At 63.9% G+C, this 57671-nt stretch carries 53 protein-coding genes and 2 pseudogenes (2 of these 55 running past the window's edge); 42 read left to right on the top strand and 13 right to left on the bottom strand.

Features of this window, described 5'->3' with window-relative positions:
- The 7 genes from hutH to hutG form a co-directional block, all read left to right on the top strand.
- Positions 1–10, top strand: partial view of a histidine ammonia-lyase gene (gene hutH / locus OKW35_RS41130; RefSeq protein ID WP_429406672.1) — the 3' end only. 1511 nt of this gene lie to the left of the window's left edge; only the last 10 of its 1521 coding nucleotides appear in the window; its start codon lies beyond the left edge, outside the window; the stop codon is at positions 8–10.
- Between the two features lie 25 nt (positions 11–35).
- Complete coding sequence (hutC, locus tag OKW35_RS41125; protein WP_090803957.1) at positions 36–731, top strand: histidine utilization repressor; 696 nt, start codon at positions 36–38, stop codon at positions 729–731.
- A 61-nt stretch (positions 732–792) separates the two neighbouring features.
- Entirely contained in the window at positions 793–2481 is a 1689-nt protein-coding gene (hutU, locus tag OKW35_RS41120) for a urocanate hydratase (protein ID WP_429555035.1), read from the top strand.
- Between the two features lie 8 nt (positions 2482–2489).
- Positions 2490–3140: a HutD/Ves family protein gene (locus tag OKW35_RS41115; protein WP_429555034.1), complete on the top strand. Its 651-nt coding sequence runs from the start codon at positions 2490–2492 to the stop codon at positions 3138–3140.
- An 84-nt stretch (positions 3141–3224) separates the two neighbouring features.
- Positions 3225–4454, top strand: a complete 1230-nt coding sequence (gene hutI / locus OKW35_RS41110) for an imidazolonepropionase (protein ID WP_429555033.1) — start codon at positions 3225–3227, stop codon at positions 4452–4454.
- 15 nt (positions 4455–4469) lie between these two features.
- Positions 4470–5855, top strand: coding sequence for a formimidoylglutamate deiminase (locus OKW35_RS41105; RefSeq protein ID WP_429555032.1), 1386 nt, complete (start codon positions 4470–4472; stop codon positions 5853–5855).
- 51 nt (positions 5856–5906) lie between these two features.
- Positions 5907–6719 (top strand): N-formylglutamate deformylase, encoded by an 813-nt coding sequence (gene hutG / locus OKW35_RS41100; RefSeq protein WP_184062086.1) that lies wholly within the window; start codon positions 5907–5909, stop codon positions 6717–6719.
- A 278-nt stretch (positions 6720–6997) separates the two neighbouring features.
- On the opposite strand, the gene OKW35_RS41095 is transcribed toward hutG, so the two are convergent.
- Positions 6998–7132, bottom strand: coding sequence for a hypothetical protein (locus OKW35_RS41095; protein ID WP_260321281.1), 135 nt, complete (start codon positions 7130–7132; stop codon positions 6998–7000).
- 341 nt (positions 7133–7473) lie between these two features.
- Between OKW35_RS41095 and OKW35_RS41090 the strand changes: the two genes are divergently transcribed.
- Entirely contained in the window at positions 7474–8136 is a 663-nt protein-coding gene (locus tag OKW35_RS41090) for a hypothetical protein (RefSeq protein WP_187612009.1), read from the top strand.
- 187 nt (positions 8137–8323) lie between these two features.
- Positions 8324–10252 (top strand): DUF3857 domain-containing transglutaminase family protein, encoded by a 1929-nt coding sequence (locus OKW35_RS41085; protein ID WP_429555142.1) that lies wholly within the window; start codon positions 8324–8326, stop codon positions 10250–10252.
- Positions 10253–10310: 58 nt separating this feature from the next.
- Here the strand turns inward: OKW35_RS41085 and OKW35_RS41080 are convergent, their stop codons facing one another.
- The 5 genes from OKW35_RS41080 to glgC all read right to left on the bottom strand — a co-directional run bounded on the left by OKW35_RS41080 (position 10311) and on the right by glgC (position 16489).
- Complete coding sequence (locus OKW35_RS41080; RefSeq protein ID WP_090803969.1) at positions 10311–11462, bottom strand: branched-chain amino acid ABC transporter substrate-binding protein; 1152 nt, start codon at positions 11460–11462, stop codon at positions 10311–10313.
- 420 nt (positions 11463–11882) lie between these two features.
- Entirely contained in the window at positions 11883–12344 is a 462-nt protein-coding gene (locus OKW35_RS41075; protein WP_090803970.1) for a hypothetical protein, read from the bottom strand.
- A gap of 145 nt (positions 12345–12489) precedes the next feature.
- Complete coding sequence (gene pdxY, locus OKW35_RS41070; RefSeq protein ID WP_090803972.1) at positions 12490–13356, bottom strand: pyridoxal kinase PdxY; 867 nt, start codon at positions 13354–13356, stop codon at positions 12490–12492.
- Positions 13357–13625: 269 nt separating this feature from the next.
- Positions 13626–15086 (bottom strand): glycogen synthase GlgA, encoded by a 1461-nt coding sequence (gene glgA / locus OKW35_RS41065; RefSeq protein WP_184032883.1) that lies wholly within the window; start codon positions 15084–15086, stop codon positions 13626–13628.
- A gap of 137 nt (positions 15087–15223) precedes the next feature.
- On the bottom strand, positions 15224–16489 hold the full coding sequence (glgC, locus tag OKW35_RS41060; protein WP_184062082.1) for a glucose-1-phosphate adenylyltransferase: 1266 nt from the start codon (positions 16487–16489) through the stop codon (positions 15224–15226).
- Between the two features lie 477 nt (positions 16490–16966).
- On the opposite strand from glgC, the gene OKW35_RS41055 reads away from it, so the two are divergent.
- The 3 genes from OKW35_RS41055 (at position 16967) to OKW35_RS41045 (ending at position 21237) form a co-directional block, all read left to right on the top strand.
- Positions 16967–18070 (top strand): alpha/beta fold hydrolase, encoded by a 1104-nt coding sequence (locus tag OKW35_RS41055; RefSeq protein WP_429555031.1) that lies wholly within the window; start codon positions 16967–16969, stop codon positions 18068–18070.
- Between the two features lie 628 nt (positions 18071–18698).
- The gene (locus OKW35_RS41050; protein WP_429555141.1) at positions 18699–19175 is read left to right on the top strand and encodes a lecithin retinol acyltransferase family protein; all 477 of its coding nucleotides are present in this window, start codon (positions 18699–18701) and stop codon (positions 19173–19175) included.
- Between the two features lie 346 nt (positions 19176–19521).
- Positions 19522–21237: a sigma 54-interacting transcriptional regulator gene (locus OKW35_RS41045; protein ID WP_429555030.1), complete on the top strand. Its 1716-nt coding sequence runs from the start codon at positions 19522–19524 to the stop codon at positions 21235–21237.
- A gap of 84 nt (positions 21238–21321) precedes the next feature.
- Here OKW35_RS41045 and OKW35_RS41040 read toward each other — a convergent pair whose 3' ends face one another.
- A complete protein-coding gene (locus OKW35_RS41040) occupies positions 21322–21534 on the bottom strand; it encodes a hypothetical protein (RefSeq protein ID WP_184062079.1) in 213 nt (70 codons plus the stop codon).
- Between the two features lie 118 nt (positions 21535–21652).
- On the opposite strand from OKW35_RS41040, the gene OKW35_RS41035 reads away from it, so the two are divergent.
- The 17 genes from OKW35_RS41035 to OKW35_RS40955 all read left to right on the top strand — a co-directional run bounded on the left by OKW35_RS41035 (position 21653) and on the right by OKW35_RS40955 (position 38141).
- Positions 21653–21889: a phenol hydroxylase subunit gene (locus tag OKW35_RS41035; protein ID WP_018424328.1), complete on the top strand. Its 237-nt coding sequence runs from the start codon at positions 21653–21655 to the stop codon at positions 21887–21889.
- A 55-nt stretch (positions 21890–21944) separates the two neighbouring features.
- Positions 21945–22958: an aromatic/alkene monooxygenase hydroxylase subunit beta gene (locus tag OKW35_RS41030; protein WP_018424329.1), complete on the top strand. Its 1014-nt coding sequence runs from the start codon at positions 21945–21947 to the stop codon at positions 22956–22958.
- 7 nt (positions 22959–22965) lie between these two features.
- Positions 22966–23235 carry an MmoB/DmpM family protein gene (locus tag OKW35_RS41025; RefSeq protein WP_018424330.1) on the top strand — a complete coding sequence of 90 codons (270 nt, stop codon included), beginning with the start codon at positions 22966–22968 and terminating at the stop codon, positions 23233–23235.
- Positions 23236–23253: 18 nt separating this feature from the next.
- On the top strand, positions 23254–24777 hold the full coding sequence (locus OKW35_RS41020; protein ID WP_429555140.1) for an aromatic/alkene/methane monooxygenase hydroxylase/oxygenase subunit alpha: 1524 nt from the start codon (positions 23254–23256) through the stop codon (positions 24775–24777).
- A 41-nt stretch (positions 24778–24818) separates the two neighbouring features.
- Entirely contained in the window at positions 24819–25178 is a 360-nt protein-coding gene (locus OKW35_RS41015) for a phenol hydroxylase subunit P4 (RefSeq protein ID WP_187637942.1), read from the top strand.
- A 14-nt stretch (positions 25179–25192) separates the two neighbouring features.
- A complete protein-coding gene (locus OKW35_RS41010) occupies positions 25193–26266 on the top strand; it encodes an NADH:ubiquinone reductase (Na(+)-transporting) subunit F (protein ID WP_429555029.1) in 1074 nt (357 codons plus the stop codon).
- Positions 26267–26299: 33 nt separating this feature from the next.
- The gene (locus OKW35_RS41005; protein ID WP_429555028.1) at positions 26300–26671 is read left to right on the top strand and encodes a 2Fe-2S iron-sulfur cluster-binding protein; all 372 of its coding nucleotides are present in this window, start codon (positions 26300–26302) and stop codon (positions 26669–26671) included.
- 25 nt (positions 26672–26696) lie between these two features.
- Positions 26697–27626: a catechol 2,3-dioxygenase gene (locus OKW35_RS41000; RefSeq protein WP_429555027.1), complete on the top strand. Its 930-nt coding sequence runs from the start codon at positions 26697–26699 to the stop codon at positions 27624–27626.
- A gap of 38 nt (positions 27627–27664) precedes the next feature.
- On the top strand, positions 27665–29119 hold the full coding sequence (locus OKW35_RS40995; protein ID WP_429555026.1) for a 2-hydroxymuconic semialdehyde dehydrogenase: 1455 nt from the start codon (positions 27665–27667) through the stop codon (positions 29117–29119).
- Positions 29120–29127: 8 nt separating this feature from the next.
- The gene (gene dmpE / locus OKW35_RS40990; RefSeq protein ID WP_429555025.1) at positions 29128–29952 is read left to right on the top strand and encodes a 2-oxopent-4-enoate hydratase; all 825 of its coding nucleotides are present in this window, start codon (positions 29128–29130) and stop codon (positions 29950–29952) included.
- A complete protein-coding gene (gene dmpH, locus OKW35_RS40985) occupies positions 29949–30737 on the top strand; it encodes a 2-oxo-3-hexenedioate decarboxylase (protein WP_429555024.1) in 789 nt (262 codons plus the stop codon). The genes dmpE and dmpH overlap by 4 nt, the downstream gene beginning before the upstream one ends.
- A gap of 31 nt (positions 30738–30768) precedes the next feature.
- Positions 30769–30960, top strand: coding sequence for a 2-hydroxymuconate tautomerase (locus OKW35_RS40980; RefSeq protein ID WP_018424339.1), 192 nt, complete (start codon positions 30769–30771; stop codon positions 30958–30960).
- 28 nt (positions 30961–30988) lie between these two features.
- Positions 30989–31948 (top strand): acetaldehyde dehydrogenase (acetylating), encoded by a 960-nt coding sequence (locus tag OKW35_RS40975; protein WP_429555023.1) that lies wholly within the window; start codon positions 30989–30991, stop codon positions 31946–31948.
- Between the two features lie 20 nt (positions 31949–31968).
- On the top strand, positions 31969–32976 hold the full coding sequence (gene dmpG / locus OKW35_RS40970) for a 4-hydroxy-2-oxovalerate aldolase (RefSeq protein WP_184062070.1): 1008 nt from the start codon (positions 31969–31971) through the stop codon (positions 32974–32976).
- A 71-nt stretch (positions 32977–33047) separates the two neighbouring features.
- On the top strand, positions 33048–33950 hold the full coding sequence (locus tag OKW35_RS40965; protein WP_184062069.1) for a SphA family protein: 903 nt from the start codon (positions 33048–33050) through the stop codon (positions 33948–33950).
- A 48-nt stretch (positions 33951–33998) separates the two neighbouring features.
- A complete protein-coding gene (locus OKW35_RS40960) occupies positions 33999–34826 on the top strand; it encodes an alpha/beta fold hydrolase (protein WP_429555022.1) in 828 nt (275 codons plus the stop codon).
- 1047 nt (positions 34827–35873) lie between these two features.
- Complete coding sequence (locus tag OKW35_RS40955) at positions 35874–38141, top strand: filamentous hemagglutinin N-terminal domain-containing protein (protein WP_429555021.1); 2268 nt, start codon at positions 35874–35876, stop codon at positions 38139–38141.
- 397 nt (positions 38142–38538) lie between these two features.
- Here the strand turns inward: OKW35_RS40955 and OKW35_RS40950 are convergent.
- Positions 38539–38724 (bottom strand): annotated as a pseudogene (locus OKW35_RS40950) (sigma factor); the annotation flags it as partial.
- Positions 38725–38752: 28 nt separating this feature from the next.
- A complete protein-coding gene (locus OKW35_RS40945) occupies positions 38753–38881 on the bottom strand; it encodes a hypothetical protein (protein ID WP_429555020.1) in 129 nt (42 codons plus the stop codon).
- A gap of 797 nt (positions 38882–39678) precedes the next feature.
- On the opposite strand from OKW35_RS40945, the pseudogene OKW35_RS40940 reads away from it, so the two are divergent.
- Positions 39679–39957 (top strand): annotated as a pseudogene (locus OKW35_RS40940) (alpha/beta fold hydrolase); the annotation flags it as partial.
- A 312-nt stretch (positions 39958–40269) separates the two neighbouring features.
- Here the strand turns inward: OKW35_RS40940 and OKW35_RS40935 are convergent.
- Together OKW35_RS40935 and OKW35_RS40930 are read right to left on the bottom strand one after the other, a co-directional pair.
- On the bottom strand, positions 40270–41472 hold the full coding sequence (locus OKW35_RS40935) for an acyltransferase family protein (protein WP_429555019.1): 1203 nt from the start codon (positions 41470–41472) through the stop codon (positions 40270–40272).
- 501 nt (positions 41473–41973) lie between these two features.
- A complete protein-coding gene (locus OKW35_RS40930) occupies positions 41974–42906 on the bottom strand; it encodes a DMT family transporter (protein WP_429555018.1) in 933 nt (310 codons plus the stop codon).
- 129 nt (positions 42907–43035) lie between these two features.
- Here OKW35_RS40930 and OKW35_RS40925 point away from each other — a divergent pair, with 129 nt between their 5' ends.
- Complete coding sequence (locus tag OKW35_RS40925) at positions 43036–43953, top strand: LysR family transcriptional regulator (protein ID WP_187618859.1); 918 nt, start codon at positions 43036–43038, stop codon at positions 43951–43953.
- Positions 43954–44004: 51 nt separating this feature from the next.
- Here OKW35_RS40925 and OKW35_RS40920 read toward each other — a convergent pair whose 3' ends face one another.
- On the bottom strand, positions 44005–44205 hold the full coding sequence (locus OKW35_RS40920; protein WP_184062060.1) for a hypothetical protein: 201 nt from the start codon (positions 44203–44205) through the stop codon (positions 44005–44007).
- A gap of 552 nt (positions 44206–44757) precedes the next feature.
- Here OKW35_RS40920 and OKW35_RS40915 point away from each other — a divergent pair.
- A complete protein-coding gene (locus OKW35_RS40915) occupies positions 44758–45549 on the top strand; it encodes an SDR family NAD(P)-dependent oxidoreductase (RefSeq protein ID WP_184070003.1) in 792 nt (263 codons plus the stop codon).
- Positions 45550–45675: 126 nt separating this feature from the next.
- On the opposite strand, the gene OKW35_RS40910 is transcribed toward OKW35_RS40915, so the two are convergent.
- A complete protein-coding gene (locus OKW35_RS40910; protein WP_090805675.1) occupies positions 45676–46671 on the bottom strand; it encodes an LLM class flavin-dependent oxidoreductase in 996 nt (331 codons plus the stop codon).
- Between the two features lie 325 nt (positions 46672–46996).
- Here OKW35_RS40910 and OKW35_RS40905 point away from each other — a divergent pair, with 325 nt between their 5' ends.
- From OKW35_RS40905 to astA, 10 genes are all read left to right on the top strand, one after another.
- Positions 46997–48598: a rhodanese-related sulfurtransferase gene (locus tag OKW35_RS40905; protein ID WP_429555017.1), complete on the top strand. Its 1602-nt coding sequence runs from the start codon at positions 46997–46999 to the stop codon at positions 48596–48598.
- Between the two features lie 542 nt (positions 48599–49140).
- Positions 49141–49692 carry an outer membrane protein assembly factor BamE domain-containing protein gene (gene bamE / locus OKW35_RS40900; RefSeq protein ID WP_090803993.1) on the top strand — a complete coding sequence of 184 codons (552 nt, stop codon included), beginning with the start codon at positions 49141–49143 and terminating at the stop codon, positions 49690–49692.
- 59 nt (positions 49693–49751) lie between these two features.
- Complete coding sequence (locus OKW35_RS40895; protein WP_184044233.1) at positions 49752–50705, top strand: patatin-like phospholipase family protein; 954 nt, start codon at positions 49752–49754, stop codon at positions 50703–50705.
- 355 nt (positions 50706–51060) lie between these two features.
- Positions 51061–51750 carry an ABC transporter permease gene (locus OKW35_RS40890; RefSeq protein ID WP_429363729.1) on the top strand — a complete coding sequence of 230 codons (690 nt, stop codon included), beginning with the start codon at positions 51061–51063 and terminating at the stop codon, positions 51748–51750.
- A 5-nt stretch (positions 51751–51755) separates the two neighbouring features.
- Positions 51756–52469, top strand: coding sequence for an ABC transporter permease (locus OKW35_RS40885; protein WP_184062056.1), 714 nt, complete (start codon positions 51756–51758; stop codon positions 52467–52469).
- Positions 52470–52560: 91 nt separating this feature from the next.
- Positions 52561–53352 carry an ABC transporter ATP-binding protein gene (locus OKW35_RS40880; RefSeq protein ID WP_184044229.1) on the top strand — a complete coding sequence of 264 codons (792 nt, stop codon included), beginning with the start codon at positions 52561–52563 and terminating at the stop codon, positions 53350–53352.
- Positions 53353–53380: 28 nt separating this feature from the next.
- Entirely contained in the window at positions 53381–54424 is a 1044-nt protein-coding gene (locus tag OKW35_RS40875; protein WP_429406633.1) for a GlxA family transcriptional regulator, read from the top strand.
- A 157-nt stretch (positions 54425–54581) separates the two neighbouring features.
- Positions 54582–55817, top strand: a complete 1236-nt coding sequence (locus OKW35_RS40870) for an aspartate aminotransferase family protein (protein WP_184062054.1) — start codon at positions 54582–54584, stop codon at positions 55815–55817.
- A 67-nt stretch (positions 55818–55884) separates the two neighbouring features.
- On the top strand, positions 55885–56937 hold the full coding sequence (gene aruF, locus OKW35_RS40865) for an arginine/ornithine succinyltransferase subunit alpha (protein WP_429555139.1): 1053 nt from the start codon (positions 55885–55887) through the stop codon (positions 56935–56937).
- A protein-coding gene (gene astA / locus OKW35_RS40860; protein WP_184008656.1) for an arginine N-succinyltransferase crosses the window boundary here: on the top strand, positions 56934–57671 show its 5' portion. The gene runs 300 nt beyond the window's last position; the window shows 738 of its 1038 coding nt (coding positions 1–738); the start codon lies at positions 56934–56936; the stop codon falls past the right edge of the window. The genes aruF and astA overlap by 4 nt, the downstream gene beginning before the upstream one ends.

Genomic DNA, 57671 nt, shown 5'->3' with positions numbered 1-57671 from the left:
GGAACAATGAGTCGTCGAGAGCGCGGATCACACCCATGAACGCACCCGCTTATCAGGGCATCAAGGACTTCATCCTCGCGCGCATTCATGCGGGCGAGTGGGCCGAAGGCGACCAGGTGCCCTCCGAAAACGAGCTTGCGCGCGAGTTCAGCGTCGCACGCATGACGGTCAACCGCGCGTTGCGCGAGTTGACCTCGGAGCAGGTGCTGACACGTGTACAAGGCTCGGGCACTTTCGTCGCCCGTCCCAAGTACGAGTCGACCCTGGTGGCGATCCGCAGCATCTCCGATGAAATCGTTGCGCGCGGTCATCGCTATCAGGCGAGGGTGCTGAACATCGGCGCCAGCATCGCCGATGCGGCGCTCGCCGAAGAGATGCAGGTGAGCGCGGGCAGCCCCGTGTTTCATTCGCGCCTGCTGCATTTCGAAAACGAGGAGCCGGTGCAGCTCGAAGAACGCTGGGTCAATCCGGCCGTCGCACCCGAATACGCGCTGCAGGACTTCACGAACACCACGCCCAACCAGTACCTCGTGCGCGTCGCGCCGCTGCAGCGCGTCGAGTACCGCATCGAGGCGCTCGCCGCCGACGAGATCACGCGCGAGCTGTTGAACATGAGTGAACGCGAGCCGTGTCTGGTGCTGCACCGGCGCACATGGTCGCAAGGCGAGGTCGCCTCGATCGCGAATCTGTGGCATCCGGGCACCCGTTACCGCTTCACTGGGCATTTCTGAATTCGCTTTTTCGTCTTCGCCGAATCTTTATCGAACCTCTTCACGCATGATTAGGGACACCATGAACAATCCGAAACACACCGATCCGCGTCTCGATCCGACTCGCACGATCCGCGCACCGCGCGGCGCGGAAAAGACCTGCAAGACCTGGATCGCGGAAGCCGCGTACCGGATGATCCAGAATAATCTGGACCCCGAAGTCGCCGAACACCCGCACGCGCTCGTCGTGTACGGCGGCATTGGCCGCGCCGCGCGCAACTGGGATTGCTTCGATCAGATCCTCGCGTCGCTGAAGGACCTGAACGAAGACGAAACGCTGCTGATTCAGTCGGGCAAGCCGGTCGGCGTGTTCCGCACCCATGCGGACGCGCCGCGCGTGCTGCTCGCGAACTCGAACCTCGTGCCGCACTGGGCGACGTGGGAACACTTTCACGAACTCGACCGCAAGGGCCTGATGATGTACGGCCAGATGACCGCGGGCAGCTGGATCTACATCGGCAGCCAGGGCATCGTCCAGGGCACCTACGAGACCTTCTTCGCGGTCGCGAACCAGCACTTCAACGGTGACCCGAAGGGCCGCTGGATTCTGACCGGCGGTCTCGGCGGCATGGGCGGCGCGCAGCCGCTCGCGGCGACGATGGCGGGCTTCTCGATGATCGCGGTCGAATGCGACGAGACGCGCATCGAATTCCGTCTGAAGACGCGCTACGTCGACAAGAAGGCGAAGACGCTCGACGAGGCGCTCGCGATGCTCGACGAAGCGAAGCGCGCCGGCAAGCCGATCTCGGTTGGCCTGCTCGGCAATGCCGCCGACGTGTTCGCCGAGTGCGTCGCGCGCGGCATCACGCCGGACTGCGTGACCGACCAGACGAGCGCGCACGATCCGATTCACGGCTACCTGCCGCAGGGCTGGACGGTCGGAGACTGGCGCGAGCGCATGAAGACCGCGCCGGAAAGCATCGTCACGCCGGCCAAGCAGTCGATGGCCAGCCAGGTGCAGGCGATGCTGACGCTGCAGGAACGCGGCGCGGCAACGCTCGACTATGGCAACAACATTCGCCAGATGGCGCTCGAAATGGGCGTGGAAAACGCGTTCGATTTCCCTGGCTTCGTGCCGGCGTATATCCGGCCGCTGTTCTGCGAAGGCAAGGGCCCGTTCCGCTGGGTCGCGCTGTCGGGCGATCCCGAGGACATCTACAAGACCGATGCGAAGGTGAAGGAACTGATCCCCGACGATCCGCATCTGCACAACTGGCTCGACATGGCGCGCGAACGCATCGCGTTCCAGGGTCTGCCGGCGCGGATCTGCTGGGTCGGCGTGAAGGATCGCTATCGTCTCGGCCAGGCGTTCAACGAAATGGTCAGGAACGGCGAGCTGAAGGCGCCGATCGTGATCGGCCGCGATCACCTCGATACCGGTTCGGTCGCGAGCCCGAACCGCGAAACCGAATCGATGAAGGACGGCTCGGACGCGGTCAGCGACTGGCCGTTGCTGAACGCGCTGCTGAACACGGCGGGCGGTGCGTCGTGGGTGTCGTTGCATCACGGCGGCGGCGTCGGCATGGGCTTCTCGCAGCATGCGGGCGTCGTGATCGTCGCGGACGGCACGCAAGCCGCGCACCAGCGCCTCGGCCGCGTGCTGTTGAACGATCCGGCCACCGGCGTGATGCGTCACGCGGATGCGGGCTACGAACTCGCGCAGCAGACGGCGCGCGAGGCCGGTCTCAATCTGCCGATGCTGGGCCGCTGATCGTGACCATGGCCAACCACGCGGGCGGCATGGCAGGCGTCACGCTGATTCGCGGCGCCGACCTCGTGGCGACGCCGTGGAAAAACGGCGGCGGGCTCACGCGTGAGGTCGCGGCATTTCCGTCGCCAGGCTGCGGCCAGGGCGCGGCGAGCGCCGACTTCGTGTGGCGCGTGAGCGTCGCCGACGTTGCGCAGGCGGGACCGTTCTCGCGCTTCGACGGCGTCGACCGGACGCTGGTGTTGCTGGCTGGCGCGGGCATGCTGCTCGATGAGCTGGGCGACGCGGGCGTCGCCTCGACGCATGTGTTGCGGCAGCCGCTCGACATCGCGCGCTTCGATGGCGCGACGCGCATCGACGCGCGGCTCGTCGACGGCGCGACGCGCGACTTCAACCTGATGGTGCGGCGCGACGTGGCGCAGGGCGAGTTGGACGTGTGGCGCACTGGCACGCGGCAGGATGCGCCGCGCGTGCTCGACGGCGACGTGGCGCTGCTGTTTTCCGCGGGCGGCGCGGTCACGGTCGGACTGGCGGCGGACCACGCGCAAGCCGTGCGGCTCGACACCGGCGACACGCTGCGCGTCGACGGGCCGAACGCGCTCACTTGCGCGCTGACGGGCGACGGCGCGGTGCTCGCGATCACGATCCGCTACACGCGATGACGAATCAACCGTGATAGGGCCTCACATGCGCTCCATCGCGGACAACCCATCCACAGACACGCAACGAGCGGCAAAGAGCACGCGATGAAGCAAACCGTCTGGCATCACCTGAATTTGTGCCCGCAGGGCGATCCTCGCCACACGCTCGCCGATGCCGCGCTTGCGGTCGACGGCGGCCGTATCGCGTGGCTCGGCGCTTTCGCCGATTTACCCACGCCCTATGCCGCATGGCCGCGCGAAGATCTGCGCGGCGCATGGGTGACGCCGGGCCTGATCGATTGCCATACGCACCTCGTGTACGGCGGCCAGCGCGCCGACGAATTCGCGCAGCGGCTCGCGGGCGTCAGCTACGAAGCAATCGCTCGACAGGGCGGCGGCATCGTGTCGACGGTGCGCGCGACGCGCGCCGCGGACGAAGCGTCGCTGTTCACGCAAGCGGCCGCGCGGCTCGAACCGCTGCTCGCCGAAGGCGTGACGGCGATCGAAATCAAATCGGGCTACGGTCTCGATCTCGCGAGCGAGCGCAAGATGCTGCGCGTCGCGCGGCAACTCGGCGAGCGCTATCCGGTCACCGTCTACACGACGTTTCTCGGCGCGCACGCGCTGCCGCCCGAATTCGCGGGCCGTGCGGACGCGTATATCGACGAAGTCTGCAACACGATGCTGCCCGCGCTCGTGGACGAAGGCCTCGTCGATGCGGTCGACGTGTTCTGCGAGCGCATCGGTTTTTCGCTGGAACAGAGCGAGCGCGTGTTCAACGCGGCCGCGCGCTACGAGCTGCCGGTCAAGATGCACGCCGAGCAGTTGTCGAACGGCGGCGGCACCGCGCTCGCGGCACGGCATCGCGCGCTATCGGCGGATCACCTGGAGTTTCTCGACGAAGCCGGCGTCGCCGCGATGAAGGAAGCGGGCACCGTCGCGGTGCTGCTGCCGGGCGCGTACTACTTCATCCGCGAGACCCAGTTGCCGCCGCTCGAACTGCTGCGGCGCTACGAGGTGCCGATCGCGATCTCGACCGACAGCAACCCGGGCACCTCACCGGCGACTTCGTTACTGCTGATGATGAACATGGCGAGCACGCTGTTTCGCATGACCGTGCCCGAGGTGCTGCAAGGCGTCACCACGCACGCTGCGCGCGCGCTCGGCAAGAGCGATCGGCACGGTGCGCTGCAGGTCGGTCGCGCGGCCGACTTCGCGGTGTGGTCGGTCGATTCGCTGGCGGAGCTCGCTTACTGGATTGGCCGGCCGCTCTGCGCGCGCGTCGTGCGCGCGGGCGAAACCGTCTATACGCGGCGCGAGTCGCGTGCGACCTGAACTAGAACCTGAGAGATGACGCAATCCAATCAATCGCTGTTCGCCGCTGACGCGTATCTGCCTGAGGGCTGGCGCCGCAACGTGCTGCTCGAATGGGACGCTCACGGCACGCTGAGCGCGGTCACGACGGATCAACCCGAGGCGCCGGCGGGTGTGCCGAAGGCGGCGGGCCCGCTGATGCCAGGCATGCCGAATCTTCACTCGCACGCGTTTCAGCGCGCGATGGCGGGGCTCACCGAATTTCGCGCCAATGCGACGGATAACTTCTGGTCGTGGCGCGACCTGATGTATCGCTTTGCCGCGCGCATCACGCCGGAAGGCCTCGCGAGCGTCGCGCAGTGGCTCTACATCGAGATGCTGAAGGCGGGCTATACGTCGGTGTGCGAGTTCCACTACGTGCACCACGCGCAGGACGGCCAGCGCTACGCGAATCAGGCCGAGCTTGCGCAACGCGTGGTGGACGCGGCATCGGCGAGCGGTATCGGCATCACGATGCTGCCGGTGCTGTATCAGTACAGCGGCTTCGGCGCGCGCGCGCCGCGCGACGATCAGCGGCGCTTCATCAATACGCCTGAGAGCCTGCTCGATCTGCTCGGCACGCTACGCGCCGTGCGCCCCGAACATGCGGCGCTGCGTTACGGCGTGGCGCCGCATTCGCTGCGCGCGGTATCGGAGGCGTCGCTGCGCACGTTGCTCGGCGGCATCGACGCAAGCGTGCCTGTCCACATCCATATCGCCGAACAGACCGCCGAGGTCGACGCGTGCCTCGAAACCGAAGGCACGCGGCCGGTGCAATGGCTGCTCGATCGTTTCGATGTGGACAGCCGCTGGTGTCTCGTGCACGCGACCCACGTCGACGCGAACGAAACGCTCGCGCTCGCGAAGAGCGGCGCGGTCGCGGGTTTGTGTCTGACCACCGAGGCCAATCTCGGCGACGGCATTTTTCCCGCGCAAGACTATCTCGACGCGCACGGCCGCATCGGCGTCGGCTCGGATAGCCATGTCGGCGTCGATTGGCGCGCCGAGTTGCGTCTGCTCGAATACGGCCAGCGTCTGACGCGCCGGCAGCGCAACGTGCTGGCGTCGGCGCAAGCTCCGCATGTCGCGGATCGTCTGTACGCGGCCGCGCTCGACGGCGGCGCGCGTGCGACCGGCCGCGCGGTCGGCGCGTTGCAGCCGGGCCATCGCGCGGACTGGCTCGTGCTCGACGCCGACCATACGAGCATCGCCGGGCATCAGCGCGAGGCGTGGCTGTCAGGCGTCGTATTCTGCGAGCACGGCGACACGCCGATCCGCGACGTCTACGCGGGCGGCGTCAAGGTCGTCGACGATCGCCGGCATCGCGACGAAGAGGGCGCCTATGCGCGCTATCGCGCGGCGCTCGCGGAACTGCTCAAATAACGGCCATGACCCGCCGAACTGATTCTCCGATCCCACCGATTCCGGACTGACATGACTGCTTCGAACCTCACGCCGGTTTTCTCGCTGCATCAGGGAAGCCTGCCGCTGCTGATCTCGATCCCGCATCTGGGCACGCAAATCCCCGCCGACATCGCCGTGACGATGACACCGGTCGCGCAACGCACCGACGATTGCGACTGGCATCTCGATCGCCTGTACGCATTCGCGAAGCGCCTCGGCGCGTCGATCCTGACGCCGACCTACGCGCGCTACGTGGTCGACCTGAATCGTCCGCCCGACGGCGCGAACCTGTACCCGGGGCAGGACACTACGGGTCTGCTGCCGGTCGACACGTTCGACAAGGAGCCGCTCTATCGCGACGGCCATCTGCCCGACGACGCCGAAATCGCGCGCCGTCGCGACGCTTACTGGAAGCCGTATCACGACGCGCTGACCGGCGAGCTCGCGGCGCTGAAGGCGAAGCACGGCAAGGTGCTGCTGTGGGAAGCGCATTCGATCCGCTCGCGCGTGCCGCGGTTTTTCGACGGACGTCTGCCGGATTTCAACTTCGGCACGTCGAACGGTGCGAGCGCCGCGCCAGGCCTGGCTGACGAGCTGGCCGCGCTGGTCGGGCGCCACGGCGGCTATACGGCGATCGCGAATGGCCGCTTCAAGGGCGGCTATATCACGCGGCAATACGGGCAGCCCGAGCAGGGCGTGCATGCGGTGCAACTCGAGCTGTCGCAGATCACGTACATGGAAGAGCGCCTGCCTTATGCATACGACGAAGACCTCGCCGCGAAGGTCGCGCCGCTGCTCGAAGCGCTGGTAACGACGGCTCTCGCTCGCGTGAAATCCGCCTGAAGCTTGTATTCCTTTCTCACCACGCGGATCACGATTGCTGCAAGAACGCGCGGCATCGCGGTCCGCGTCGGCCCGCATCGGTCAGCGTATCGCGAAGGTGTAACAGCATGTGTCCGTGATTGCGTGCGGGCGCGTTCATATGGAATGGTTTGAGCGTCGAGCGCGCACAGCGTATCGTGCGCCGGCTGTTTCAAGACGCGGCGCGCCATGAAAAAAAGCCCCGCGAAAGCGGGGCTTTTTGATGTGCACCGCGTCCATCGGACACGGTTTCACCGCCATTAGTGGCAGCGCTTTTCCCAATGATGATGCACGCGCACCTTATGGCACTCGTGCTGATGCTCATTGGCCTGAGCGGGGACGATCGTGCTCAGGGTGGCGACGGCTGCGGCGACGGCGAGAACGATTTTCTTCATTACAAAACCCTTAAGTCAGTGTTGTGGAGCAAGCCATGCAGCACGACGCGTGCCGCATCGGCGTGTAAGCATGCCACATCAAGCGGCTGCGGATAGGACCGGCGCGCGAATACGTGTGTCAATGCAACACGCGATGTGTCGTCAGCCCTGTTTTGACGCGCTTTGCGCTGAATTGGCCGGTGCGTACCGTGTCAAATGTGTACCTTCGGCATCTGGGCCCCACCGCACGCAAAGCGGCTAGCGGCATTGCACGCGACACCGCGAGACGACGACCCTTTCAAAACGATGACATGCGCGACGCGGTCATCGATTCATCAGGCGAAAAGATGGAAGACCCAGCGATGGAAGATTCCGACGAATTGCTGCTGCCAGTCTGGCGCGCGAACCTGGTGTTGCTGACCAGCGAGGTCGGCGCCGCGAGCCGGCTCGCGCGCATGATGACGTTTTCCGCGAGCTACCTGAAGCTGATGCTGTCCGGGCAACGCGAATTCAGCGAGGAATTCGTGCGCGGCGTCGAGGCCGTCACCGGTTTGCCGGGCGGCTGGATGAACGTGCCGCACACCGGTCACGAGATCCCGCCGAATGCACGCGAGGCGATCGACAACGAGCAGCCGCTCGCGCGCTTTCGGGGCACGGCGCATCCGGTGCGCAAGAAGACGGTGTTGCGGCCCGAGCCGATTTTTGGGCAGCCGCCGCCCGCGCGACGCCTCGAGGAAGAAACGCTCGATGTCGAAGCGCACCGCCGTCATGCGCATTTTCGCAAGGTGCGCGATCTTGCGACGCAGGAAGTGCGGCGCTTCGAGCGGCATCTGCTGCACGCGCCGGTGGAGCTCGCATCGATGCGCGCGAAGGTCGAGGACGTAATGGCCGCGGCCGAACTCGACGACCGCATTCAAGCCGACCTGGAGGGCCGGCTTGAACAGATCGACAAGCACCGGCACATGCTGCTGCGGCACGTGGAAAAACTGCAGGCGCTGCTGAGCCAGCTCGACGACGGCGAGTGAAGACGATCGACGCCGGCCGTTGCGTCGCGGGTGCGCCGGTGACTTCAATGCCGTTCGAGCTCGACGCGGCAACGCCGACCCCGGCCCGAAACGCACGGGTCGGCGATGTGCTACAACGACGACACGAACCTGTCCGAGGTGGATCTTGGGGAACGTCGTCGTCACGTTGGCGCACACGTCGATCGCGATGATCGGGCTCGCGTGCCGCGTGCGCGGCGTGCGCGCCGCGGCGTTGCTTGCCGCGCTATCCGCCGCGAGCGGCATCGCCTTGCCGCTTTGCGCGGCAGCCGGCGAAATCGTCACCTCCACCAACGAACGTGCCCCTGCGACGATCGAGCGCGACGTCCATTTGTTCGTGATCCAGAAAGACGGTTCCGTCGAGGAACACAACGACACACTGATGCGCGCGGACACGGCCAGCGGCGTCGACGAGATCGCGCAACGCTACGTGTGGTTCAACAAGGACATCGAGCAGGTGCAACAGTTGGCCGCCGAAACGATCGACCCCGACGGCACCGCGCATGCGGTCGGCCCCGAGGCGATCCGCGACGTGCAGGAGCCGCGCTCGTCCGGCGCGCCGAGCTTCGAGGACGGTGTGTTGCGCACCGTGATCTTCCCCGGCGTCACGATCGGCTCGCGCGTGCAACTGGCATTTCGCAAGACCCGCGCGAAGCCGCTGCAAGCGGGCACCTTCGCCTATCTGGTCGAGCCGTCGCTCGAGCCCGTCGACGAGCAGCGTCTGATCTTCGATCTGCCCGCCGACGTGCCGCTCTATGCGGACGCGCGCGGCTACGTCGCGATGCCGCCCGTCACCGCGAACGGCCGCACGCGCTACGAGTTCGACTACCGGCACGGCCCCTATGCGCGGCTCGAAGCGGGCGCGGTCGGCTACGCGAACTGGGGCGACCGGCTGATGGTGTCGACGGTGCCAGACTTCGCGAGCTTCGCCGCGCGCTATCGAGGTCCCGCCGACAACGACGCGACCCGCGACGATCCCGCGATCATCGGTCTCGCACAGCAACTGACGGCCGGCCTTACCGATCCGCGCGACAAAGCCCGCGCGCTGTACGACTGGATGCGTCTGAACATCCGCTACGTCGCGCTTTTTCTCGGCGAGACGGCGGCGATTCCGCACAAGGCGGCCGACATCCTGCGCAACCGCTATGGCGACTGCAAGGACCACGTCGCGCTATACGGCGCGCTGCTCGCGGCCGCCGGCATTCGCAGCGAGCCGGTGCTGCTCAATCTCGGTCCGTACTACACGTTGCCCGAGGTCCCCGGCTACGGCGCGAGCGCGATCAATCACGCGATCATCTGGATTCCCGAGCTGGCGCAATTCGCGGACACGACGGCGGGCGGCACCGCGTTCGGCTATCTGCCTGGCGGCGTCATGGACCGGCCGGTGCTGCTCGTCGACGACGGCGTGCTCGCGCGCACGCCGGCCACTCAACGGCGCGAACGCAAGGCGCGCGTGCAGATCGACATCGACGAAAACGGCACCGCACATTATGCGTACCGCGTCGAGGATCGGGGCTATACCGCGGAGCTCGAACGCAACACGTTCCGCCGCGCGACGCGCCAGGGCGCGCAGCAGCTTGCCGCCAGGCGTCTGCTGCAAGCGGGCTTGCACGGCTCCGCGCAATTGCAGACCGACGACGTCGCCGTGACCGGCGGTCCGTTCGCGACGTCGATGCAGGGCAGCGTGCCGCATCTGATCTGGCCGGACGGCACGACTGCTGTGCGGGCGCTCACGAGCCTCGCCGGCGGCATGGGCTCGCAGGTCGAGGCGTGGCTCGCGGAGCCCGTCAGAACGCAGCCGTGGGCGTGCATCGGCGGGGAGTTCGATGAAACGCTGGAAATGAGCTTGCCGCGCTTCGTGCGCGTGACGGACCTGCCGACCGACAGCACAGTCGAGGACCCGTTGCTCACGTTTGCGTCGCACTACGTCTTCGATCCGGCGACGCGCACGTTGCAGGTCAACCGGCATCTGCGCGCCGCGTTCGGCCATCAGATGTGTACGCCAAACGAATTCGCGGCGATTCGCGACGCCCTCGTGCGCATCGAGCGCGATCTCGATGCCGAGGTGGTCGTCCGGGCGGCGAGCGCGTGGCAGTAGCGCGCCCCGCGCCGGCCACGCGCCGGGCAGGGCCGCGACGATCTACTGGACGTGGAGCTTAGGTGCCGCTCTTCGTCACGACCGGCACCCACGCGCCGTTCTTCACCTGATACAGCGTCGACGCGCCGCTCTTCAACGCGCCGGTGCTGTCGAACGAGATCTTGCCGGTCACGCCGTCGTAGTCGATCGACTTGAGCGCCGGACGGTACACGTTCGGCGAGTCGGATTTGGCCTGCTGCATTGCCTTGATCGCGACCCACGCGCCGTCGTAGCCGAACGGCGCATAGGACAGCACGTCCGCGCCGAAGCGCTTCTTGAACTTCGCGTTGAAGTCCTTGCCACCCGGCAGTTGCGCGAGCGGGCGGCCGTATTCCCAGGCCATCGCGCCGTCGGACGCATCGCCCGCGAGCTTGATGAAGTCCTCGTCCATCACGCCGCCGCCGCCGACCAGCTGTGCGTTCAGGCCGAGCTGCTTCATGCGCCGCGCGAAGCCCGCCGCCTGGCTGTCGAGGCCGGCGAAGAACACGAGGTCCGCATTGGCGCCCTTGAACTTGGTGATCTGCGTGCTGAAGTCGACCGCGTGGTTGTCGGTGTAGTCGCGCGCGACGATGTTGCCGCCGTGCGCCTTCACGGCCTTCTCGAACTCGTCGGCTTCGCCCTGGCCGAACGCGGTGCGATCGTCGATGATCGCGATGCGCCTGGCCTTCGTCACGTCGACGGCATAGGCGCCCGCATTGCCGGCGTTCTGCGCGTCGGTCGAAATCACCATGAAGGTGTTCGCGAAGCCGCGGCCCGTGATGATCGGATTCGTCGCGGCGGGATCGAGCACCGGAATGCCAGCCTGCTCGTAGACCTGCGAGGCCGGGATCGTCGTGCCCGAGTTGAAGTGGCCGACGACCACCGCGACGCCCGAGTCGACCAGCTTCTGCGCGGCCTGCACGCCGACGCGCGGGTCGGCCTGGTCGTCCTGCGAGACGATCTCGAAATGCGCGACCTTGTCGCCGATCTTGATCTTCTGCGCGTTGGCTTCGTCGATCGCGAGCCGCACACCGTTTTCCAGATCCTTGCCGTAGCCGGCATTGGCGCCCGTCAGCGGCGCGGCAAAACCGATCTTGACCGGCAGGTCGTCGGCGAAACTGGCAACAGGCGCGACGGCAAACATCGCACCCACGAGCATGGCCAGCGGTTTCAGCGTGTTGCGAAGACTCATGGTCTCTCCTTGCATCGACGGTTGTTATGAAAGCGGTACGACAGCGAAGCGGTACGACACGTGAGGCCGAGGCAAGCCCTCGCGCATCGCAAGACTACGAAGGATCGCTCGCCGCTCACAATGCTGGAATACGCGCACTGGCGTTGAGCCTCGCAGCGTGTTCGCGACGTCAATCTGGGGCGAATATAGAAAGCCAAATTGCCGTCGTCTTGGCAATTCGTGGCGTTTTGGATGAGCATTTCGGCATAGGCGGCAACAGGCGCATGTGGTGCACATGGAGCGTGCGTGAGGCATGCAAGCTGGCTTGCCGTGCGAAGGTCCGCCTGGGCTGCGGATTACGGCATATGCTTAAGAAGCCGGCGCGAGCGCGCCGGCCGGTGTTGCGGTGTTGCGTTGTCGGAGGAGATTCGAGCCTTTTGCCTAGCGCTCGCCTTGCTGGCGCAGCAGCTCTTCACGCAGACGCAAAAGCGGCGCCTTCGTGTCTTCGTCGGCCCACGTGTCGAGATCGTCGATTGCGCGCTGGCAGCCGTCGAGCACCACGTCGAGATCGACCGGCACGCCGTTGTTCAGCGCGAATTCGATCGTCTCGGCGAACTGCTGGCAGTCGTCCTCGCCGTACGAGATGTCGAGATTGTCGGCGATGATTTCGGCGATGTTGCTGCGTGCCTTGTCGTCGGCCGTCACCATGTCGACGATGCCGCGCGCGACGGCGGCCGAGTAGTAGAGCGCGATATCGAGCCATTGCGCGGGATCGAAGTCGGGCTGGTCGAACTGGTTCTCGAAGAACTCGATCGCTTCCTGTTCGTGCGCTTCGTCCGCGTCGACGCTGATGCACAACTGCTCAAAAAATTCTTCCCGCTCGCTGCGGATATGACCGTCCATCGAATGCCTCGTCTGCTGAATGCCGGATGCTGAAAATGCCGTGGCGCGAGGGCGCAAGCCCTGGTCCACGCGGCACGCATTATAGGACGGCCGCCAGCAGGGTGCTGGCGAGGGCGCTCGGCAACGAGCGACGTGCCTAAGTTATCTAAGCCGTTTCCGCGACCCACGCATCGAACCACTCGCGCGGCTGGGCGATTTCATTTTGCATCGCCACCAGTTCGAGTTCATAGCGTCCGGCCTGCCAGGTCGCCTTGACGACCGCATTGACCGCGGCGAGCGTGTGCTCGAAGGCCGAGCGGATCGAATCGCCGAGCAGCGTGCGCGCGACGAAGACCGCGCTCGTCAGATCGCCGACGCCGACCGGCTGGCGCGCGAACGGATAGAGCGGACGCTGTCCCATCCACGCTTCGCGTTCGGTGACGACGAGCATGTTGAAGCGGTCGGCGGGACTGTTGCGATCGAGCAGATGCTTGACGAGCACGAGCTTCGGCCCACGCGCGAGCAGCTCGCGGCACGCGGTGACGGCTTCCTCGAACGTCTCGATCTCGCGACCGACGAGGCGCTGCAATTCGATGTGATTCGGCGCGATCCCGTCGGCGACTTGCGGCATCTCTTTCACGAGGAATTCCTGGATGCCGGGCTCGACCTTGTAGCCGCCCGTGGCGCCCATCACCGGATCGCAAAAGTACCAGGCGCGGGGATTGGCCGCCTTTACGGCCTTGACGATGTCAATCACCGCCTGCGCCTGTTCCTTCGTGCCGAGATAGCCGGAGACCACTGCGTCGCAGCGCGGCAGCATGCCGATCGCGCCGATGCTGTCGACGAGATCTTCCATCTGCGATGCGTCGATCGCGCTGCCGCTCCAATGCCCGTATTGCGTGTGATTCGAGAGCTGCACGGTGTTGAGCGGCCACACGTTGACGCCCAGCCGGCACATCGGAAACACGGCCGCGCTGTTGCCGGCGTGACCGAACACGACATGGGACTGGATGCTAAGAACGTTTTTCGTCATGGTAAGGCTCGCGCAACCGGTCATGCGCGGTCAACAAAACACTGGAAGGGGAGGCTCGCGCGGGCGGGCCGATGGCCCGGGCGCCGCGCGGCAGACATGCCTGATACAGATGGTGCAGGAAAAACCCACGAACTGCATAGCCGGCAAGCCAGCAAACGATACAGGAGTTTGACAGCCGCGAGTTGATCCGTCCCCGTGCTGTTGCGCCGAACCATCAAACGCGCGTGAAGATTAACGAAACCTGACAGTTCAGCGTGCGGCCGGATGCTTCAGACGAGTTCGCGATACAAGGCCAGATAGCGGTCGGCCGACGCGCCCCAGCCGAAGTCCTGGCGCATCGCGCGCCGCTGCGTGGCCTTCCATTCGGTGCGGCGTCCGTACAGCGCGAACGCGCGGCGGATCGCCGAGGCGAGTCCCTTCGGATCGAAGCGTTCGAACACGAAGCCGGTGGCGAAATCGTCGGCGAGGTTTTCGAGCGATGCGTCGGCGACCGTATCCGCGAGACCGCCGATGCAGTGCACGAGCGGCAGCGACCCGTAGGCGAGCGCATAGAGCTGGGTGAGCCCGCACGGCTCGAAGCGCGACGGCACCGCGACCACGTCGCTGCCGGCGATGATCGTATGCGCGAGGGTTTCATCGAAGCCAAGCTCGACCGCGACCGATTCCGGATGCGCCTGCGCGACCATCCTGAGGCCATTCTCGAGCGCCGGATCGCCGGTGCCGAACACGACCAGTTGCCCGCCGCGCTTGACGATCTCGGGCACCGCGCCGAGCAGCAGATCGAGGCCTTTCTGCTCGGTCAGCCGGCTGACGACGCCGAACAGCAGCGCGTCGCTTCTCTGCGCGAGGCCGAAGCGCTTTTGCAGCGCTTCCTTGCAGGCGAGCTTGCCCGCCAGTCTCGACGCGCTGTAGTGCGTCGCGAGCAGCGTATCGGTGGCGGGATTCCACACCGTGTAGTCGACGCCGTTCAGGATGCCGCTCAGATCGTGCGCACGATGGCGCAGCAGTGCATCGAGCCCGCCGCCGTGCGCGAGCGTCTGGATTTCGCGCGCATAGGTCGGGCTGACGGTCGTGATGCGCTCGGCGTAGTAGAGCCCCGCCTTCAGGAACGACAACTGACCATAAAACTCGACGCCGTGCATGTTGAAGAAATCGTGCGGCAGGCCGAGCAGGCCGAACTGATGCGCGGGAAAAATCCCCTGGTAGGCGAGGTTGTGGATCGTGAACACGCTGCGCGCGGGCGCGCGGCCGTGCTCGCGTTCGGCGGCCTTCAGGTAGGCGGGCGCGAGCCCCGCGTGCCAGTCGTGCGCGTGGACGATCTGCGGCGACCACGTCGGGTCCGTTTGCTGCGCGAGTTGCGCGGCGACCCAGCCGAGCAGCGCAAAACGCTGCGCGTTGTCGCCGTACGGCACGTGTTCGTCGTTCAGATACGGGTTGCCGGGGCGGTCGTACAGCGACGCGGCGCGGATCACGTAGACGGCGAGCCCGTTGGTGGGCAGCGTGCCGCGTTCGAGCGTCACGTTCGGCGCGCCGAAGCGGCTGCCCAGTTGCGCGACCGGCTGCAGATCGCGCAGGCCGGCGAGCACGGCCGGAAAGCCCGGCAGCAGCACGCGCACGTCGGCGCCGCGCTCGATCAGCGCGGACGGCAGCGCGCCCGCGACGTCGGCGAGACCGCCCGTTTTGAGGAGGGGATACAGCTCGCTTGCGACGTGCAGGGCGCGAATCGTCATAGGCCGGGTCTCTGTCGGGGTGGCAGGGTTGCTCGGGGTCGGCAAATAGTCAGCGGTGGTTCGGGCGAAGCCGGGTGAAGCAAGGTGAAGCCTGGCCGGCGGCGCGTGGCCGCCGGCGCGGGCAGGCGGTGGGCGCGCTACTCCGGATGCTGGCGCAACGCCTCCTGCGTGACCAGCACGACGCCTTCGTCGGTGCGATAGAAGCGCTCGGCGTCGCGCGCCGGGTCTTCGCCGATCACCGTGCCTTCCGGAATCGTGCAGCCACGGTCGATCACGACCTTCTGCAGGCGGCAACTCGCGCCGACCGTGACCTGCGGCAATAACACTGCCTCATTGATATTACAGAACGAACTCACTTTCACGTTCGATGACAGCACCGAGCGCGAAATCTGCGAGCCCGAGATCACGCAGCCGCCGCAGACGATCAGATTGTTGCCCGAGCCCTGCAGCCCCTTCATGTCGCGTACGAACTTCGCGGGCGGCAACTGCTCCTGGTATGTCCAGATCGGCCATGACTCGTCGTACAGGTCGAGCGTCGGTATCGTCGAGGCGAGGTCGAGGTTCGCGGCCCAGTACGCGTCGATCGTGCCGACATCGCGCCAGTACGGCTCGACGCTCGGGTCCGACGACACGCACGACATGCTGAACGGATGCGCGATCGCCACGCCCTGCGTGACGACGCGCGGCAGGATGTCCTTGCCGAAGTCGTGATCGGTATCGATCGCGGCGATGTTCTCTTCGAGCTGCGTGTACAGGTAGTCGGCGCTGAACACGTAGATGCCCATGCTCGCGAGCGCCGTGTCGGGGCGACCGGGTATCGCAGGCGGGTCGGCCGGTTTTTCGACGAAGCCGGTCACGCGGCGATTTTCGTCGACCGCCATCACGCCGAACGCGACCGCTTCCATGCGCGGCACCTCGATACAGCCGACCGTGCAGTCGGCGCCGCTGTCCGCGTGATCGGCGATCATGCGCGTGTAGTCCATCTTGTAGATGTGGTCGCCCGCGAGCACGACCACATACTTCGGGCGGATCGAGCGGATGATGTCGAGGTTCTGGAACACCGCGTCGGCGGTGCCGCGATACCAGTGCGCGCCTTCGACGCGCTGCTGCGCGGGCCACAGGTCGATGAACTCGCCCATCTCGCCGCGCAGGAAGCTCCAGCCGCGCTGCAGATGCCGCAGCAGCGAATGCGCCTTGTACTGCGTGACCACCGCGATGCGGCGGATGCCGGAATTCAGGCAATTGGACAGCGCGAAGTCGATGATCCGGTATTTGCCGCCGAAGTGCACCGCCGGCTTCACGCGCTTGTTCGTGAGCGGGCCGAGCCGGGTACCGCGTCCGCCGGCGAGGACGATCGCGAGGGTAGTGCGTTGTAAGTCGTTCAGCCGTGCCGGAGTATTCATATTTGTCTCCTGTCGATCGGAGTGAGCCCTTCAGCACTCGCTCCGACCGCATGCAAGATGGTTGCTTGATTGATATACCCCCGGGGATGATCTGGTCGCTTCCTCTGCGCTGATGATTCGGGCTGCCTGGCAGTCGTGCCGCATTGCCGTTCTTCGCTGCCTGTTTTCGCGGGTCCCTCAGTCAGTTCTAGCACCGATTGGACGCGAGCGAATAATGTTTATTGCGAGGGCCGCGTGGCGGATCATCCTCAAACGATCGCCTGTTACGGCGCGTTTTTCGGTGCGGCGCAACACATTGGCCACGAGGTCGTGTCCGGACGATGCTCTGAGCCCAGAGCGCGCAATATGCATGCCATCTCGCCGCGGCCGTGTGCCGTGCCCGCAGTGCGCGACTGGCGGCGGAGTTCGGCGGCGCATCGTAGAATCGTGCGCTCCCTGCCTCGTGCATCCCTATTGCGTTTTTTGCAGAGCATTCCGATGAATCTTCACCGCCCATTCCTGCTTGCCCTGTCGAGTGTCTGCGCCTGTGCGATGCTGTGCGCGGCGTCCGTCGCGGTGGCCGCCACGCCGGCGGGCGCGCCGGTCAGCGAGGCGAGCCCGACCGCCGCGGCCGCGTCTTCGCTCGACGATTCCGGCCCGGCCTACGGTCCGGAGCTGCAGGGCTTCAGCTACCCGGCGCCGGTCGAACGCTTCGAATTCACCTCGCAGGGCGTGCCTTTGCAGATGGCCTACATGGACGTGAAGCCCGCGCATGCGAACGGCCGCACCGTGGTGTTGTTGCACGGCAAGAATTTCTGCTCGGCGACGTGGGACGCGACGATTCGCCGGCTGAGCGATGCCGGCTATCGCGTGATCGCACCGGACCAGATCGGCTTTTGCAAATCGAGCAAGCCCGAGCATTACCAGTACAGCTTCCAGCAACTCGCGCGCAATACGCATGCGCTGCTCGATTCGCTCGGCGTCAGCGAGGTGACGGTGGTCGGTCATTCGACGGGCGGCATGCTCGCCGTCCGCTATGCGCTGATGTATCCGCGCGAAACGCAGCAACTGGTGCTCGTGAACCCGATCGGACTCGAGGACTGGAAGGCGAAGGGCGTGCCGTCGCTGTCGGTCGACCAGTGGTATCAGCGGGAGCTGAAGACCACCGCCGACGGCATCCGCCGCTACGAACAGGCGACCTATTACGCGGGGCAATGGCGCGCGGACTACGAACCGTGGGTGCAGATGCTCGCGGGCATGTATCGTGGGCCGGGCAAGCAGATCGTCGCGTGGAATTCCGCGCTGCTCTATGACATGATTTACACGCAACCGGTCGTCTATGAGCTGGGGCAGCTCAGCATGCCGACGCTGCTGCTGATCGGTCAGAAGGACACGACGGCGATTGGCAAGGACGCTGCGCCGCCGGAAGTGCGTGCGAAGCTCGGCCATTATCCGGAACTCGGCAAGGCGGCCGCGAAAGCGATTCCGCATGCAACCCTCGTCGAATTCGCGGGGTTGGGGCACGCGCCGCAGATGCAGGACCCGCAAGCGTTTCATCAGGCGCTGCTGGATGGGATCGCGGCGGTGCCGGCGAATCGGTGAGCGTTCAAAAGGCTTTCTGTCCCGCCACCGTACTCCTACGTCGTTCACCGCTAGGCGAAACTTCCTGGCGGCTACTTTATGGTTCTTCGCGGATTTCAAGGGGGGACGCTCGCGGACAGGCTGTAGTCGGCCAATTTCTGCCGCTCGCCCCGACACAAGTGCGGTCACTCGAACGGCTGGTTCGCCTCCGCAACCTGCCGGATGCTCAAGGCTAACATCTCTTGAGGTTTGTTCGATGCCTGCCCACGTCTGCGGGCGTGGAAACGCGGGATAGCGCGTGCGGGCAGGCGTTGAATAAACCTGAAGATGACTCGACGTCTGGCAGCACATCGACAGAGGCCGGATTTACCCTGATGCAGGATTGATCAAATGGTCAAGCGGGCGGTTTGCGGTATCGGATTTGGTGAAGTGCTGTTTGCGTCACCAGCGGCGGTTTGCGACATTTCATTTAAAGGTTGCGCGTGCGCCGTTATCAATTGGTGAAGCGCGGCCGCAGCATTCGCAGGCTGACCCAGTTTGCATTTATCGTCGGCACGTCCGCCGGGCGCGGTGCGGCACCGCTCGTCTAGAGTATCGGCACGTCCTATGCCTAGGTCACCGCAGGACCCAGCAGAACGCGGTGATCGACATGTCGGAATCAGCAAACGAAATAGGCCAGCATGGAAATGCCTCCTTGGTCATAGGGGGGCATCTTGTCACGCACCGCGTCGGCTACACGCATCACGGCATCTACGTCGGCGATGGCAAGGTGTTGCATTACGCCGGATGGTCCTGTTCGCTGCGTCGCGCCCCGGTGCAGGAGACTTCCTTGAGTGAGTTTGCCGACGGCCACGAGATCCGCGTCGAGCGGACGCCCGGCAGAAGGTACTCGCGTAAGGAAGTGGTCCGGCGTGCGTACTCGCGTCTCGGCGAAGACTGCTACCGGGTGACCACGAACAACTGCGAGCATTTCTGCGCGTGGTGTCTGTGCGGCGAAAGCCGAAGCGATCAGATCGATGCCCTGGTCGCCTTGCCGCAGCGCTGCCTGCACGCGCTGGTCAACATGCTCAGGCAATTCGTGCGCGCAAAACCAATTCATGTCTCCACAGATAGGCTCGCGTGCTGACGAAGCCATCCGCTGTGCGTTTACACCAAATGAACAAGCACGCGCATGCGTGGCGATTTCGCTGGCGCAGTTGCGAGCGCTAGCAGGCATAAGACGCTTCACCAAATGGACAGTCCATTCCGGGTCGTTTTGATGATTTGATCAATCGGTCGCTGGGGTAAGTACTGACCTCGTCATGACGATTCGCCCGCGCAAGCGGTGGCGCCCAAACAGCCAACCCCCGAAGCCGACGGCAGATCGGCCCCTCATAATCGCGGCCCTGGGCCGTGACGATGAGCCGACCTCCCGGCATGGACTTTGCCTAGAATAGAGACGGAGACACCTCATACACATAAAAGGAGGCGCTGTGACAGACAGCACCGCGCGGTTTTCGGCGAGCATGCGGGAGGGGATCGAGAACCTTTCGCGCCGCCTGAAATTTGTCAGACAGGAGGGACACATCTGGCTCGGCGAGAATCGCATGATTCTCCTTCACACAGCCACGCTGGGCGCGCTGCGCAAGGAACTCGTCGACACGCTCGGCCTGGAGCGCACGCGGGGCCTGTTCACGCGAATGGGCTTTCAATCCGGCATGCGCGACGCAGAACTCGCCCGCACTTTACGCCCCACCGCGAGCGATTTCGGCCTGCTCGAACTCGGGCCGTGCCTGCACGTGCTCGAAGGCAACGTGCGAGTGACGCCGATCGAAGTGGACATCGATATCGCCAACGGCAAGTACTACGGCGACCACCTGTGGGAAGACTCGTTCGAAGCCGAAGTGCATCAGAAAATTTTCGGGCTGAGCAATGACCCGGTCTGCTGGATGCAGGTCGGTTACGCGAGTGGTTATACGTCGGCGTTGATGGGCCGCACCATCCTCTACAAGGAGACGCTGTGTTCGGGCTGTGGCGATCCGCATTGCCGCATCGTCGGCAAGCCGGTCGAAGAGTGGCTCGACGGCGACGAGATGCTGAAGCTGTACACGCCCGATCCGGTCATCGAAACGCTGTTGCAATTGCAGAGCGAAGTGGAAAACCTGCGCTCGCTGCAGCAGGAAGTGGCGCAGCCGGAAGAACTGGTCGGCGCGTCCACGGGTTTTCTCGCGGCGTGGGGGCTCGCGCAGCGCGCGGCGTCGAGCGACGTGACCGTGCTGTTGCTCGGCGAAACGGGTGTCGGCAAGGAGCGCTTCGCGCGCGCGTTGCACGGCGTGAGCCGGAGGCGCGACAAGCCCTTTGTCGCCATCAACTGTGCCGCCATGCCGGAGGAGTTGCTCGAGGCCGAGCTTTTCGGCGTTGAGCGAGGCGCGTTTACCGGCGCGCATCAGACGCGGATCGGCCGTTTCGAGCGGGCGGATACCGGCACGCTCTTCCTCGACGAAGTGGGCGAGCTCTCGGCGTCGGCGCAGGCCAAGCTGCTGCGCGTGCTCCAGGAAGGCGAGTTCGAGCGCGTCGGCGACGACCGCGTGCGCAAGGTCGACGTGCGGGTTGTCGCCGCGACCAACGTCGAGTTGACGGAAGCGGTGCGGCGCGGCGCGTTTCGCAAGGATCTGTTGTATCGTCTCAATGTCTATCCGGTCACGATCCCGCCGCTGCGCGAGCGGGCCGACGATATCCCGCGTCTTGTCGAGCGATTCATCGCGAAGTACAGCGTGCGGCACAGCAAGCGCGTGCTGGGGCTCACCGATCGCGCGATAGCGACACTGCGCGCCCACGCGTGGCCCGGCAACGTGCGTGAACTCGAAAACGCGGTGGAGCGCGGCGTGATCCTCGCGCGACCAGGCGGTCAGATCACGGAGCGCGATCTGTTCACGGCCCTGCCGGAGTCCGGGGACGACAGCGCCGCATCACTCGACGAGCGTGGCCATCCGCTGCGCGAAAACGCGGACGTCGCCGACGCGTTGTTCGATCACATGATGCGCGAAGGCGTGCCGCTCGACCGCGTCGAGAACATGCTCATCGAAGCCGCGGTCGAACGTGCGGGCGGCAATCTGAGCCAGGCGGCGAGAATGCTCGGCATCACGCGGCCGCAGCTTGCTTATCGCTGGCGCAATCGCGAGAAGACCGCTCCGCCCGCGGACAAATAATCACGCTGCTCCGCTTGACGATTCGGGCCGCCCTTTGGGCGGCTTTTTTTCTGCTGTGCGATGCGTGGCTCGCGAGACGTTTGATCAATTGATCAAACGTCTTGGCAGAGCATCGGCGCGGCTGGTGCCACGCGTGACCCATGTACCGCATTGCCACGCCTGTTTCGCCACTCCAGACGACGCACAGGCGCGCTGCCGCAGTCTCATCGCATGCAAGAAATCGCCGTCGACACGGCGTGTCGGCGTGCTCTTCATCAAATGATCAAACAGGCCGCCATCGCTTGATGATTTGATCATCGCCTCGCACCGCCATTTCGCGAGATTTGCGGTTTTTCTTCGGGCAAACCCTCGTTTTTTTGTACAAACCGCACATGGCACAGGTCGTGCAGTAGACAAGAAAAACGAGGAGGCAACGATGCAAGATCCGAGACCGCTGTTCGACAGGACTCGACGATTCATTCGGATAACTGCGCAACGCGAAGATGGTTATGTCGAATTCGATTTCTCGGTCGGTGACCCCGATCTAGCTGTCGAACTGATCATGAACCAGACGATGTTCGATCGCTTCTGCCAGGTGAACTCGGTTCGCACGATTACGCAAACCGACGAACAGATCGGCCTTACGCGCGAACGCTGGCGATACGAGGGCTAGCGCCAGGCGAAACAGCTCATTCAGAAGAGTAGTGGACAAACACGGGGACAGTCTCATGCAAGTCGAAATCAAGACGCTCAAGGCCCAGCCGCTGCGTCAAACCTATGGGCACGTCGGGCGCCGTTTCGGCGACAAGCCGGCCTCGCGATATCAGGAGGCGACCTACGACATTCAGCCCACCACCAACTTTCACTATCGGCCGACATGGGCGCCGGAGTTTGAGTTGTTCGACGCGAGCCGCACGCAAATCCGCATGAAGGACTGGTACGCGCTGAAGGATCCGCGCCAGTACTACTACGGCGCTTATGTGACGACACGCGCGCGGCAACAGGAGGCGGCCGAAGGCGCGTTCGATCTGGTGGAGCGTCGCGGACTGCTGGCGGGGCTGTCGTACGAATGGCAGGAGCGCTTGATCGCCGGGCTGTTGCCGCTGCGTCACATCGAATGGGGCGCCAATATGAACAACACGCTGTGCGCCGATTACGGCTACGGCACCGCGATTACGCAGGCCTGCACGTTCTGCGCGATGGACCGGCTCGGCATTGCCCAGTATCTGTCGCGTATCGGTCTCGCGCTCGACGGCAACACGGGCGTCGCGCTGGAACGCGCGAAGACCGCGTGGCTGGAAGCCGAGGCCTGGCAGCCGATGCGCCGCCTCGTCGAGGACCTCTTCGTGATCGAAGACTGGTTCGAGACCTTCGTCGCGCAGAACCTTGTGCTCGACGGCTTGCTGTATCCGCTCGTCTATCAGCACTTCGACGCGTTCGTTGCGCAGCACCTCGGTGCAAGTCTCGCGATGCTCACCGAGTTCACGCAGCAATGGCAGTCCGATCACACCAAGTGGGTCGACGCGCTGATCCGCACGGTGAGCGCTGAATCGCCCGAGAACCAGCAACGAATTGCCGGCTGGGTCGAGTACTACCGCGCTCGCACGCTCGACGCGCTTCTCCCCGTTGCAGGCACGCTGCTCGACGGCGCGGGCGCTGCCGCACTCGATGAAAGCGGCGCGCAGTTCGCCGCTCGTCTTACGAAGCTCGGCGCATTGCCGGTGGCAGTAGTCCAACCCTGAGGCCGTCATGCAAAACGTCTACATCGCATTGCAGAACACCGACGAAACGCGCGCGATCGTTGCCGCGATTACCGCCGTGAATCCGGAGGCTACGGTCAACGAGTATCCGGCGATGGTGAAGATCGACGCGCCCGGCAAGCTCGTGATTTCGCGCCCCCACGTATCGGAAGAGTTGGGCCGCGACTGGAACATCCAGGAGCTGCAACTGAATCTGGTGTCGCTGTCGGGAAACATCGATGAAACCGACGATGCCTTCACGCTGCAATGGCACGCCTGATATAAACGGAGACGAATGATGGACGCACGCAAGAAGCTGAACCTGAAAGACAAGTACGCGCTGATGACGCGCGATCTCGGCTGGGAAACCAGTTATCAGCCGATGGACAAGGTGTTCCCGTTCGATCAGTACGAGGGCATCAAGATTCACGACTGGGACAAGTGGGAAGACCCGTTCCGCATGACGATGGACGCGTACTGGAAGTATCAGGCGGAGAAGGAACGCAAACTCTACGCGATCATCGATTCGTTCGCGCAGAACAACGGGCACATGAATGTCTCCGACGCACGCTATATCAACACGCTCAAGCTGTTCCTGACCGGCGTGACGCCGCTCGAATACGCGGCGCATCGCGGTTATGCGCATCTGGGTCGCCATTTTCGCGGGGTTGGTGCGCGCGTCGCTTGCCAGATGCAGTCGATCGATGAATTGCGTCACTGTCAGACTCAGGTCCACACGCTGTCGCTCTACAACAAGTATTTCAACGGCTTCGCGGAATGGCCGCATATGTACGACCGCGTCTGGTATCTATCGGTGCCGAAGTCGTACTTCGAAGATGCGATGAGCGCCGGTCCGTTCGAATTCATCACGGCGATTTCGTTTTCGTTCGAATACGTGCTGACGAACCTGCTGTTCATGCCGTTCATGTCAGGCGCGGCGTACAACGGCGATATGGCGACGGTCACCTTCGGCTTCTCCGCGCAGTCCGACGAGTCGCGTCACATGACGCTCGGTCTCGAAGTCGTGAAGTTTCTCTGCGAGCAGGACCCCGGCAATGTGCCGATCGTGCAGAAGTGGCTCGACAAATGGTTCTGGCGCGGTTTCCGGCTGCTGACGCTGGTCGGCATGATGATGGACTACATGCTGCCCAAGCGCGTGATGTCGTGGTCCGAGGCGTGGAAGATCTATTTCGAAGACGCGGGCGGCGCGCTCTTCAAAGACCTCGAACGCTATGGCCTGCGGATGCCGAAGTATCACGAGATCGCGACGCAGACCAAGGATCGCGTCACGCACGAAGCATGGGCCACGTTCTACAACTATGGCGCCGCCGCTGACTTCCACACCTGGGTGCCCTCCGACGAAGAACTCGACTGGCTTTCCGCCAAGTACCCGGAGACCTTCGACAGCGTTTACCGGCCGCGTTTCGAATACTGGCGCGAACAGCAGCAGGCGGGCAAGCGTTTCTACAACGCCAGTTTGCCGATGCTCTGCCAGACCTGCCAGGTACCGATGTTCTTCAGCGAGCCGGACGACCCGACCAAAATCGCCTACCGCGAATCGACGTATCACGGCATGAAGTTCCACTTCTGCTCGGACGGCTGCAAGGAGATCTTCGAAGGCGAGCCCGAGAAATATGTGCAGGCGTGGCTGCCGGTGCACCAGATCTATCAGGGCAACTGTGGCGGCGCGTCGCTCGACGATGTTCTCAAGTACTACAACCTCAACCACGGTCACGACAACCTCGACTTCGCGGGCTCGCCCGACGAACGCAACTGGAATGCGTGGAAAGACGCATCCGGCGCCCACGCTTCAGGCGAATGAGCGCGACGCGACACGAGAACAGATAGACGAAGGAGACAGGCATGAGCATCACCGCGATCAAACCCTACGCGTTCGAACCGGCCGACCGCGAGTCGCAGTTTCATGGCAACCGGCTTCTCTACATCGGCTGGGAGGACCACTTGATGTTCGCCGCGCCGATCTGCGTGCCGGTGCCGGCTGACATGACGTTCGGCGCGTTAGTGTCGGACGTGCTACCGGGTCTGTATGACGCGCATCCTGATTTTGCCGCGATCGACTGGCACACGGCGCAGTGGTTCAGATCCGGCGAGCCGTGGCGGCCGGACAGCGAGCGCTCGCTCGCCGACAACGGTCTCGTTCACAAGGACGTGATCCGTCTGCGGACGCCGGGCCTGACTGGCATCGGCGGTTCGTGCAGCTAACGCGGGAGACAGTGATGGACTACACCGTACGTATTGAACCGCTCGGCCAGACCATCGGCATCGAAGCGGGGCAGACGCTGCTCGATGCCTGTTTGCGCCAGGGCGTGTGGCTTCCGCATGCTTGCTGTCACGGGCTGTGTGCGACCTGCAAGGTGCAGGTCGTCGACGGCGAGATCGTTCAGGGCGACGCGTCGGACTTCGCGCTGATGGACTTCGAGCGCGAAGAGGGCAAGTGCCTGGCGTGCTGCGCGACGCCGATGTCCGATCTCGTGATCGAAGCCGACATCGACGAAGACCCCGACGCGCAAAATCTGCCGCTGCAGGATTACACGGGCACGGTCGTCGCGATCGAAGACGCCACGCCGACTATCCGCGTGATCCGGCTCGCGGTGGAGGGCGCCGGGCGTGTCGCGTTTCAGGCAGGCCAGTACCTGAATCTGCATGTGCCGGGCTGCGGGCAGCCGCGCGCATTCTCGCTTGCCAATGCGCCACATGACGGCGAGATCGAGATGCACATTCGCCGTGTGCCGGACGGGGTCGCGACCGGCTGGCTGCACGACGAACTGCGACCGGGCGCGCAACTGGCGTTCGCCGCGCCGTTCGGCCGCTTCTTCGTGCGCAAACAGGCGCAGATGCCGACGATCTTCCTCGCCGGCGGCTCGGGCCTGTCGAGCCCGAAGTCGATGATCCTCGATCTGCTGAACGAAGGCTCGACGTTGCCGATCACGCTGATCCACGGCGCCCGCACACGCGACGAACTCTATTTCGAAGCCTTTTTCAACGACCTGGCCGAACGCCACCCGAATTTCCGCTACCTGCCCGCGCTGTCGAGCGAGCCGGACGACAGCGGCTGGCCGGGCCCGCGCGGTTTCGTGCACGAGGTCCTGAAAGCGCAGTACTCCGACGCCGCGGGCATCACCGATTTTCGCGGCCACAAGGCGTATCTGTGCGGGCCGCCGCCGATGGTCGAGGCGTGCATCAAAACCTTGATGCAGGGCCGGCTGTTCGAGCGCGACATCTACACGGAGCAGTTCCTGTCGGCGGCGGATGCGAGCGAGGCGGCCAAAAGCCCGCTGTTCCGCATCTGACGCGCTCCGTCGGCTCACTCTAGGAGAGCGGTGATGACCTGGCGGATCGAAGTTGAAAACACCGGCGACACGTTCGGCTGCGCGGAGAACGCCACCGTGCTTCATGCGATGGCGGCGACAGGCGGGCGAGGCATTCCGCTCGGCTGTCGCGGCGGCGGCTGCGGTGTGTGCAAGGTGCAGGTGCTGAGCGGCCGCTATCACGCCTGCAAGATGAGCCGCGCTTGCGTGAGCGCCGACGAGGAAGCGCGCGGCACGGTGCTCGCATGCCGCATCAGTCCGCTCACGGATCTGTCGGTGCGCGTGATCGGCAGGATGGCGCGCTGCATCGACAAGGCGCGCGCCGGAATGGTGGCGGAAGAACACCACGAATCCATGCAGCAGCAACAGGCGCCGGGCGGCGTCTGAACCAGAACCATCAAGGAGACACATCATGGCATTGCAAGGCGTACTGCGACCCGGCCATATTGCGCTGCGGGTCCTCGAAATCGATCCGGCGTTGAAGCACTACATCGACGTGCTCGGCCTGCATGAAACCGGCCGCGACGCGCAAGGGCGCGTGTATCTGAAGGCATGGGACGAACATGACCATCACAGCGTCGTGCTGCGCGAAGCGGACGAGCCGGGCATGGATTACCTCGGCTTTCGCGTCGACAGCGAAGCGACGCTCGACCGGCTCGCGATCGCGGTGAAGGAATCGGGCTACGCGAAAGACTTCCTCTGGATGGAAGCCGGCGAGCATCTGCATACAGGGCGGCGTTTCCGCTTCACCGTACCGACCGGCCACTCGATCGAACTCTTCGCGACGAAGGACAAGGTCGGCAGCGCGACCGGCGACGTGAACCCCGACCCCTGGCCCGACGGCCTGCGCGGCATGTCGCCGAGCCGCTTCGATCATTGCCTGCTGTACGGCGACGAACTCGACGATACCGTGAAGCTCTTTCGCGACGTGCTCGGCTTTTCGCTGGCCGAGCAGGTCGTTACACCGGAAGGCATGCAGATCGCCGCGTTCCTGACGTGCTCGAACAAGGCACATGACGTCGCGTTTATCCGCCACGCGGCGAAGAACAAATTTCACCACGTGTCGTTCCAGCTCGACAGTTGGGGCGACGTGCTCAAGGCTGCTGATCTGATTTCCAAGCACGACGTTGCGCTCGACATCGGGCCGACGCGTCACGGCATCACGCGCGGCGCGACGATCTACTTCTTCGATCCGTCCGGCAACCGCAACGAGGTCTTCGCGGGCGGCTACATCCACTACCCTGACAAGCCGACTATCACGTGGCACGACAAGGATCTGGGGCGCGCGATTTTCTATCACGACCGCAAGCTCAATGAGGCCTTCCTGAGCGTGTTGACCTGAGCCGCGCGACTGGCGCAACGAAACGATCGAGACTATCCATGACTGAATTCAAGAATTTCATTGGCGGCGAGTGGGTCGGCACGGATCGCACGTTCGAAGACCGCAACCCGGTCGACGACAGTGTGATCGGGCTCGTGCACGAGGCCGGCCGCGCCGAGGTCAACGCAGCGGTGCAGGCCGCGCGCGTGGCCTTGCACGGACCTTGGGCGCGCATGACGCTGCCGCAGCGCGTCGAACTGCTGTACGCGGTGGCCGACGGCATCAACCGGCGCTTCGACGACTTTCTCGCCGCCGAAATTGCCGATACCGGCAAGCCGCATGCGCTGGCGAGTCACATCGACATTCCGCGCGGCGCGGCGAACTTCAAGGTGTTCGCCGACATGATTCGCAACGTTCCCACCGAAAGCTTCGCCATGGCGATGCCGGACGGCGGCGAAGCCCTCAACTACGGCGTGCGTACGCCGCGCGGTGTGATCGCGGTCGTGTGTCCGTGGAACCTGCCGCTGTTGCTGATGACATGGAAGGTCGCGCCGGCGCTCGCATGCGGCAACACGGTGGTGGTGAAGCCGTCCGAGGAAACGCCGGCTACCGCAACGCTGCTTGGCGAAGTGATGAACGAAGTGGGCGTGCCAAAGGGCGTCTACAACGTCGTGCACGGTTTCGGTCCCGACTCTGCGGGTGCGTTCCTGACTGAGCATCCCGGCGTGAACGCGATCACTTTTACCGGCGAAACGCGCACCGGCGAAGCCATCATGAAGGCTGCGGCGAACGGCGTGCGGCCGGTGTCGTTCGAACTCGGCGGCAAGAACGCGGGCATCGTCTTTGCCGACTGCGATTTCGATGCGGCCGTGATAGGTATCGCGCGTTCCGCTTTTGAAAACACAGGGCAGGTGTGTCTCGGTACGGAGCGCGTCTACGTGCAACGGCCGATTTACGAGCGCTTTGTCGATGCGCTTGCGGCACGAGCGAAGGCGTTGCGTCCGGGGCGCCCCGGCGCCGAAGGCACCACCTTCGGTCCGTTGATCTCGCAGACGCATCGCAGCAAGGTGCTGTCGTACTACGAGCAGGCGCGCGCCGACGGCGCGGTGGTCGTAAGCGGCGGCGGCGTACCCGATATGGCGGCCGGGTTGAAGGACGGCGCGTGGATCGAGCCGACGATCTGGACTGGCCTGCCGGACGGCTCGCGCGTGATCCGCGAGGAAATCTTCGGCCCGTGCTGTCACGTCGCGCCGTTCGATGACGAAGCTGAAGTGATCGCGAAAGCCAACGACACGCCCTACGGTCTCGCCGCCACCGTGTGGACGCGCGACACCGGCACCGCGCATCGCATGGCGCGCGCGCTCGACGTGGGCATCTGCTGGATCAATTCGTGGTTTCTGCGCGATCTGCGCACCGCGTTCGGTGGCGCGAAACAGTCGGGGATCGGCCGAGAAGGCGGTATCCATTCGCTTGAGTTCTATACCGAGCTGCGCAACGTATGCGTCAAGCTGTGAGGGCTGAGATGAATCCGTTAAAAACAGAAGGGCTCGCGCCCGAAGCGATCGAGCGCTACGGCGACGAACTCTATCGCGCGTTGCGTCATGCCGAGCCGGTTGCGCCGCTGACCGCACGCGAACCCGGCATTACGATCGACGACGCCTACCGTATCCAGTTGCGGATGATTGAACGCCGCATCGCGCTCGGCGGCGAACGAGTGATCGGCAAGAAGATCGGCGTGACGAGCGAAGCGGTGATGTACATGCTCGACGTGCGCCAGCCGGACTTCGGGCATCTCACGTCGGCGATGGTGTTCGCGGACGGCGCCGCGATTGACGTGTCGCAACTGATCGCGCCGAAGGCCGAGGGCGAAATCGCGTTCGTGCTGAAACACGACCTTGCGGGGCCGGGCGTGACGAATGCGGACGTATTGCGTGCCACCGAGGCCGTACTGCCGTGCTTCGAGATCGTCGACTCGCGTATTCGCGACTGGAAGATCCGCATTCAGGACACCGTGGCCGACAACGCGTCGTCGGGCGTATTCGTGCTCGGCGATCAGGCGATCGACCCGCGCGAACTCGATCTCGCACTGGTCGGCATGACGCTCGAAAAGAACGGCGAGATAGCGGCAACCGGCGCGGGCGCAGCGGCGCTCGGGCATCCGGCCAACGCGGTGGCGTGGCTCGCGAACACCCTCGGCCGGCTCGGCATGACGCTCAAAGCGGGCGAGGTGATTCTGTCCGGCTCGCTCGCGGCAATGGTGCCGGTGACGGCGGGCGACTCGCTGCGGATCAGTCTCGGCGGCATCGGCAGCGCGTCGGTGCGTTTCATTCAGGGAGAAAAACCATGACGCTCGATCAAACGACGATCGACGCCCTCGCGCATCGGCTCGACGAAGCTGAGCTGCAACGGGAGGCGGTCACCAAGATCACCGACGCGTATCCGCAGATCGACTGGGCCGACGCGTATGCGATCCAGGATTCGCTGCGTGCCCGCAAGGAAGCGCGCGGCATGAAAGTCGCGGGCTTGAAGATGGGCCTCACGTCGCACGCGAAGATGCGCCAGATGGGTGTGACAGACCCGGTCTACGGCTTTCTCACCGACTACGGTTCGTGCATGGACGGCGCGGCAATCGACACGTCGTTGCTGATCCACCCGAAAGTGGAAGCGGAAATCGCGTTTGTGACGAAGCATCCGCTTGCAGGTCCCGGCTGCCACATCGGCACCGTGCTGGCCGCAACAGACTTTGTGCTGCCCGCGGTGGAAGTGATCGACTCGCGCTACGAAAACTTCCGCTTCGACCTGAAGAGCGTAATTGCCGACAACACATCGTCGGCGCGCTTCGTGACGGGGGGCCGGCATCGCAGCGCCGCCGGTCTCGACCTGAAGAATCTTGGCGCGGTGCTGGAGAAAAACGGTGAAATCGTCGCGACGGCGTCGGGCGCGGCGGTGCTCGGCCATCCGGCCGCCAGCGTCGCGATGCTCGCCAACATGCTCGGCGCGCGCGGCAAGGCCATTCCCGCGGGCACGTTGATCCTGACCGGCGGCGTGACCGAGGCGATTGCAGTTGCCGCCGGCGATTCGGTCACCGCGCGCTTCCAGCATCTTGGCAGCGTTTCAATGCGCTTCGTCTGAGCGAAGCGTGCCTGCATAAACGGAGACATTTATGCCCATCATCAACGTTCATCTCATGGAAGGCCGGACCGACGAACAGAAGGCGCGTTTGATCGGCGCACTGACCGACGCCGCCATCGAATCCATCGGCGCGCCGCGCGAATCGGTGCGCGTGCTGCTGATCGAAATCCCGAAGACGCACTTCGGGATTGGCGGCAAAACCGCATTCGAACTCGGGCGCTAGTGCGCCACGCATCAAAGGAAATCTGACCATGTCAAACGTACAGGGCGCATCGGCGCCGCAAAAAGTCGCCATCATCGGCTCCGGCAACATCGGCACCGACCTGATGATCAAGATTCTGCGTCACGGCAAGCATGTCGCGATGGCCGCGCTCGTCGGTATCGATCCGCAGTCGGACGGCCTCGCGCGCGCGCAACGGCTCGGTGTGCCGATGACCGCAGGCGGCATCGACGGATTGCTCGCCATGCCGGACTTCGGTGACATCCGCATCGCGTTCGACGCCACCTCGGCAGGCGCGCACAAGCATCACAACGCGCTGCTGCAGGCGCACGGCATCAAGGTCATCGACCTGACGCCCGCCGCGATCGGACCGTATGTGATTCCGTCGATCAATCTCGACGACGAACTCGACGCGCCCAACATCAACATGGTGACGTGTGGCGGGCAGGCGACGATTCCGATGGTCAACGCGGTGTCGCGTGTGGCGAAGGTCCACTACGCGGAGATCGTTGCGTCGATTTCCAGCCGCTCTGCCGGTCCAGGCACGCGCGCCAACATCGACGAATTCACCGAAACCACGTCGAAGGCGATCGAGGTGCTCGGCGGTGCGACGCGCGGCAAGGCGATCATCGTTCTGAACCCGGCCGAACCGCCGCTCATCATGCGCGACACCGTCTTCACGCTGTCCGATCCCGCGGATCGCGACGCCATTGAAGCGAGCGTCGCCGCGATGGCCGAGCGTGTGCAGCGTTACGTGCCGGGTTATCGGCTCAAGCAGCGCGTGCAGTTCGATCTGTTCGACGCAAGCCAGCCGCTGAACGTGCCGGGCTTCGGCCCGATCACGGGACTGAAGACCTCGGTCTTTCTCGAAGTGGAGGGCGCCGCGCACTATCTGCCGGCCTATGCGGGCAACCTCGACATCATGACCTCGGCCGCGCTCGCGTGCGCCGAACGTATCGCCGAAACGCGGCTCGCGCCGCTCGCGGCCTGATCGCGCAACGGAGCGACACCATGCATAACCGCAAACTCTATATTTCCGACGTGACACTGCGCGACGGCAGCCACGCGATCCGTCATCAATACAGCATCGCGAACATGAAGGCGATCGCGCGCGCACTCGACGATGCGCGCGTCGATTCAATCGAGGTCGCACACGGCGACGGACTCTGCGGATCGAGCTTCAACTACGGCTTCGGCGCGCACAGCGACGTCGAATGGATTGCGGCCGTCGCTGAAACGGTCAGCCACGCGAAGGTCGCGACGCTGCTGCTGCCGGGCGTCGGCACCGTCCACGATCTGCGCAACGCCTACGATGCGGGCGCGCGCATTGTGCGCGTCGCGACGCATTGCACCGAGGCGGATGTGTCGAAGCAGCATATCGAGCACGCGCGCGAACTCGGCATGGACACCGTCGGCTTTCTGATGATGAGCCACATGACGACGCCCGCCGCATTGGCGCAGCAGGCAAAGCTGATGGAAAGCTATGGCGCGACCTGCGTCTATGTCGTGGACTCGGGCGGCGCACTGTCGATGGACGGCGTGCGCGAGCGCTTCCGCGCCTTCAAGGACGTGTTGAAGCCCGGCACCCAGACCGGCATGCACGCGCACCACAACCTGTCGCTCGGGGTGGCGAATTCGATTGTCGCGGTCGAGGAGGGCTGCGACCGGATCGACGCATCGCTGGCGGGCATGGGTGCGGGGGCGGGCAACGCGCCGCTCGAAGTGTTTATCGCGGCGGCGGACCGGCTTGGGTGGAATCACGGCTGCGATGTGTACGGCCTGCTCGACGCAGCCGATGACATCGTGCGTCCGTTGCAGGATCGGCCGGTGCGTGTTGACCGCGAAACGCTGGCGCTTGGCTATGCGGGCGTCTATTCGAGCTTCCTGCGGCACGCCGAGGCGGCCGCCGGGAAATACGGTCTGAAGACGATCGATATTCTTGTGGAGCTGGGTCGGCGGCGCATGGTCGGCGGGCAGGAAGACATGATCGTCGATGTCGCGCTCGATCTGAAGAAGTAACCCCGTTGCGGGCGGCCGCCAGGCCGTCCACCCGCAAAGGCTCACGAAAACAATATCAAGGAGACAGCAAGATGGAAGTTCGAATCGCGTTCAGGCGAGGGATGCTGCTGGCCGGCATTTGCGCCGCACTCAGCACCAACGTGCACGCCACCGAAGGCGGCAGCGACACGATAGGCGAGGGCGCCGAGGCCTTTTTCGCCGGAGCGTTTCCGCCCGCGGGTCTATATGGACTGCTGTACTACACGCATTACTTCGCGTCGCGCTTCAACGACTCGCACGGCAACAGTTCTGTGCCAGGGTTCAAGCTGAATGCCGACGTGCTGATTCCGAGGCTCCTGTACATGTCGAATCTGTCGCTGCTCGGCGGGCGCTTCGGCGCGTATGTGGTGCTGCCGATGGAGCATCTGTCGCTGGACGCGGGAGGCGCGTCGTTCGATCGCACCAATCTCGGCGATCTGATCGTGAGCCCAGCGTTAATCGCGTGGGGCGATGGTTCCCTGCGAACGGTGGGCGCGCTCGAATTCGTGCTGCCGACCGGACAGTATGACAAGAACGCAGCGCTAAACACCGGCAAGCACTATTACACGGTGAGACCGATATTCGGCGTCAGCTGGTTTCCGGCCCCCGGACTGGAGATGTCGGCGAAGATCACTTACAGCTTTAACTCGATGAACACCGCGACCGACTACCACTCGGGCCAACTGTTCCACGTCGACTATGGCGCGAGCTACGCGGTGACGACAAAGGCGCGGGTCGGCATTGCGGGCTATTTCGTCAAGCAGACCACGGACGACACGCAATATGGCGCGTCGGTGAACGGCGACGGTTTTCGCGGTCAGGTCTTCGCAATCGGCCCGGGGTTTCGCTACGAGTTTGCGAAGGGGAGCGTGGACGTGCGTGTGGTGAAGGAGCTTTTCGTGAGAAACAGACCGGCGGGCGAGGCGGTGTGGGCGCGCGCTGTCATCCCGTTCTGACAATCAATCAATGCCGCCGCCAGGAAGGCGACGGCCAAGGAGTTCACCATGACACAGCAACACGATCCTGAAATCGGCCTGCGGATTCGCGCGGCGGGCCTCGACACGAATTATCACGACGTCGGCGCCGGCGAACCGGTGTTGCTGATTCACGGCTCGGGGCCCGGGGTCACCGCGTGGGCAAACTGGCGTCTTACGATCCCAGCGCTCGCCCGTACGCGCCGCGTGATCGCACCCGACATGGCGGGTTTCGGCTACACGGAGCGCCGCGCGGGGACACATTACGACATGGATCTGTGGGTGAACCACCTGGTCGGTCTGCTGGACGCGCTTGACATCGAGCGCACCGACCTGGTCGGCAACTCGTTCGGCGGTGCCCTCGCGCTGGCAATGGCCGTGCGTCATCCGGAGCGCGTGCGCAAGCTAGTGCTGATGGGTGCAGCGGGTGTGCGCTTCGATCTGACGCCGGGGCTCGATGCAGTGTGGGGCTATGAGCCAACGGTCGCGAACATGCAAAGCATCATGAACGTGTTCGCGTTCGATCGTTCACGCCTCACGCCCGAGTTGGCGGAGTCGCGCTATCGGGCCAGCATCCGGCCCGGCTATCAGGAGTCGTTTTCCGCGATGTTTCCGGCGCCGCGGCAACGCTGGGTCGATGCGCTCGCGTGTCACGAACATGAACTGGGCGAGGTCCGACAATCGACGTTGATCGTGCATGGCCGCGACGATCAGGTGATTCCGCTCGCCAACTCGCTGCGGCTGCTCGAACTCATCGGCCCGTCGCAATTGCACGTATTCGGACAATGCGGACACTGGACGCAGATCGAATATGCCGATGCGTTCAATCGGTTGGTTGACAATTTTCTGTTGGATTAGAAAAACTGGCGAGGCGGTCGATCCTCCGTGCGGCAAGGCGGACGCCGCCGGAAAGCTTCGGCGTAGTCGCGCATGGTGTGTCACGCTGTTCAGCCTGTGGGGTTTGCCCTGCCGACGGGCTAGCGTTTGATCTCGACGGGACGTTCATGTTTATGTCGATTGGGGATCGCCCATGCGGGAACACTCGCGTCGGCGCTGCCACGGCAGTGATTCCCGTCGATGCTTCGAAGAACTGCCGCGTGCGGTTCACCTGATCAGTGTCGACGCTGAGCTCGCAGGAGCACTGCTTGTCCAGACGAGGCGCCATCCTTTTCCATCGCGTCAAGTAAACGGGCAGATAGAGAAACTCACCCAATCGGACGCCACGGAGCCGACTTTTCAAGCGTGACAAACGATTGTCTGCGGTCGCTCGGCATCGCGCGTTTGCTTTTCTCGTAACCGGCCATTCGCTATAAGCAAGTTCCAAAGGAAGATGAATGTCCGCAACATGGCCGATGAGCGGGCAGTGGCGATCTTCGCGTCAATGGCAGTTCCACCTTCGGAAGCTGTCATTCGACTGATGAGCATCTGTAGGTCCGCAGTGGGTCGTGTGCTGCCGATCGCAGCCTCGCGAGGTTGACGTTGTGTATGCAAATTGCATGGGTCGGCACACGGCCACGAAGTGTCATTCGCCCCTATTGTTGAACAGACGTTCAGACGTCGGTTCTGCAATCGCAAGCGGCCATTGGCCTCCAGAACACGAACGCCTATCTTCGATCGCCATATTTTCCGCTGTCGACAGCTCACCTTGAGACCGAAACAGTGGAAGACACGGTCGCTGCTCTTGATGCCTTGGCGCAATCTGGCGTCGGATTTTGCCGACGCGCACCATAAGTCCCACCACGCAACAGATGCCGCAATAGTCCGAACAGGAAGGCGCAATACGCTGAGATATCGGCATGCATTCGCGACGCCGAGTGCTATTCTTCAGACGCCGGGACTCACGCGTTTCCGTCCGGCTCTGCGGGTCGTCGGCAGCCATTCCGCACGCAGCGGAAAAGGGGCTGTATGTTACATGCGGAACTACCTCGGCCCGCGCGACGCGCACTGCGTCGACAGCAACCGCGCGGACACATCTGGCTCGCCATCGGCATTTCGCTGACTGGACTGTCCCTGACGCCCGTGGCGCTCGCGGCGGGCAGCCTTCCGCAAGGCGGCCGGTACGTCGCCGGCACGGGCACGATAGCCAGCCAGCGGAACGGTCTCGTGATCATGCAACCGGGTTCGACGCGCGGCGTGATTGACTGGAACAGTTTCTCGATCGGCAGGCACAACAGCGTGACATTCGACAACGGCTCGGGCGCGACCCTTAACCGGGTAACGGGTGGCTCGCCCTCGGCCATTCTCGGCAGGCTCAGTGCAACGGGAAGCCTGTACGTGATCAATCCGCAGGGCATCGTCGTGGGCCCGTCGGGTATGATCAGCACGGGTGGCCGCTTCGTCGCGTCCACCCTCGATGTCTGCAACGGCGCATTCATGACCGGTAGCGGCACGCTCACACTGTCGGGCGACTCCGATGCAAGCGTGATCAACCTCGGCAGCATCAGTTCGAGCGGCGGCGATGTGTTCCTGATTGCACGACACGCCGTCATCAACGCCGGGGCCGTGGCGGCACCCAATGGCACGGCGGAACTGGCCGCGGGCGAGCAGGTGTTGCTGCAGGACTCGGCCAGCAGCAGGCAGGTGTTCGTGCAGACAGGCAGTCAGGGCATGGTCGTAGACAAGGGGCGGATAACGGCCGCACAGGTCAGCCTGCAGGCCGCCGACGGCAACGTGTATGCGCTCGCAGGCAGCGGCACGCGCATCCGCGCGACGGGCACGGCCAGCCGCGACGGCCATGTGTGGCTGGTCGCCGACAGCGGCCGTGTGGACCAAGTCGGCAAGATCACCGCGAGCAACGCGGACGACAGCGGCGGGACCGTCGATACACAGGCGGCACAGCTGACGTTCGGCAAGCACACAGTGGTCAATGCAGCCCAATGGAATCTCTCGACGCCTGTTTTCACGATCGATGATGTCGCCGCGCATGCATTGCGCCGCAGCCTGAACGCCGGCACCTCGGTCGATGTCACCACGACGGGTGCAAACGGCACAACGGGCGACCTGGGCGTCGCGTCGAGCCTGCGCTGGAAGAGTTCCGCTTCGCTCACGCTTGCCGCGTACCGCGATGTCTCAGTGGCGAGCGGCAGGACGATTGCGAACAACGGAACGGGCAATCTGACCTTGCGCGCCGACGCTTCGGGCATCGATAACGGCGGCAGCGTCGTCAACAATGGCACCATCGACTGGTCGAAGAGTACGGGCATCGTCAGCGCGCTCTATGATATGAACGGCAGTTACAGCCCCGATACGTCGATCGGCAATGCTTTATGGACCGCCCCGGCTTACAGCGGCCTGGTCACGCAGATCACCGGCTATCGACTGGTCAATTCGGTAGCGGACCTTCAGGCCGTCGGCAACGACATGACCGGCAACTACGCACTGGGAAAAGATATCGAAGCGAACAACGCTGCGTTCACAACGCTGGGCACTACCGACTACACGATTAGCGCGCCGTTCGCCGGCCAATTCGACGGCATGTGGCATACCATTTCGAATTTTTCGCCGAACCTCGACGCTATCTTCGGTGACATCGGGCAAGGCGGCGTCGTGCGCGACCTGAAAGTCGACGGCCACCCGCCCGCCAATGACACAGGGTTCTACGGTGGAATCGGCCTCCTGGCGATCAATAGCCATGGCACGATCGTCAATACATTCGCCTCTGGCGCGAACAGCTGCGAATGCTTTTCCGCAACGCTATCAGGACTCGTTGGGTCGAACTACGGGCTGATCGAACGCTCTGGAAGCAGTGTTACGGTTCGGACCGGTGGCGAGGCGGCCGGACTCGTTTTCACCAACTATGGGAGGATCGACGAGTCGTATGCAACGGGCTCCGCTACAGGCTTTTATACGCATGGCGGTGGCGCCGGGCTAGTCCTGGAGAACTTCGGTTCCGTTACGCAGTCGTTTGCATCGGGCAGAGTCTCGAGCGGCAACGGGTTGGTCCAGGGAGGCATCTGCGTGGACTGTTCGGGTCTCGGCACCGACGTTTACTGGGATGTCCAGACAACCGGGCAACCGACGAGCGGCGGCAACCTTCCTGCGTCCAACGGGCTCACCACGGCCCAGATGAGCAACCCGGCGAGCTTCGTCGGCTGGGACTTCGGGCCGAACGGCGTGTGGGTCATGCCAACTGGCGCCACGCATCCATTGCTGCGGTGGCAAGTGGAACATTAGCCTGGCGCGATGTTGGTGGAACTGTCCATCGCGCAGACGACTCGAGACCGGAGTGGGTCGAGCTGAGCCATCGGCCTTGATGTGTTTCGGTTCAATGCGAAGAAAATGACCCGCATGCCATGTCCACGAGCAGTTGATCTTATCGTGCCGGTTGGAGTACAGGCAGTAACGTCGAATGTCTGAGCATGGCCATGTGTGAGACGTTTGCGAAATGCCGTTCCGATGTGTCTGATGGGTCGCGTGCCGCCGATCGCGTCAGGCAGAGGTCGGCCACCTACGGTTGTTCGCCCTTGCGCTTAGATGGTCATTCAACCGGCTGCTCTACTCAAGAAGCGGCCCGAAAGCCAGATTCGTCCCAGAAGAAGATGTCGGCATTTTCCTCACGAGCCTGTCAGACAATGTGTCGCTGGATCGTCAGCAGCCACGCACGCAGATTGCGGTCGGGCCAAAGGCTTTCCAGCGCGCGAGCGCCCGCTCGGCCGTATCGTGAACCAGATGGTCAGCCCAGACTGAGTCGCCCGTCAGCGCACGCGCATAGCCGCGGCTGCGGGAGCCGAGATATCACTTCCCCGTCGGGGTTCACGCGGCGCTGACGGTCGCCCGAGCGCGCATCAATAGCCGCCGCTGCTGCTGCCCGACGAGCTCGTGTCGCCCGTGGACTGGCACGCGGCCAACGACAACGATACGACTCCTAGCGCGATGATCACACATACGGCCGATAGCAGTCTTGATACTTTCATTTAGAACTCTCCTGCACGGCAAACGCGACTGACTTGTCGCGCGGCCGCGCGTTGAGCCGGCGAGTCGCGGATCGCTGGCGGCAAGTGCCGCGACGCCGGTGAACGTTTACAAAAAGGACAGACAACCTCCTGCAAAACGGGGACGCAACTGCTGTGCGCGGCCGACGATTCCGTTTCGCGGTTCCACGGCTTCGCGGTCTTGCACGCGACGCGCCTAATCTACAAACGCCCACCGGCGCGCCATTATTCCACCGCATTGGTTATTTATGACACGTATCGCCTCGGGACGATGCACGCTCGATGCGGCACAGACTTTGCGCAAGTGCGCCGCGACCGTTTGCTGGCATAGCGCCGCATCGCTAGAACGACGTTCGCGGTTGCCGACGATACCTTGTTCGTGAAGCGCGGCGGATGTCCGAAGAACCCCGGAAGCGGCCGATGGTATCGCAACCCCATGACGGGCTAATGTGGCTCGACTTGCGACGATCATCCGCTGCGGGCCGGCAAGCGGTTCTCAATTCAGCTATCGGACCGGGTTCGGCCAATCAGCGACGCTCGGGATGCACGCCGACGCTCGGGATGCACGCCCTGAGCGCTTGGCGTACGAAAAAATCCCTTTACTGACGGCACCCCTGATAGCACATGGCGTGATCCTCCGAGATTCGGCCCGCTGGGTAAGCATGAACGATTCCTGCGCGAATTTAGCGGTACAACGAAGGCACGTGTGAATACCGCAAACGCAAGACTGGCAAGCCTTTCGGCTCTTTTCGTGGATTGTTTATAGTCGACACGCCAGCACCCAGCCGGCTTTTTATGAACTCGGCCAGCTCAGCATGCCGACGCTGCTGCTGATCGGTCAGAAGGACACGACCGCGATCGGCAAGGACGCAGCGCCGCCCGAGGTGCGTGCGAAGATTGGCCGTTACCCGGAACTCGGCAAAGAGGCTGCGAAAGCGATTCCGCACGCGACCCTGGTTGAATTCCCGGAACTCGGTCATGCGCCGCAGATGCAGGATCCGCAGGCGTTTCATAAGGCGCTGTTGGAGGGGCTGACAGCGGCGCCGGGAAACCGTTGATCGATCACGTGGGTTTCTGTCCCGCCGCCATACTCCTGCTTCGCTCTCCGTTAAGCTAAGGTGCCTGGGGCTATTTTGCGGTCCGTCGCGGTGTTTCGGAGAGGGCCGGCTGCGGACAGGCGGTAGTCGGGCAGGAACGGTCCGTCACGTAGCTCGCTAACCTGACACCCAATGGCGGTTTGCCGCCATTGACTGGTCGTTTGTGCGCCGACGATTCACGTTGCTCGGACTGCCGCGTGACTGGCAAGATGAGGATTTCAACCCGCAGACATATAGCCTGCAGCAAGACATGCGCAAGCTGGGGCTTCTCTGTCAGTCCCGCGCAGACGGGCGCCTGCTTGCGCCGCTTGGTGACTTGCCAGTGGTAGACCCGCGCGAAAACTGTTCCTTGCTCGCTGCGTAGAAGATCCGACCGAGGCGTTCCCCAGGCCGTTCGACATAACGGCGCGAGAGCGCTGCCACGAAGATCGTTGTGCAAAGGGCGACAACGGTGAGAACGAGCAGAGACGCCAACGGATGCGCGCGCACCTGTGTCGGTCCGAAACCCTCGACGACTAGCGGCGTCAACGCGAACAGAATTGGGAAATGCAGCACATAGACGCTGTAGGAGATTTCGCCGATAAATGCGAACGGCCTGGCTTCAAGTGCCTGCATCGACCTTCCGCTGTGATACAGGCAATATACGGCGACGAACGCGACCAGCATCTCGATGTTCTCGGCAGCTTTCATGTCTATACCGAGCCTGTCCGCGGGCATCTGCGAGAACAACAGCGCAATCAATGCGATGGTAGCTGTGGTGCGGTATGGAACATCGTCCGCGCGCGGCAGGAAAGGAATGGCGGCGCCGAGTCCGAAGGCTAACGCATAATGCATACAAAACACCCGCGGGATCGGTAACAGGGCCAATAGGGAAACACAAGCGAGTAACGCCCACCGCTTGCGTGGATGCCGGGCAAGCAGATAGATAACTGGAAATGCGAGAGAGTAAAACAGCTCGACACGCAAGGTCCAAAGCGGCCCGTTCAGGTGTACGTAGAGCCCCAGCATGGAGAGCGCGATGAGTTTTGCAGTGGGCGGCGAAGGGTACGCTTGCCACGCTCCCCACGCGCTATAAAGCCCAGAGTCCAACGCCTGCGGGGATCGAATCAAATGCCAGAGACATAGCGTCAGGACAATTGAAGCCCATAAGGCTGGGTAGATCCTGAAAAAGCGCCGCACATAGAACTTTTTAACCGGCGGCGCCTGTTGCGTTGGTTCATTTGACAGCGACACTGCAAGCACGCATGCGCTCAACACGAAAAACATCTGAACGGCGCCCGAAGCATTGAACAAGCCGCCAATGAATTGATACGAAGAGAGGACTGAACGATCGTTGGCAAAAAGGCGTGGCCAGTCAAGGATGCTCCACACGTGCGCCATAACAACGATCAGGCATGCGATACCGCGCAACGAAGTGAACACTTCGATATTCTTCCGCGCGTTGGCGGGACGGACTGACACGACGGCGTTAGTCATAGCCAGGACCTGGCCTCCACATAGCATGCCCTTGTTATATTGTTTGCGGTCGATCCGACCGAGGGATTCCACGAAGCTCACCCAAGGATAAGACGATAGGTCAGACACGAATGCCGGATCGTCAAAAACACCCTACGGATTGGCGTATTCAAACGATCGGCGCATTCAACAGGAGGCTTATCAGGCAATGACCGCTGTTCGCGAAGTTGCGACCTTGCCGTCGCGGGCCGGACCCCCATAACAGGTCGGACGAGGCGGATGGCTCTTCTTCCGGCGGTCGCTGAACTGTATGAGAGGCTTTCTATATGAGAGGCTTTCTATAAGGCGGATATGGCTGTTGCGCGTCCGAACTGGCTTTCACAACCCCAAAGGCCGGATTGGTCGGCCCGAGTTACACAGCCGAGCATCGGAGGGGGATACAACGATGCGGCCGGCCGTAGTCGCCTTGGTAGCGGTCATCAAAGCCTCAGGTCGAACGGCTGCTTGCGACCTGAAGACAGCCTAACCGTCAACCGAAGTGGCGGGATGCATTTCAAGTGCCGCGTTGGCGTCCCTTTTAAACGGAACCGCCGCCAGCACCGATGCAAGTACCATCAGACCTCCGCCAAACCATGCCCAGCCAGAAAGATGCTCACCGAGCCATACGTATGCGAATAGCGCGCCGAACGCGGGCTCGCTTCCCATCAGCAAAGCGACGCGCGTTGGGTTGCTGCGCTTGACGGCGAAGTTCTGTGCGAAGAAAGCGAACAACGTACAGGCGAGCACGAGGTAAGCGATGCTCGCCCAGAAGTCCCCGTGCCCAGTGAGCGACGGCAGCGCATCCCAATGTTGTGACGGCAGCACGAACGTCGCCAGGACACTGCCCAATGCAACGACGCCTGCCTGGACCGCCGTCACCGACAGCGGAGCAAGTTCCGATTCGCGCATCACACGCTTGGTCACGCACACCATCAGCGCACGCAGTAACGCCGCAAGAAGAATCAGCGCGTCGCCCGCGGTCGGAATGATCACGCCTGCGCTCACGAACGCGGCGCCCGTCAGCGACAGGCCCACGGCGATCCATTCGCCACTCGACGGCTTTCGTCGTAGCAACACCCATTCGACCAGCGGCGTAAGCGCGACACACAGACTGATAAGGAACGCCGCATTCGACGCGCGTGTGTGCGCTATCCCGAAAGTCTCGGCCAAAAAGATGCTGAGCAGGATTGCACTGGAGCCGAGCGCACCCAGCAACGCGGACGCTTTGACGTGTCGGAGCGAGCGCAACGCCGGCGACAACACGAGGAACGTCAGCCCGAAGCGCAACGCCAGCAGACCGAGCACGGGATAGATCGTGAGCGCGCCTTTCACGACCCCATAACTGGTGCCCCATACCATCGCGACCGCAAGCAGCATCAGGTCGGATATCCATAACGGCCTCTTTTGCTTCGACATGACGGACCTTCTGTTTTCATTCGAACGGCCCAAATTGTCGGGTATTGCATTGGCAAATATAATCCGGGTCAGTGGAACATCTTTTATGTTTGAGATGCACAAATGACTGGCGCGCGTGCGAGGGTCGCGATGAATCCCAATGAACTCTTTGCGTTGCTACCCGACATGGCGACGTTTGCGAGGGTTGTCGACGCCGGCAACTTCTCCATTGCCGCGCGGCAACTGGGCAGTACACCGTCGACTGTCAGTCGGCAGATCAAGCGCCTTGAGGATTCGCTTGGCACGCGCTTGCTTGAGCGCTCGACCCGTAGCATCCGTTTGACGGATTCAGGCGCGCAGATCTACCGGTATTGCCGGGATATGGTCGGCGCAGCGTCGGGCGCCGTCGACGTCGCTGGACAAGTGACGGGTGATCCGCGAGGCAAGGTCAGCATCAGTGCGCCGATTTCATTTGCGAGATCTGTCATCCATCCGCTTGTTCCCGAATTTCTGCGCATGTGGCCCGACGTGGATGTCCATCTGGTCTTCGCCGACCACGAAGTCGATCCGCTACGTGACGATGTCGATATGGTGATCCGACTCACGCGTTCGCCTCCGCCAGGCCTTGCTGCCCGGCGACTTGGAGCGGTCAAATGGGTTCTATGCGCGTCACCTGCCTATCTCGCGGAACGGGGGACCCCGGCCGAGCCGCACGACCTTGCTCGGCATGCATGCATGTATCTAGGGGAGACGGTCGACGACAATCGATGGCATTTCCGCCGCGACTCTGAGACACAGTCGGTCGAAGTGAAGGGGCGATACATCGCCAATGATGCGGGCGCGCGATTGGATGCTGCGCTGCATGGCCTGGGCATTGCGAGCTTGCCCGATTTTGCTGCCGCGCAGGCGATTTCCAGGGGTGACATTGTCCGGGTGCTAACAGACTGGGAATTCGAGGCCCGTACATATATGGGACCGGTCTGGCTGCTTTATCCGTCGAGCCGTTTTTTACCGTCTCGAGCACGTGCGCTCATCGATTACCTGGTGAGCCAGCTTCACGACAGGTAGGCTGCCACACCGACGGCATCGGGCGCGCAGGGCTGCGCGCCTCCTTTGCTGTCAGCCGTGGTAGAAGCCGTCGGTGACCGAGTTTTGCAGCACGCCGTCGACATAGACGCCGACAGGGTCGCCATCAGCGGACGTGAGGATCGAGCCGATGTGCTGGCCGGGTAGTTTCATCCGGCCGCCTTGGATTTTGGTCATCTCCTGGTGATCAAGTTCTGCAGAATTCTGGATGTCGTCGATGGTCAGCGTGTTCATGATGTGTCTCCTTGAACAAGAGGGTTGTACAAACATTTAAGCGGCCGGCTGCTTGCAGCACACAACGCACATGTCATGCCATCCGGGCGTGACCTGTGCGGAGCGCATCCCCCCGTGAATCGCGATGATGCGAGTTTGGGCGCCACCATCACTTAGCCAAACGAAGTTGGAAAATCGCTGACATGGCCTTGCTTTCCTTCTCCTACACGTACTTCAGGTCTGCCTGCTTCGCTATCCGCCCGCCACTCATGTGCGTGCCCCACATATACGCTTTGCTGCTCCTGGCCATCTCCGTCAGATCATCTACTCTTTTTCCTGTTCGAAAGCGAGGCTCTACGCCCGATCCTGACTTAATCGGTGTTGCCGGGCGCCGTGGACACGCAGATGTGTCTAGGCATGAACGACAGCAACGAATTGCAGGCGTTCTTGACCGAACCGCCTCACTGGTCGATGGTGGCGCATCGATTACACGTACGTGAACCTCCTGGCGGCATCCGACGTTCAAGACCCGATGTCGCCATTTTTAATTCATCCATTGAAAGGAAATCACTCATGGACCTGAACCTGACAGGCAAGCTCGCACTGGTGAGCGGCAGCACAGCCGGCATCGGTCTCGCTATCGCCAGCACGTTGGCGCAGGAGGGCGCTCGTGTGATCGTGAACGGCCGCGCCCAGTCATCTGTGGACGACGTGGTCGCGCAGCTGAAAGCGCAGACGGGCAGCGACGTGCAGGGATTTGCGGGCGATCTCAGTACCGCCGCTTCAGCAGAAGAGCTCGCGCGACGCTATCCGGACGTGGAAATTCTGGTCAACAACCTCGGCATCTTCGAGCCCAAGCCGTTTGAAGAGATTCCCGATGCGGACTGGCAGCGGTTCTTCGACGTCAATGTCTTGAGTGGGGTACGCCTCGCTCGCCTGTTTTTGCCTGCGATGAGGCAGGCCAACTGGGGGCGCATCATTTTCATTTCGAGCGAAAGCGCGGTGCAGATTCCAGCAGAAATGATCCACTACGGGATGACGAAAACCGCGCAGCTGGCGGTCTCGCGGGGGCTCGCCGAAGCCGTTGCCGGCACGGGCATTACGGTCAATAGCGTGCTGCCGGGGCCGACGAAATCGCGGGGAGTGGGTGAATTCGTGGAGACCCTTGCCAAGGCCGACGGCAAATCGTTTGAAGCGTTCGAAACAGAGTTCTTCGAGAAGGTCCGTCCCACCTCGCTCATCAAGCGATTTGGTTCGCCGCAGGAAATCGCGTCGCTCGTGGCCTATATCGCCAGTCCGCTTTCGTCGGCCACGACGGGAGCCGCGTTGCGGGCCGACGGGGGCGTTATAAAAAGCGCCTTCTAGACCGCGAAGGCATTGGGCCGGCTTCTCACACGACCGGCCCCAACTCAGTGCAAAGACAAGGGCGGCTTGCCATGAGCCGCCCTTTTTTCGTGCGTCGTCGCGTCCGCCGAACGGTTCGCGAACCGCTTATCTGGCCGCCATCATTTCATCGCGCACCTCGGCGCCGATCTCGAACGAGCGCAGCCGCGCGGCGTGATCGTAAATCTGCGCGGTCAGCATCAACTCGTTCGCGCCGGTCTGCTCGATGATCGATTGCAGACCTTCGCGGATTGCGTCGCGATCGCCGAGCACCGTGCAGGCGAGCGCACGCGCGACGTTGTTCAACTCCATCTCCGACGCGTCGAGCCGCTCGACCGGCGGCTGCAATTGTCCCGGCGTGCCGCGCCGCAGATTGATGAACTGCTGCTGCAGCGACGTGAACAGCCGTGCGGCTTCGTCGTTCGTGTCGGCGGCGAACAGATTGACGCCGACCATCGCATAGGGCTTCGCCAGCGTCGCGGACGGCCGGAACTGCGTGCGATACACCTGCAACGCGGTCATCATGTAATCGGGCGCGAAGTGCGACGCGAACGCGAACGGTAGCCCGAGCGCCGCGGCCAGTTGCGCGCTGTACAGCGACGAACCGAGCAGCCACAGCGGCACGTTCAGGCCCGCGCCCGGCACCGCGCGAATGCGCTGGCCCGCGACCGGCTCAGCGAAATACCGTTGCAATTCGACGACGTCGTCGGGGAAGGTTTCGGCGCTCGCCTGGAGATCGCGGCGCAGCGCGCGAGCGGTGGTCTGATCGGTGCCGGGCGCGCGGCCGAGGCCGAGATCGATCCGCCCCGGATACAGCGACGCGAGCGTGCCGAACTGCTCGGCGATCACGAGCGGCGCATGGTTCGGCAGCATGATGCCGCCGGAGCCGACGCGAATCGTCTTCGTGCCGCCGGCCACGTAGCCGATCACGACCGAGGTCGCCGCGCTCGCGATACCGGTCATGTTGTGATGCTCGGCGAGCCAGTAACGCTTGTAGTTCAGCTTTTCCGCGTGCTGCGCGAGTGACAGTGTGTTCCTGAACGCGTCAGCCGGCGTGGCACCCGCGGTGACCGGCGAAAGATCGAGAACCGAGAAGGGGATCATTGTCTGTTGATTGCGATGGGCGGCGCTTTTGCGCGATGGGGCATTGTGGCAAAGCGGCGCCTTTTCTGCTGGCGGCGCGGCGATGCCCCTGTCGACCGAAGGGTCGGCAGGACCGATGAGGCGCACTGAGGCGCGACCCATGGCGCGGAAATTGCGCGTGCGTAGCGTGTTCGTGCGGCGGTGCTTCGCATTCGCAGTGCGCCCGAATCAGCAATCCAGCGAGTGACCGTGCGCCGATCGGAATTCGAGTGTACGGTTAAGTATCGGTGCGGTGACGCGACCCGTTGCCGGACATCCGGAATGTAGCGAAGGAGTTCCCGATCCCATGAATGTCGTCAAAGAGTTTCGTACCCGGTCATTCCAAGACGTGTCCCACGCATTGCTCGACCGCGAGGAGATCGCGCTCGTCGACGTGCGTGAGGAAGATCCGCACGCGCGCAGTCATCCGTTGTTCGCCGCCAATCTGCCGCTGTCGCGGCTCGAACTCAACGCGCCGTTGCGGCTGCCTCGCCCGGCCGTGCCGATCGTCGTGTTCGATGCCGGCGAAGGCCTCGCGAGGCGTGCGGCCGAGCGCTTCGCCGAACTCGGCTATACCAACGTCGCCTTGCTCGAAGGCGGCCTGCAAGGCTGGCGCGAAGCGGGCGGCGAGTTGTTCAAGGATGTCAACGTGCCGAGCAAGGCGTTCGGCGAACTGGTCGAAAGCGTGCGTCATACGCCGTCGCTGTCCGCGCAGCAGGTGCAGGCGCTGCTCGATCGCGAGGCCGATGTCGTGGTGCTCGACGCGCGCCGCTTCGACGAGTTTCAGATCATGAACATCCCCGGCAGCATCAGCGTGCCGGGCGCGGAGCTGGTGCTGCGCGCCAGGCAGCTCGCGCCGGATCCGGCCACGCGCATCATCGTCAATTGCGCGGGGCGCACGCGCAGCATCATCGGCGCGCAGTCGCTGATCAACGCGGGCGTGCCGAATCCGGTGGCCGCGCTGCGCAACGGCACGATGGGCTGGACGCTCGCCGGTCAACCGCTCGCGCACGGCAGCGCGCGGCGTGTCGAAGGCGCGGTCGACGACGCCTCCCGTCTCGCCGCGGCAGACGGCGCGCGCGCGCTTGCTGACCGGGCGCGCGTGCGCCGCACGTCGCGCGACGAAGCGCGCCGCTGGGCCGACGAAGCGATGCGTACCGTCTATCGCTTCGACGTTCGCAACCCCGAGGAATACGAGGCGGGCCACGTTCCCGGTTTTCGCAGCGCGCCAGGCGGCCAGCTCGTGCAGGAAACCGACCTCTTCGTGACGGTGCGCGGCGCGCGCGTGATCCTCGCGGACAGCGACGGTGTGCGCGCGAACATGACCGCATCGTGGCTCGCGCAAATGAACGTAGAGGTGTACGTGGTCGATGGCCTGACGGCGGCCGATTTCGCCGAGAAGGGCATGGCGCCGTTGGCGCGCAACGCGGTCACGCCGCCCGACGTCGACGACATCGCGCCGGCCGAGCTCGCCGCGCTGCTGCAGTCGACGGGAACCGTCGTGCTCGACTTCACGAGCAGCACGCACTATCTGAGGCGGCATATTCCGGGCGCGTGGTTCGTGATCCGCAGTCAGCTCGCCGACGCGCTGCGCACACTGCCCGACGCGAAGCGCTACGTGCTCACGTGCGGCAGCGACGTGCTCGCGCGCTTCGTCGCGCCGGAGCTCGCCGCGGCGACCGGGCGGCCGGTGCAGGTGCTGCGCGGCGGCACGATCGCGTGGATCGACGCGGGCCTGCCCGTGGAGTCGGGCGGCACGCGGATGGCGTCGCCGCGGATCGATCGTTATCAGCGGCCGTATGAGGGCACCGAGAACGCGCGCGAAGCGATGAGCGCGTATCTGGAGTGGGAGCATGGGCTCGTCGCGCAACTCGCGCGCGACGGCACGCACGGCTTTCGTGTGATTTGATGGGCCGGCCATCCGGCGGCCGGCGATCCGGGGCCGGCCATCCGGCGGCCGGCGATCCGGGGCCGGCCATCCGGCACCCCTCTTGCGCCACGCGAATCTTCTGCCGATTCGGTGTAAACGCGCTCTCGTCGAAAGCCTCCGATGCGTTTAGATTAGCGGCATCTGGAAGGCTTTTCGAGGGACCAGGGCGGCCATAAAAGGCAGCGGTTTGTCATTCGGCGATGGCGCAAGGTGAGTAGCCAAGGTTGCTCATCGCTTCGTCTGGAGCAGACCGCTGCGCGTCGTCCGCGGTGCTTCGCGCAAGGCGGCCAATGAGCCGCCGTCACTTCCGGTTGATCCTGTCGACCGACATGGCGACGCTGTACACAGCGTCGCCTTTTTGCTTTTGGCGTGCCCATCTCAGCCGACCTCAGCCGATCCATTAGCGCTGCGCGCAACACGTTGCTCGCGGTTTTCTCCGCGCGCGGTTATCCTTGTAGTACACACTACAGACCGGCCAGGCGCCGCGACGACAGATCCCACACCTCCGGACAGGAACCGAAGTGAGCCTCAAACCGCTGGGCGTCACGCTACTGATAGCGTGCTTTGCGCTGACCGGCTGCGACCAACAGCAGAGCGATCAAGCCGTGCAAAAACTCAAGGACTTTTTCAACGCCGTCAAACCGGACGCGTTGCTGCTCAAGAACATGACGCCGGGCGTCACGACCGAAGCGCAAATCCTCGCGCAGATGGGCAAGCCCGAGACCACGCGCACCTTCACCGACGGCTCGAAGCGCTTCGAATATCCGCGCGGCCCGCAAGGCCTGAACACCTACATGGTCGACATCGATCGCGACGGCAAGCTGCAGGCGATCACGCAGGTGCTGACCGCGGACAACTTCGCGCAGGTTCGCTCGGGCATGACCGAGGACGAGGTGCGGCGCTTGCTTGGCAAGCCTGGACAGGTGGCGGTGTTTCCGCTGAAGCCGGAAACCGTGTGGAGCTGGAAATGGCGCGAGGGCGGCGTGACCGAAGAAGGCATCTTCAACGTTCACTTCGACCGGAACCAGAGGGTGTACACCACGTCACGCTCGGATGTGATCCGCGGGCGATAGGCGGGAGCAATGTCGATCAGAAGACGGCCGGATAAGCGGGCCGAAAAAGCGGGGTAGGCATGATACGTCGACGTCGATACAGCCGGATCGGGCTGGTGTTGGGGGGCGGCGCCGCGCGCGGCTGGGCGCATATCGGCGCGATTCGCGCGCTGCAAGACGCGGGCATCAGGCCCGACGTCGTGTGCGGCACGTCGATCGGCGCGCTGGTCGGCGCGGTCTATGCGAACGGCGATCTCGACTGGCTCGAGGAGTGGGTGTCGCGCCTCACGTGGCAGACCGTGGTGCGGCTGCTCGATCTGCGCATCTCGGGCGGCCTGCTTGGCGGGCGCAAGGTGATCCAGCTATTCGCCGACAAATTCGCCGGCTGCTCGATCGCGCAACTGCACATGCCGTTCGCGGCGGTCGCGACCGAACTCGACACGGGCCGCGAAATCTGGCTGCAGGACGGCAGCACGATCGACTCGGTGCGCGCATCCATTGCGATTCCGGGCATCTTCACGCCGGTATGGCACAACGGCGTGTGGCTCGTCGACGGCGGGCTCAGCAATCCGGTGCCGGTGTCGGTCGCGCGGGGCATGCGCGCGGACTGCGTGATCGCGATCGATCTGAACAACGACATCCTGAACGGCCGCGATTTCGGCGGCCCGGTCATTCAAACGCCCGCGCTCGATCCCACCGCACCGCCGCCCGTCGCGCTGCGCCGCAACGGCAAGCCATGGCCGCGCTGGCTCGCGCCGGCGGAGGCGAGCGCCACCGACGACGTGCGCGTGCCGCCGAAGCCAAGCGCGCAGGTGCCGTCGATGCTGAGCTCGATCGCGCAAAGCATCGACATCATGCAAGTGCGCATCACGCGCAGCCGGCTCGCTGGCGAACCGGCCGATATCCTGATCCAGCCGCGTCTCGGCGGCATGGGCATCTTCGATTTTCATCGCGCGGCGCCAGCCATCGAGGAAGGGCGCGAGGCGGTCGAGCAGATGCTGCCGGCGATTCGCGCGCGGCTCGGGCTCGACTGAGCGCGAGCTGTCAGGCGTCGGAGCCGGCGTGGACGCGCTGATGCAATGGCGCGACGCGATCGGGCGGTGCCACCGCTGTCGGCGCGGCCTATCGAAAAAGCGACCCGAAACTTGCGAAATCGCCGCACGGCCAGGCGCGCGCGGCGTGCCCGACAACACGATAACCCCCGTGAAACCAAGCGCTACGAGGGTTCCGTCGTGCGTCGAAGTGTCATGTTGCGTCGCAGCAAACCACTCGCTGGGTATTTGAGAAATTGATTTCAGCTTGCGAGACTCCGCGCCATGCCGGAGCAGCGAGCAGCCCATGAAGCCGCCGCCATCCGCGCCAATTCTACGAACCTGGATGGAGACACGCGTGTTCCTATACGGCTTTGGTCCCGTGCTGCTCGCCGGCACGCTCCAGACGATCGAGCTGTCCGTTCTGTCGCTGGCGGCCGCTGTGTTGCTCGGCCTCGCGGGCGCGGCGGCGAAACTCTCGTTCAACCGGCCCTTGCGGGTCGTCGCGACCGGCTACACGACGCTGATCCGCTCGGTGCCCGATCTCGTGCTGATGCTGCTGCTGTTCTACAGCATCCAGATCTGGCTCAATGATCTGACCGACATGTTCAGCATCGAGCAGATCGACATCGATCCGTTCGTGGCCGGCGTGCTGACGCTCGGTTTCATCTACGGCGCGTATTTCACCGAGACGTTTCGCGGCGCCTTTCTCGCGGTGCCGCGCGGCCAGCTCGAAGCGGGCAGCGCGTACGGCATGAGCGGCGTGCGCGTGTTCACGCGCATCCTGTTCCCGCAGATGATGCGCTTCGCGCTGCCCGGCATCGGCAACAACTGGCAGGTGCTCGTGAAGGCCACCGCGCTCGTGTCGATCATCGGTCTCGCCGACGTCGTCAAGGCCGCGCAGGACGCGGGCAAGAGCACCTTCAACATGTTTTTCTTCATCCTCGTCGCCGCGCTGATCTATCTGGCGATCACCACCGTATCGAACCTCGTGCTGATCTGGCTGAACCGCCGCTATTCGATCGGCGTGCGACACGCGGAGCTCTGAGCGTCATGATCGACATCCTCAATCAATTCTGGAAGGCGTATCTGTTCTGGGACGGGCAACGCCTGTCGGGTCTCGCGGTCACGCTGTGGCTGCTGGTCGCGTCGATCGCGATCGGCTTCGTGTGCGCCGTGCCGCTCGCGGTTGCGCGCGTGTCGAAGAAGCGCTGGCTGTCGACGCCGGTACGTCTGTACACCTACGTATTTCGCGGCACGCCGCTCTACGTCCAGCTGCTGTTGATCTACACCGGCGTGTACAGTCTCGCGTTCGTGCGCTCGCACAGTCTGCTCGACGCGTTCTTTCGCAGCGGCTTTCACTGTGCGATCCTCGCGTTCGCCTTGAACACCTGCGCGTACACGACCGAGATTTTCGCGGGCGCGATCCGCTCGACCTCGCACGGCGAAGTCGAGGCGGCGCGTGCCTACGGCATGAGCGCGTTCACGATGTACTGGCGCATTGTGATACCGTCCGCGCTGCGCCGCGCGTTGCCGTTGTACAGTAACGAAGTGATCCTGATGCTGCACGCGACGACGGTCGCGTTCACGGCCACGGTGCCCGACATCCTGAAGGTCGCGCGCGACGCGAACTCGGCGACCTACCAGTCGTTCAACGCGTTCGGGCTCGCGGCGCTGATTTATCTCGTGGTGTCGTTCGCGCTCGTCGCGCTGTTCCGGCGTGCCGAGCGTCGCTGGCTCGCGCATCTCGCGGTGCGCACGCACTGAGCGCGCGTTGACGACATAGCATCGGGCGCCTCGAGCTTCGGCAGGGCGGCGTCCGCACCAGACCGATCCGTATTCTCACTGGGAGAGCATCTTGCTCCATACCACTCAAACCGAAGCTTGCAAGCTCGCCGTACAGGACATCCACAAGCGCTACGGCGACAACGAAGTGCTCAAGGGCGTGTCGCTCAACGCGAACAAGGGCGACGTGATCAGCATCATCGGCGCGAGCGGCTCGGGCAAGAGCACTTTCCTGCGTTGCATCAATTTTCTCGAGCGGCCGAACGCCGGGCAGATCATCGTCGACGGCGAAGCGGTCAAGACGAAGACCGATCGCGCCGGCAATCTCGAAGTCGCCGATCACAAGCAGTTGCAGCGCATCCGCACGAAGCTCGCGATGGTGTTCCAGCACTTCAACCTGTGGGCGCACATGAACGTGCTCGAGAACGTGATCGAAGCGCCGATTCATGTGCTCGGTCTGAAGCGCAAGGAGGCCGAGGACCGGGCGCGCGAGTATCTGGAGAAGGTCGGGCTCGCGCCGCGTCTCGAGAAGCAGTATCCGTCGCATCTGTCGGGCGGCCAGCAGCAGCGTGTCGCGATCGCGCGCGCGCTCGCGATGGACCCGGACGTGATGCTGTTCGACGAACCGACCTCCGCGCTCGACCCGGAACTGGTCGGCGAAGTGCTGAAGGTGATGCAGAAGCTCGCCGAGGAAGGCCGCACGATGATCGTCGTCACGCATGAAATGGGCTTCGCGCGCAATGTGTCGAACCATGTGATGTTCCTGCACCAGGGCCGCACCGAGGAAGAGGGCAATCCCGCCGAGGTGCTGAGCGCGCCGCGCAGCGAGCGCCTGAAGCAGTTCCTGTCCGGCAGCCTGAAGTAACGCGCGGCTCGCTTTTCACGGACACCCGATGGCCCGCACGTCCAGCCCGGCTCGCACGACCCAGGTCGTGATCGTGGCACTGCCGCCCGTGTCGATGTCGGGCGTCGGGCCGATCGTCGACGCGCTCAGTCTCGCCAATGAAATCGACGGCCGAGCGCTGTATCGCGTGCAGGTATGTTCGTGGGACGGCCGCGCGGTGCCGCTCGCGGGCGGCGCGCAATGGCCGGCCGATGCCGCGTTCGGCGACGCGATCGCGTGTGACTGGCTGATCATCGTCAGCGAGCGGTTCCAGCAGTTCGCCGACTATCGTCTGTTTCTCGCGAGCCTCGCGCGCGTCGGTCAGCGCACGCCGCTCGTCACCGGTATCCACCACGGCGTGTGGTGGCTCGCGATGGCGGGGCAACTGTCCGGCTATCGCGTCAGCGTGAACTGGGAAACCTATCAGCAGTTCTCCGAACAGTTCGAACGCTCGATCGTCACGCAGCAGATCTTCGAAATCGATCGCGATCGCGCGACCTGCGCGGGCGGCCAGGCGACCGTCGACTTCATGCTCGCGATGATCGGCCGCGAGCACGGGCCCGAACTCGCGGAGCGCATCGCCGATACGCTCGGCGTAGGCGTGCTGCGCGCGGGCGAGGAGCGTCAGCGCATTCCGTTCGTGACCGCGCCGGGCGAGCGTCACCCGCGCCTGAACGACGCGCTGCTGCTGATGGAAGCCAATATCGAGGACCCGCTGACCACCGATGAAATCGCCGGCTTCGTCGGCGTCTCGCGGCGGCAGCTCGAGCGCCTGTTTCGCCAGTATCTCGGCTCGATGCCGTCCAAATACTATCTGGGGCTGCGGCTGTCGAAGGCGCGCACGCAATTGCAGCGCACCAGCAAATCCGTCGTGCAGATCAGCCTCGCATGCGGGTTTGCGTCGGCGGCGCACTTTTCGAATGCGTATCGGGAGCGCTTCGGCGTCACCCCGCGCGAGGATCGCCGCAACTGGATCGACCGCCAGACCGGCGCGCACGGCGGCGCGAGCGAGCCGCGGCCGGCGGCGCTGATCGAGCGGCCCGAGCTCGATTGACGCAAGCCATCTGAAAGCGAAACCGCGGCAAGTTCAGCGCAAAGCTCGACAGCCGCGACGCGCGGAACCTCATAGAAAGCGTCGCGTATGCGCAAGACGTGCCGCGCGCGGTTTCCTACACTAGCTGTATTACCTGTCACCCGTAAAAGGAATTGCCATGAACGACCTGACTGTGACACGCCAGACCTTCGACGAAGTCATGGTGCCGGTGTTTGCCCCCGCCGCCTTCGTACCGGATCGCGGTCTCGGCTCGCGCGTGTGGGACACGCAAGGCCGCGACTACATCGACTTCGCCGGCGGCATCGCCGTCACCGCGCTCGGTCATGCGCATCCCGAGCTGCTGAAGGTACTGCATGAGCAGGGCGGCAAGCTGTGGCACATCGGCAATGGCTATACGAACGAGCCGGTGCTGCGCCTCGCGAAGCGCCTCGAAAGCCTCACGTTCGCCGACCGCGCGTTCTTCGCGAATTCGGGCGCCGAGGCGAACGAGGCCGCGCTGAAGCTCGCGCGCCGCGTCGCGTTCGACCGTCACGGCGCGCAGAAAGATGAAATCATTTCGTTCGCGCAGTCGTTCCACGGCCGCACGCTGTTCACCGTCAGCGTCGGTGGCCAGCCGAAGTACTCGGAAGGCTTCGGCCCGGTGCCGGCCGGCATCACGCATCTGCCGTACAACGACATCGAAGCGGCGAAGAAGGCGATCGGCGCGCAGACCTGCGCGGTGATCGTCGAGCCGATCCAGGGCGAGGGCGGCGTGATCCCGGCCGATCCGGCGTTCCTGAAGGCGCTGCGCGAAGCGTGCGACCAGCACAACGCGCTGCTGATTTTCGATGAAGTGCAAACCGGCGTGGGCCGCAGCGGCTTCTTCTACGCGTACGAGGACACCGGCGTGACGCCGGACATCCTGACCACCGCGAAGGCGCTCGGCAACGGCTTCCCGATCGGCGCGATGCTGACCACCAAAGAGCTCGCCGCGCACTTCAAGGTCGGCGTGCACGGCACGACTTACGGCGGCAATCCGCTCGGCTCGGCGATCGCGGAAAAAGTGGTCGAACTCGTCAGCGACCCGAAGCTGCTCGAAGGCGTACGCTCGCGCAGCGAAGTGCTGAAGGGTCATCTCGCGAAACTGAACGAGCGCTTCGGGCTATTTACCGAAGTGCGTGGCAAGGGTCTCCTGATCGGCGCCGAACTGAACGACACGTTCCGGGGCCGCGCGAAGGACTTCGTCACCGCGGCCGGCCAGCACGGCGTGATCATGCTGATGGCGGGTCCGGACGTGCTGCGCTTCGTGCCGTCGCTGATCATGCCGCTCGACGACATGGCCGCAGGCTTCGCGCGCCTCGAGACGGCCTTCGGCGAACTCGTCGGCGCGAACGCGCAGGCGGCGTCGCATTGATGTTCAGGCAGTCCCGCACGACCATGCTGATGCAGCGGATCATGCGTCACATTCAACAGGAACGATGATGCTCTTCGTACGTCCAGGCCGCCTTGCCGATCTCGATGCGCTCGAGCATATGGCGCGCACCGCGCAGCCGGTGCTGCATTCCCTGCCGCACGACCGGCGCGCGCTCGAAGCGCGGGTCGCGTTGTCGGAAGACTCGTTTCGCGCGGAGGTCGATTTTCCGGGCGAGGAGTTTTATCTGTTCGTGCTCGAAGACTCGGAGACCGGCAAGCTGATGGGCACCGCGAGCATCGTCGCGGCGGCCGGGTACGCGGACCCGTTCTACGTGTTTCGCAACGACGCGCTGATTCATGCGTCGCGCGAACTGCATGTGAATCGCAAGATTCACGCGCTGACGATGTCGCACGAGCTGACCGGCAAGAGCCGGCTCGCGGGCTACTACATCGACCCGTCGCTGCGCGGCGACGCGGCCGCGCAACTGATGTCGCGCGCGCGGATGATGTACATCGCCGCGAATCGCAAGCGCTTCACGCCCGAGGTGTTCTCGCTGCTGCTCGGCGTGACCGACGAAAACGGTGTATCGCCGTTCTGGGAAGCGGTGGGGCGCAAGTTTTTCGGCCGCAATTTCGCCGACATCGAAGTCGAATCGGGCGGCCGCAGCCGCACCTTCATCGCCGAAGTGATGCCGACCTATCCCGTGTATGTGCCGCTGTTGCCCGAAGCGGCGCAGCGCGTGCTCGGCGAACCGGACGCGAACGCGCTGCTCGCGTATGAGATTCATCTCGAGGAAGGCTTCGAGACCGACCGCTACGTCGATATCTTCGACGCGGGTCCGGTACTGACCGCGCAGGTGGATCGCAGTGTCAGCGTGAAGCACAACGAAACGCGCGTCGTGCGCGAGGCATCTGCGACGCACGGCGCAACGTACCTGATCGCGCATAACGGCGCCGCCGGCGAGTTCCGTTGCGTGCTCGGCGATCTCGCGCCCGGCAAGGAATCGGGCGCCGGGTTGTCACAGGCGGCGCGCGCCGCGCTCGGCGTACGGGAAGGCGATGCGGTGCGCTGCGTGCCGCTGCATCAGCCGCAGGATGAACAATCGGGAGACGCGCAATGATCGTCGTTCGCGTAGTACAACGAGGCGATGTGGATGCGCTGATGCGGCTCGCGCAGGAAACCGGGCCGGGCCTGACCACCTTCAAACCGGATCGCGATGCGCTCGCGGCGCGTGTCGAGCGCGCGCGCCGCACGATGGAAGATCAGGCCGCGCCGCACGAGGCCGGTTATTTCTTCGTGATGGAAGACACCGCGACCGGCGACGTGGCCGGCGTCTGCGGTATCGAAACGGCGGTGGGTCTGCAGCAGCCGTTCTACAACTATCGCGTGAGCACGGTCGTGCACGCGAGCCAGGATCTCGGCATCTGGACGCGCATGCACGCGCTGAACATCTCGCATGACCTCACCGGTTATGCGGAAGTGTGCTCGCTGTTCCTGAGCCCGCGTTATCGCACGAGCGGCGTCGGCGGCTTGCTGTCGCGCTCGCGCTTCATGTTTCTCGCGCAGTTTCGCGAGCGTTTTCCGCAGCGTCTGTGCGCGGAGTTGCGCGGCCATTTCGACGAGCAGGGCACGTCGCCGTTCTGGCGCGCGGTCGGCTCGCATTTTTACCAGATCGATTTCAACGCGGCCGACTATTTGAGCTCGCACGGCCGCAAGGCGTTTCTCGCCGAGCTGATGCCGCGCTATCCGGTGTACGTCGAACTGTTGCCGGAAGAGGCGCAGCGCTGCGTCGGCCTCACGCATAACGACACGATTCCCGCGCGCCGCATGCTCGAAGCCGAAGGGCTGCGCTAT

Source organism: Paraburkholderia sp. MM5477-R1 (assembly GCF_050436385.1).
Classification (GTDB): Bacteria; Pseudomonadota; Gammaproteobacteria; order Burkholderiales; family Burkholderiaceae; genus Paraburkholderia; species Paraburkholderia tuberum.
The sequence above is the reverse complement of the archived record's forward strand: the minus strand, read 5'-3'. Positions and strand labels throughout refer to the sequence as shown.

Bases quoted from the DNA above. Each gene is read 5' to 3' on its own strand.
- hutC (WP_090803957.1), top strand. From the start codon at position 36: ATGAACGCACCCGCTTATCAGGGCATCAAGGACTTCATCCTCGCGCGC.
- hutU (WP_429555035.1), top strand. From the start codon at position 793: ATGAACAATCCGAAACACACCGATCCGCGTCTCGATCCGACTCGCACG.
- OKW35_RS41115 (WP_429555034.1), top strand. From the start codon at position 2,490: ATGGCCAACCACGCGGGCGGCATGGCAGGCGTCACGCTGATTCGCGGC.
- hutI (WP_429555033.1), top strand. From the start codon at position 3,225: ATGAAGCAAACCGTCTGGCATCACCTGAATTTGTGCCCGCAGGGCGAT.
- OKW35_RS41105 (WP_429555032.1), top strand. From the start codon at position 4,470: ATGACGCAATCCAATCAATCGCTGTTCGCCGCTGACGCGTATCTGCCT.
- hutG (WP_184062086.1), top strand. From the start codon at position 5,907: ATGACTGCTTCGAACCTCACGCCGGTTTTCTCGCTGCATCAGGGAAGC.
- OKW35_RS41095 (WP_260321281.1), bottom strand. From the start codon at position 7,132: ATGAAGAAAATCGTTCTCGCCGTCGCCGCAGCCGTCGCCACCCTGAGC.
- OKW35_RS41090 (WP_187612009.1), top strand. From the start codon at position 7,474: ATGGAAGATTCCGACGAATTGCTGCTGCCAGTCTGGCGCGCGAACCTG.
- OKW35_RS41085 (WP_429555142.1), top strand. From the start codon at position 8,324: ATGATCGGGCTCGCGTGCCGCGTGCGCGGCGTGCGCGCCGCGGCGTTG.
- OKW35_RS41080 (WP_090803969.1), bottom strand. From the start codon at position 11,462: ATGAGTCTTCGCAACACGCTGAAACCGCTGGCCATGCTCGTGGGTGCG.
- OKW35_RS41075 (WP_090803970.1), bottom strand. From the start codon at position 12,344: ATGGACGGTCATATCCGCAGCGAGCGGGAAGAATTTTTTGAGCAGTTG.
- pdxY (WP_090803972.1), bottom strand. From the start codon at position 13,356: ATGACGAAAAACGTTCTTAGCATCCAGTCCCATGTCGTGTTCGGTCAC.
- glgA (WP_184032883.1), bottom strand. From the start codon at position 15,086: ATGACGATTCGCGCCCTGCACGTCGCAAGCGAGCTGTATCCCCTCCTC.
- glgC (WP_184062082.1), bottom strand. From the start codon at position 16,489: ATGAATACTCCGGCACGGCTGAACGACTTACAACGCACTACCCTCGCG.
- OKW35_RS41055 (WP_429555031.1), top strand. From the start codon at position 16,967: ATGAATCTTCACCGCCCATTCCTGCTTGCCCTGTCGAGTGTCTGCGCC.
- OKW35_RS41050 (WP_429555141.1), top strand. From the start codon at position 18,699: ATGTCGGAATCAGCAAACGAAATAGGCCAGCATGGAAATGCCTCCTTG.
- OKW35_RS41040 (WP_184062079.1), bottom strand. From the start codon at position 21,534: ATGATCAAATCATCAAGCGATGGCGGCCTGTTTGATCATTTGATGAAG.
- OKW35_RS41035 (WP_018424328.1), top strand. From the start codon at position 21,653: ATGCAAGATCCGAGACCGCTGTTCGACAGGACTCGACGATTCATTCGG.
- OKW35_RS41030 (WP_018424329.1), top strand. From the start codon at position 21,945: ATGCAAGTCGAAATCAAGACGCTCAAGGCCCAGCCGCTGCGTCAAACC.
- OKW35_RS41025 (WP_018424330.1), top strand. From the start codon at position 22,966: ATGCAAAACGTCTACATCGCATTGCAGAACACCGACGAAACGCGCGCG.
- OKW35_RS41020 (WP_429555140.1), top strand. From the start codon at position 23,254: ATGGACGCACGCAAGAAGCTGAACCTGAAAGACAAGTACGCGCTGATG.
- OKW35_RS41015 (WP_187637942.1), top strand. From the start codon at position 24,819: ATGAGCATCACCGCGATCAAACCCTACGCGTTCGAACCGGCCGACCGC.
- OKW35_RS41010 (WP_429555029.1), top strand. From the start codon at position 25,193: ATGGACTACACCGTACGTATTGAACCGCTCGGCCAGACCATCGGCATC.
- OKW35_RS41005 (WP_429555028.1), top strand. From the start codon at position 26,300: ATGACCTGGCGGATCGAAGTTGAAAACACCGGCGACACGTTCGGCTGC.
- OKW35_RS41000 (WP_429555027.1), top strand. From the start codon at position 26,697: ATGGCATTGCAAGGCGTACTGCGACCCGGCCATATTGCGCTGCGGGTC.
- OKW35_RS40995 (WP_429555026.1), top strand. From the start codon at position 27,665: ATGACTGAATTCAAGAATTTCATTGGCGGCGAGTGGGTCGGCACGGAT.
- dmpE (WP_429555025.1), top strand. From the start codon at position 29,128: ATGAATCCGTTAAAAACAGAAGGGCTCGCGCCCGAAGCGATCGAGCGC.
- dmpH (WP_429555024.1), top strand. From the start codon at position 29,949: ATGACGCTCGATCAAACGACGATCGACGCCCTCGCGCATCGGCTCGAC.
- OKW35_RS40980 (WP_018424339.1), top strand. From the start codon at position 30,769: ATGCCCATCATCAACGTTCATCTCATGGAAGGCCGGACCGACGAACAG.
- OKW35_RS40975 (WP_429555023.1), top strand. From the start codon at position 30,989: ATGTCAAACGTACAGGGCGCATCGGCGCCGCAAAAAGTCGCCATCATC.
- dmpG (WP_184062070.1), top strand. From the start codon at position 31,969: ATGCATAACCGCAAACTCTATATTTCCGACGTGACACTGCGCGACGGC.
- OKW35_RS40965 (WP_184062069.1), top strand. From the start codon at position 33,048: ATGGAAGTTCGAATCGCGTTCAGGCGAGGGATGCTGCTGGCCGGCATT.
- OKW35_RS40960 (WP_429555022.1), top strand. From the start codon at position 33,999: ATGACACAGCAACACGATCCTGAAATCGGCCTGCGGATTCGCGCGGCG.
- OKW35_RS40955 (WP_429555021.1), top strand. From the start codon at position 35,874: ATGTTACATGCGGAACTACCTCGGCCCGCGCGACGCGCACTGCGTCGA.
- OKW35_RS40945 (WP_429555020.1), bottom strand. From the start codon at position 38,881: ATGAAAGTATCAAGACTGCTATCGGCCGTATGTGTGATCATCGCGCTA.
- OKW35_RS40935 (WP_429555019.1), bottom strand. From the start codon at position 41,472: ATGACTAACGCCGTCGTGTCAGTCCGTCCCGCCAACGCGCGGAAGAAT.
- OKW35_RS40930 (WP_429555018.1), bottom strand. From the start codon at position 42,906: ATGTCGAAGCAAAAGAGGCCGTTATGGATATCCGACCTGATGCTGCTT.
- OKW35_RS40925 (WP_187618859.1), top strand. From the start codon at position 43,036: ATGAATCCCAATGAACTCTTTGCGTTGCTACCCGACATGGCGACGTTT.
- OKW35_RS40920 (WP_184062060.1), bottom strand. From the start codon at position 44,205: ATGAACACGCTGACCATCGACGACATCCAGAATTCTGCAGAACTTGAT.
- OKW35_RS40915 (WP_184070003.1), top strand. From the start codon at position 44,758: ATGGACCTGAACCTGACAGGCAAGCTCGCACTGGTGAGCGGCAGCACA.
- OKW35_RS40910 (WP_090805675.1), bottom strand. From the start codon at position 46,671: ATGATCCCCTTCTCGGTTCTCGATCTTTCGCCGGTCACCGCGGGTGCC.
- OKW35_RS40905 (WP_429555017.1), top strand. From the start codon at position 46,997: ATGAATGTCGTCAAAGAGTTTCGTACCCGGTCATTCCAAGACGTGTCC.
- OKW35_RS40895 (WP_184044233.1), top strand. From the start codon at position 49,752: ATGATACGTCGACGTCGATACAGCCGGATCGGGCTGGTGTTGGGGGGC.
- OKW35_RS40885 (WP_184062056.1), top strand. From the start codon at position 51,756: ATGATCGACATCCTCAATCAATTCTGGAAGGCGTATCTGTTCTGGGAC.
- OKW35_RS40875 (WP_429406633.1), top strand. From the start codon at position 53,381: ATGGCCCGCACGTCCAGCCCGGCTCGCACGACCCAGGTCGTGATCGTG.
- OKW35_RS40870 (WP_184062054.1), top strand. From the start codon at position 54,582: ATGAACGACCTGACTGTGACACGCCAGACCTTCGACGAAGTCATGGTG.
- aruF (WP_429555139.1), top strand. From the start codon at position 55,885: ATGCTCTTCGTACGTCCAGGCCGCCTTGCCGATCTCGATGCGCTCGAG.